49 protein-coding genes, 8 tRNA genes, 1 rRNA gene and 1 pseudogene (2 of these 59 cut by a window edge) are annotated in these 57671 nt (G+C 43.1%); 2 read left to right on the top strand and 57 right to left on the bottom strand.

What is annotated here, in order from left to right:
- The 22 genes from EHS13_RS02010 to EHS13_RS01905 all read right to left on the bottom strand — a co-directional run.
- Window positions 1-232, bottom strand: the start of a protein-coding gene (locus EHS13_RS02010; protein WP_227013757.1) for a gluconeogenesis factor YvcK family protein. 749 nt of this gene lie to the left of the window's left edge; the window shows 232 of its 981 coding nt (coding positions 1-232); its start codon is at window positions 230-232; its stop codon lies beyond the left edge, outside the window.
- A 16-nt stretch (window positions 233-248) separates the two neighbouring features.
- Window positions 249-1136: an RNase adapter RapZ gene (rapZ, locus tag EHS13_RS02005; RefSeq protein WP_155698761.1), complete on the bottom strand. Its 888-nt coding sequence runs from the start codon at window positions 1134-1136 to the stop codon at window positions 249-251.
- Between the two features lie 608 nt (window positions 1137-1744).
- The gene (locus tag EHS13_RS02000; protein WP_155698760.1) at window positions 1745-2695 is read right to left on the bottom strand and encodes an ROK family glucokinase; all 951 of its coding nucleotides are present in this window, start codon (window positions 2693-2695) and stop codon (window positions 1745-1747) included.
- 90 nt (window positions 2696-2785) lie between these two features.
- On the bottom strand, window positions 2786-3733 hold the full coding sequence (trxB, locus tag EHS13_RS01995) for a thioredoxin-disulfide reductase (protein ID WP_155698759.1): 948 nt from the start codon (window positions 3731-3733) through the stop codon (window positions 2786-2788).
- Window positions 3734-3804: 71 nt separating this feature from the next.
- Complete coding sequence (locus tag EHS13_RS01990) at window positions 3805-5592, bottom strand: tetratricopeptide repeat protein (RefSeq protein ID WP_155698758.1); 1788 nt, start codon at window positions 5590-5592, stop codon at window positions 3805-3807.
- Between the two features lie 129 nt (window positions 5593-5721).
- The gene (locus EHS13_RS01985) at window positions 5722-6672 is read right to left on the bottom strand and encodes a ribose-phosphate diphosphokinase (protein ID WP_155698757.1); all 951 of its coding nucleotides are present in this window, start codon (window positions 6670-6672) and stop codon (window positions 5722-5724) included.
- A gap of 66 nt (window positions 6673-6738) precedes the next feature.
- Window positions 6739-7545, bottom strand: a complete 807-nt coding sequence (gene hisJ, locus EHS13_RS01980) for a histidinol-phosphatase HisJ (RefSeq protein WP_155698756.1) — start codon at window positions 7543-7545, stop codon at window positions 6739-6741.
- A 59-nt stretch (window positions 7546-7604) separates the two neighbouring features.
- Complete coding sequence (gene hisIE, locus EHS13_RS01975) at window positions 7605-8285, bottom strand: bifunctional phosphoribosyl-AMP cyclohydrolase/phosphoribosyl-ATP diphosphatase HisIE (protein WP_155698755.1); 681 nt, start codon at window positions 8283-8285, stop codon at window positions 7605-7607.
- The gene (gene hisF / locus EHS13_RS01970; protein WP_155698754.1) at window positions 8282-9040 is read right to left on the bottom strand and encodes an imidazole glycerol phosphate synthase subunit HisF; all 759 of its coding nucleotides are present in this window, start codon (window positions 9038-9040) and stop codon (window positions 8282-8284) included. Before hisF ends, hisIE begins: the two co-directional genes overlap by 4 nt.
- Window positions 9041-9784: 744 nt before the next feature.
- A complete protein-coding gene (gene hisA, locus EHS13_RS01965; protein WP_155698753.1) occupies window positions 9785-10546 on the bottom strand; it encodes a phosphoribosylformimino-5-aminoimidazole carboxamide ribotide isomerase in 762 nt (253 codons plus the stop codon).
- A 48-nt stretch (window positions 10547-10594) separates the two neighbouring features.
- Window positions 10595-11194: an imidazole glycerol phosphate synthase subunit HisH gene (hisH, locus tag EHS13_RS01960; RefSeq protein ID WP_155698752.1), complete on the bottom strand. Its 600-nt coding sequence runs from the start codon at window positions 11192-11194 to the stop codon at window positions 10595-10597.
- Window positions 11195-11197: 3 nt separating this feature from the next.
- On the bottom strand, window positions 11198-11797 hold the full coding sequence (hisB, locus tag EHS13_RS01955) for an imidazoleglycerol-phosphate dehydratase HisB (protein ID WP_155698751.1): 600 nt from the start codon (window positions 11795-11797) through the stop codon (window positions 11198-11200).
- Window positions 11790-13079 carry a histidinol dehydrogenase gene (hisD, locus tag EHS13_RS01950; RefSeq protein WP_155698750.1) on the bottom strand — a complete coding sequence of 430 codons (1290 nt, stop codon included), beginning with the start codon at window positions 13077-13079 and terminating at the stop codon, window positions 11790-11792. The genes hisB and hisD overlap by 8 nt, the downstream gene beginning before the upstream one ends.
- Before the next feature lie 323 nt (window positions 13080-13402).
- On the bottom strand, window positions 13403-14053 hold the full coding sequence (gene hisG, locus EHS13_RS01945; RefSeq protein ID WP_155705192.1) for an ATP phosphoribosyltransferase: 651 nt from the start codon (window positions 14051-14053) through the stop codon (window positions 13403-13405).
- A gap of 43 nt (window positions 14054-14096) precedes the next feature.
- Window positions 14097-15296, bottom strand: coding sequence for an ATP phosphoribosyltransferase regulatory subunit (locus tag EHS13_RS01940; protein ID WP_155698749.1), 1200 nt, complete (start codon window positions 15294-15296; stop codon window positions 14097-14099).
- Window positions 15297-15553: 257 nt separating this feature from the next.
- A complete protein-coding gene (locus tag EHS13_RS01935; RefSeq protein WP_155698748.1) occupies window positions 15554-15952 on the bottom strand; it encodes a VOC family protein in 399 nt (132 codons plus the stop codon).
- Between the two features lie 139 nt (window positions 15953-16091).
- Window positions 16092-16784 (bottom strand): hypothetical protein, encoded by a 693-nt coding sequence (locus tag EHS13_RS01930; protein ID WP_155698747.1) that lies wholly within the window; start codon window positions 16782-16784, stop codon window positions 16092-16094.
- 22 nt (window positions 16785-16806) lie between these two features.
- Window positions 16807-17502, bottom strand: coding sequence for a hypothetical protein (locus tag EHS13_RS01925; protein ID WP_155698746.1), 696 nt, complete (start codon window positions 17500-17502; stop codon window positions 16807-16809).
- A gap of 37 nt (window positions 17503-17539) precedes the next feature.
- Window positions 17540-18271 carry a hypothetical protein gene (locus EHS13_RS01920; RefSeq protein ID WP_155698745.1) on the bottom strand — a complete coding sequence of 244 codons (732 nt, stop codon included), beginning with the start codon at window positions 18269-18271 and terminating at the stop codon, window positions 17540-17542.
- Window positions 18272-18284: 13 nt separating this feature from the next.
- Window positions 18285-19502: an SPFH domain-containing protein gene (locus EHS13_RS01915; RefSeq protein WP_155698744.1), complete on the bottom strand. Its 1218-nt coding sequence runs from the start codon at window positions 19500-19502 to the stop codon at window positions 18285-18287.
- Window positions 19503-19671: 169 nt separating this feature from the next.
- Window positions 19672-20655, bottom strand: a complete 984-nt coding sequence (locus tag EHS13_RS01910) for a YbjN domain-containing protein (RefSeq protein ID WP_155698743.1) — start codon at window positions 20653-20655, stop codon at window positions 19672-19674.
- Between the two features lie 12 nt (window positions 20656-20667).
- Window positions 20668-23904 carry a hypothetical protein gene (locus tag EHS13_RS01905; protein ID WP_155698742.1) on the bottom strand — a complete coding sequence of 1079 codons (3237 nt, stop codon included), beginning with the start codon at window positions 23902-23904 and terminating at the stop codon, window positions 20668-20670.
- A gap of 920 nt (window positions 23905-24824) precedes the next feature.
- On the opposite strand from EHS13_RS01905, the gene EHS13_RS01900 reads away from it, so the two are divergent.
- Window positions 24825-26195 carry a transposase gene (locus tag EHS13_RS01900; RefSeq protein WP_155698741.1) on the top strand — a complete coding sequence of 457 codons (1371 nt, stop codon included), beginning with the start codon at window positions 24825-24827 and terminating at the stop codon, window positions 26193-26195.
- Window positions 26196-26961: 766 nt separating this feature from the next.
- Here EHS13_RS01900 and EHS13_RS37455 read toward each other — a convergent pair.
- The 6 genes and pseudogenes from EHS13_RS37455 to EHS13_RS01870 all read right to left on the bottom strand — a co-directional run.
- Window positions 26962-27072 (bottom strand): annotated as a pseudogene (locus EHS13_RS37455) (RHS repeat-associated core domain-containing protein); the annotation flags it as partial.
- 16 nt (window positions 27073-27088) lie between these two features.
- Complete coding sequence (locus EHS13_RS01890) at window positions 27089-28324, bottom strand: IS110 family RNA-guided transposase (RefSeq protein ID WP_155698739.1); 1236 nt, start codon at window positions 28322-28324, stop codon at window positions 27089-27091.
- A 196-nt stretch (window positions 28325-28520) separates the two neighbouring features.
- Window positions 28521-29303 (bottom strand): recombinase family protein, encoded by a 783-nt coding sequence (locus EHS13_RS01885; RefSeq protein WP_155698738.1) that lies wholly within the window; start codon window positions 29301-29303, stop codon window positions 28521-28523.
- Window positions 29304-29889: 586 nt separating this feature from the next.
- A complete protein-coding gene (locus tag EHS13_RS01880) occupies window positions 29890-30486 on the bottom strand; it encodes a hypothetical protein (protein ID WP_155698737.1) in 597 nt (198 codons plus the stop codon).
- Between the two features lie 96 nt (window positions 30487-30582).
- On the bottom strand, window positions 30583-31581 hold the full coding sequence (locus EHS13_RS01875; protein ID WP_155698736.1) for an RHS repeat-associated core domain-containing protein: 999 nt from the start codon (window positions 31579-31581) through the stop codon (window positions 30583-30585).
- Window positions 31582-31830: 249 nt separating this feature from the next.
- Window positions 31831-32640, bottom strand: coding sequence for a phytanoyl-CoA dioxygenase family protein (locus tag EHS13_RS01870; RefSeq protein WP_227013754.1), 810 nt, complete (start codon window positions 32638-32640; stop codon window positions 31831-31833).
- A gap of 95 nt (window positions 32641-32735) precedes the next feature.
- Between EHS13_RS01870 and EHS13_RS01865 the strand changes: the two genes are divergently transcribed.
- Entirely contained in the window at window positions 32736-33596 is an 861-nt protein-coding gene (locus EHS13_RS01865) for a helix-turn-helix domain-containing protein (protein WP_155698735.1), read from the top strand.
- A gap of 100 nt (window positions 33597-33696) precedes the next feature.
- Here the strand turns inward: EHS13_RS01865 and EHS13_RS01860 are convergent, their stop codons facing one another.
- The 29 genes from EHS13_RS01860 to EHS13_RS01720 all read right to left on the bottom strand — a co-directional run.
- Window positions 33697-34158, bottom strand: a complete 462-nt coding sequence (locus EHS13_RS01860) for an ankyrin repeat domain-containing protein (RefSeq protein ID WP_155698734.1) — start codon at window positions 34156-34158, stop codon at window positions 33697-33699.
- Window positions 34159-34242: 84 nt separating this feature from the next.
- The gene (locus EHS13_RS01855; RefSeq protein ID WP_155698733.1) at window positions 34243-35739 is read right to left on the bottom strand and encodes a hypothetical protein; all 1497 of its coding nucleotides are present in this window, start codon (window positions 35737-35739) and stop codon (window positions 34243-34245) included.
- On the bottom strand, window positions 35726-36274 hold the full coding sequence (locus EHS13_RS01850) for an RNA polymerase sigma factor (protein WP_227013752.1): 549 nt from the start codon (window positions 36272-36274) through the stop codon (window positions 35726-35728). Before EHS13_RS01850 ends, EHS13_RS01855 begins: the two co-directional genes overlap by 14 nt.
- 114 nt (window positions 36275-36388) lie before the next feature.
- Window positions 36389-36889 (bottom strand): hypothetical protein, encoded by a 501-nt coding sequence (locus tag EHS13_RS01845; protein WP_155698732.1) that lies wholly within the window; start codon window positions 36887-36889, stop codon window positions 36389-36391.
- Between the two features lie 213 nt (window positions 36890-37102).
- On the bottom strand, window positions 37103-37387 hold the full coding sequence (locus EHS13_RS01840; protein ID WP_155698731.1) for a ferredoxin family protein: 285 nt from the start codon (window positions 37385-37387) through the stop codon (window positions 37103-37105).
- The gene (locus EHS13_RS01835) at window positions 37384-38694 is read right to left on the bottom strand and encodes an FAD-dependent oxidoreductase (RefSeq protein WP_155698730.1); all 1311 of its coding nucleotides are present in this window, start codon (window positions 38692-38694) and stop codon (window positions 37384-37386) included. The genes EHS13_RS01840 and EHS13_RS01835 overlap by 4 nt, the downstream gene beginning before the upstream one ends.
- Before the next feature lie 25 nt (window positions 38695-38719).
- Window positions 38720-39778, bottom strand: coding sequence for an electron transfer flavoprotein subunit alpha/FixB family protein (locus EHS13_RS01830; protein WP_155698729.1), 1059 nt, complete (start codon window positions 39776-39778; stop codon window positions 38720-38722).
- 196 nt (window positions 39779-39974) lie between these two features.
- Window positions 39975-40805, bottom strand: coding sequence for an electron transfer flavoprotein subunit beta/FixA family protein (locus tag EHS13_RS01825; protein WP_155698728.1), 831 nt, complete (start codon window positions 40803-40805; stop codon window positions 39975-39977).
- A gap of 263 nt (window positions 40806-41068) precedes the next feature.
- Window positions 41069-45364, bottom strand: coding sequence for a DEAD/DEAH box helicase (locus EHS13_RS01820; protein ID WP_227013750.1), 4296 nt, complete (start codon window positions 45362-45364; stop codon window positions 41069-41071).
- Window positions 45365-45391: 27 nt separating this feature from the next.
- A complete protein-coding gene (locus EHS13_RS01815) occupies window positions 45392-45667 on the bottom strand; it encodes a MoaD/ThiS family protein (RefSeq protein ID WP_155698726.1) in 276 nt (91 codons plus the stop codon).
- Between the two features lies 1 nt (window position 45668).
- Entirely contained in the window at window positions 45669-46769 is a 1101-nt protein-coding gene (locus EHS13_RS01810) for a WD40/YVTN/BNR-like repeat-containing protein (RefSeq protein WP_155698725.1), read from the bottom strand.
- Window positions 46770-46905: 136 nt separating this feature from the next.
- The gene (locus EHS13_RS01805; protein ID WP_155698724.1) at window positions 46906-47394 is read right to left on the bottom strand and encodes an acyltransferase; all 489 of its coding nucleotides are present in this window, start codon (window positions 47392-47394) and stop codon (window positions 46906-46908) included.
- Entirely contained in the window at window positions 47391-48083 is a 693-nt protein-coding gene (ppaX, locus tag EHS13_RS01800) for a pyrophosphatase PpaX (RefSeq protein WP_155698723.1), read from the bottom strand. Before ppaX ends, EHS13_RS01805 begins: the two co-directional genes overlap by 4 nt.
- An 8-nt stretch (window positions 48084-48091) precedes the next feature.
- The gene (lgt, locus tag EHS13_RS01795; RefSeq protein WP_155698722.1) at window positions 48092-49105 is read right to left on the bottom strand and encodes a prolipoprotein diacylglyceryl transferase; all 1014 of its coding nucleotides are present in this window, start codon (window positions 49103-49105) and stop codon (window positions 48092-48094) included.
- 12 nt (window positions 49106-49117) lie between these two features.
- The gene (gene hprK, locus EHS13_RS01790; protein WP_155698721.1) at window positions 49118-50065 is read right to left on the bottom strand and encodes an HPr(Ser) kinase/phosphatase; all 948 of its coding nucleotides are present in this window, start codon (window positions 50063-50065) and stop codon (window positions 49118-49120) included.
- A 62-nt stretch (window positions 50066-50127) separates the two neighbouring features.
- Complete coding sequence (locus EHS13_RS01785; RefSeq protein ID WP_155698720.1) at window positions 50128-50727, bottom strand: TetR family transcriptional regulator; 600 nt, start codon at window positions 50725-50727, stop codon at window positions 50128-50130.
- A gap of 14 nt (window positions 50728-50741) precedes the next feature.
- Complete coding sequence (locus EHS13_RS01780) at window positions 50742-51893, bottom strand: YhgE/Pip domain-containing protein (RefSeq protein ID WP_155698719.1); 1152 nt, start codon at window positions 51891-51893, stop codon at window positions 50742-50744.
- 159 nt (window positions 51894-52052) lie between these two features.
- A complete protein-coding gene (locus tag EHS13_RS01775; RefSeq protein WP_155698718.1) occupies window positions 52053-53174 on the bottom strand; it encodes an ABC transporter ATP-binding protein in 1122 nt (373 codons plus the stop codon).
- 92 nt (window positions 53175-53266) lie between these two features.
- Window positions 53267-54370 (bottom strand): PucR family transcriptional regulator, encoded by a 1104-nt coding sequence (locus EHS13_RS01770; protein ID WP_155698717.1) that lies wholly within the window; start codon window positions 54368-54370, stop codon window positions 53267-53269.
- A 128-nt stretch (window positions 54371-54498) separates the two neighbouring features.
- Window positions 54499-55350, bottom strand: coding sequence for a C40 family peptidase (locus EHS13_RS36520; protein WP_155698716.1), 852 nt, complete (start codon window positions 55348-55350; stop codon window positions 54499-54501).
- Window positions 55351-55586: 236 nt separating this feature from the next.
- Window positions 55587-55662, bottom strand: a tRNA-Lys gene (locus tag EHS13_RS01760).
- Window positions 55663-55676: 14 nt separating this feature from the next.
- Window positions 55677-55761 (bottom strand) — tRNA-Tyr (locus tag EHS13_RS01755).
- 13 nt (window positions 55762-55774) lie between these two features.
- Window positions 55775-55847: transfer RNA gene (locus EHS13_RS01750), tRNA-Phe, on the bottom strand.
- A 58-nt stretch (window positions 55848-55905) separates the two neighbouring features.
- A tRNA-Asp gene (locus EHS13_RS01745) sits at window positions 55906-55982 on the bottom strand.
- Window positions 55983-56001: 19 nt separating this feature from the next.
- Window positions 56002-56077 (bottom strand) — tRNA-Thr (locus EHS13_RS01740).
- 47 nt (window positions 56078-56124) lie between these two features.
- Window positions 56125-56200 (bottom strand) — tRNA-Val (locus EHS13_RS01735).
- 86 nt (window positions 56201-56286) lie between these two features.
- A tRNA-Met gene (locus EHS13_RS01730) sits at window positions 56287-56363 on the bottom strand.
- A gap of 3 nt (window positions 56364-56366) precedes the next feature.
- Window positions 56367-56457: transfer RNA gene (locus EHS13_RS01725), tRNA-Ser, on the bottom strand.
- Window positions 56458-56564: 107 nt separating this feature from the next.
- A 23S ribosomal RNA gene (locus tag EHS13_RS01720) occupies window positions 56565-57671 on the bottom strand; it runs 1819 nt beyond the window's last position.

Genomic DNA, 57671 nt, shown 5'->3' with positions numbered 1-57671 from the left:
GTGAGAGCAAGGGCTCTACATCCGCTAAAGAGATAAGTACGTTGCGTATATCGCCAGGTGGGGGGATCTGCAGCTCCGATCTTAGAATCCCTGAGCTGCCTCCATCATCTGCAACCGTGACAATGGCCGTTATGTCGAGCTCGCGTTCTTTCAACCCTCTCAGCATGACCGAAAGACCGGTTCCGCCCCCAATCACTACAATCTTTGGAAGCTTTGATTCCTTCTGGTCCAATCTGACTCACTCCCCCCTAATGGCGGTCACGCTCTGCGTCACGATGGCTTATGCGAACAACTTCTGTTTCACTTGAGCCCATGACTCGCCCCATGTATTCAGCAATCGCTACTGAGCGATGCTTGCCTCCCGTACAGCCAATGCCCACAACTACTTGGCTTTTTCCTTCTTTTTTGTACTGGGGAATTAGAAAATGAAGCATATCCAGCAGCTTGGTCAGAAACTCTTGTGTTTCTCCCCATTTCATTACATATTCGTAAACTTCCGGATCCTGACCTGTATTCGGTCGCATACTCTCAATATAATGCGGATTGGGTAGAAAACGTACATCAAAGATCAAATCTGCATCAATCGGAATGCCATATTTAAATCCAAAGGAGATTACATTGAGTGTAAGCATATCGCCATCCAATTGATTGAAGCGAGAGATGATGCTTTCTTTTAATTGGTTTGGCTTCAGGTTGCTAGTATCAATGACTTGCGTGGCCAAACCTTTCAATTCCTCCAGCAGCTTGCGTTCATTATTGATGCCATCCAAGGGTACCCCGTCTGTAGCTAGGGGATGCCTGCGGCGACTCTCTTTATAACGCTGTACCAGCACGGAATCCGTTGCATCGAGAAAGAGGATTTCATAGTTCAATGTGTAATTTTCTTTGATGTAACGTAAAGATTCAGACAGGGAAGTAAAAAATTCTCTACCACGCAAATCAATGACCAAGGCCACTTTGCCGATCTTGCCATTGGATTGCTCTATTAACTCAGCAAATTTAGGAATGAGCACGGGCGGCAGGTTATCCACGCAGAAAAAACCGAGATCCTCTAGGCTTTGTACCGCGATGGTTTTCCCTGCTCCTGACATTCCTGTGATGATGACTAGCTTGGCTAAAGCAATTCTTTCTTCCACGGGTAAGACCTCCCTAAAAAATACTTCGGCGGTAAATAATATATATGAAAAGGAGATTAAAGATAGTGCTGTTGCACGGGTATAAGTACCACGGGCTCCGTTGCAGACGTGTTTCCTTTTATTTAATGGGCCTCCGGAAAGAAGAAACACGCCTACAAAAGTCGCCTCTTAGGTACATACACCCGTTCCACTACTCACTATGCATCTCATTTTCATGAAAGAATCCAACCGAACACTTTACTTTAGCTATGCTTACAGTTACAGTACCGTAGTTTATGAGCTTGCAGCGCTCATATGACTTAAAAATCGAGCTGTAAGGCTGATTCTCAGCTTACAGACTTCAAAACACTTGAAGATCAAGCTGTAAGGCTGATTTTCATCCTTACAGGATTGAGAACTAGTTTGTTTGCTGCTGTTAGCATGTTTTTCATCGTTACAGTTACTGTTCGAAGTTCTAGTTGTAGGGACTATGTGCTGTTGCGATGTTTTTCATCCTTACGGGATTGAGAACTGGTTTGCTTGCTGCTGTTAGCATGTTTTTCATCGTTACAGCTACTGTTCGCGGTTCATTGTTGGGTTTATGCTCTGTTCGCGCTCTTGTCAAAGCTTTATCTATGAAGATTAAGACCGGCTGCGCCGATGACACCGGCATCATTGCCCAAGGTTGCTGGGACGATATCAACGCCTTCTTGTGCTGGCTCTGGAGTGAATCTTTTGAAAATTTCACGAGCGGGCGCAAACAGAATTTCGCCAGCTTTGGAAACGCCGCCGCCGAGGATAAAGCGTTGCGGGTTTAATACGACCGCTAAGGTTGCCATCGATTTGCCGAGATAGAAAGCAGCGCGGTTTACGATACGTAAAGCCACTTCGTCGCCTTGCTTAGCTGCATCGAATACTTCCTTAGCTTGGATATGCTCGACTAGCGCAAGCGAGGTTTTATCGCCACGTTCTACTGCATCTTTAGCCATGCGAATAATTCCCGTTGCCGAAGAAACTGTTTCTAAGCAACCCATTTGCCCACAACCACAAACAATCGCTTCCAAATCAGGAACTATGGCGATGTGCCCTAGCTCACCTGCAACACCTGTGGAGCCAACATATATTTGGGAATTGATGATAATTCCACCGCCGACACCCGTTCCAAGCGTATAACAAACCAGGTTAGGAATACCTGCACCTGCTCCGCCCCAAGCTTCGCCCAAAGCAGCAACGTTGGCATCATTATCAATTTTCACGGTTTTTCCAAGATGGGCTTCCAGCATCTTTTTAACGGGTACATCGTGCCATCCTAAATTGCCTGAAAGCTTCACTATACCCTCTTTAATATCCAAAAACCCGGTAATTCCTGCACCGATTCCAGCAACCTGATCCCAGTGGTAAGAAGAGCTAGCGACAATTTCACGAACATAATTCGCGATGTTTTTAATGACAACCTCAGGTCCGCCTTCGGATTCTGTTGGTCCCTCCATTTGATGGAGCAGTTTGCCGTTCTCATCACAAATCCCTACTTTAATGCTGGTGCCCCCAAGATCGACACCAATGTAAATGTTGTTAGCCATTCCATTTCACCTCTATAACATGGTAGGAGCCCTACTCTAAATAAGTAGGACTCAGAAGTTTTACTACTTCTTAATCATTATCTGAAAAGCTTAAAGCGCTTGGCTCCAATCGTGAACAACATGACCGTCTAAGAATTTCTCACAGTCCAGAGCCGCCATACAACCACTGCCTGCTGCTGTAATTGCTTGACGATATTTATGATCCTGAACGTCTCCGCAAGCAAAAACGCCTGGGATATTCGTTTCGGAAGTCCCCGGAGTTACAACAATGTAGCCATTCTCATCTGTCGTAATCTGACCTTTAAGGAAGCTTGTATTAGGTGTATGTCCAATAGCTACAAAAATACCGTCGGTTTCGATAACTTCCTCTTTACCCGTTTCGTTATTAAGCACCTTAAGTCCTGTAACGCCTTTATCACCAGCCACTACTTCTAAAGGAGTACGATTTAAGCCCCAGCTAATTTTTTCATTGCCGCGTGCGCGGTCTTGCATGATCTTCGATGCACGCAAGTCATTGCGACGATGTACCAGTTCTACGTTGCTCGCAAACTTAGTTAAGAAATGCGCTTCTTCCATAGCGGAATCTCCGCCGCCAACTACGATAATTTTTTTACCACGGAAGAAAAAGCCGTCACAGGTTGCACAAGTGCTGACACCCCGTCCGATATTTTCTTTCTCATTGGTAATTCCCAATAAACGTGCGGATGCGCCTGTGGAGATAATCACGGATTCAGCTTCCAATTCACCGATACCTTCAACAGAAAGCTTGAATGGTCTTTTGGATAAATCAATGGTATTGACCCATCCTGTACGGAATTCTGCACCGAAGCGTTCGGCTTGCTTACGCATGTTATCCATAAGCTCAGGTCCCATAATACCTTCAGGGAAGCCTGGGAAATTCTCTACTTCCGTTGTTGTAGTCAGCTGTCCGCCTGGTTCTGGTCCTTCAATTACCAAAGGGTTCAAGTTCGCGCGAGCCAAATAAATGGCGGCTGTAAGTCCCGCTGGACCTGTGCCAATAACGATTGATTTATACATGATATTCCTCCTCAGAGTTTTCGTCAGAAAACTGACTTCGTAAGCATACGCTTTTATGCGTAGTCTGTTATTTATGAATCATTTCCTTGTCGCACCACATTGGCGAATTTAGGAAAAATCGCATCCATTTTTTCTTTGAGCTTGCAGGTTTGATCGATTATCTTTACATATTTGCTAACTGTCGCGACCGAAATTTTATAGCGTTCTGCTACTTCACCATACGAAATGGCTCTACGGTGCATCTTAGCAGTCAAGTATTCAAGCGCTGCTGCCCAGCCCGTGCTTTTGGCGATCTTAGGAGCATTTGGATAAATTCGTGTAAGGAATTCCACCCACAAGGTTTCTAGATCATGCTGTTGAATCATATCGTAGCGTTTGTGCATTTGTTGCAAGGCCAATTCAAGCACTTGCTGCCACTCTGGCTCCCAAATTGGTAAATTCGGCGAAAATGGTTTGGAATGAATCAACGTAGATTCCCCTTCAAGCACTGCTTGCAACGGCGCATCAGCACCCATACTGCGCAATACGAAGAAGGCGACTTTTTTAAGATAGTCATCTTCATTAGGTTCCAGTAAGAATTCCTTAAGCGCATCTTCAACTTCACTATCCGCAATAATCCCGAAGGCTTGAATGACCTGCAGCTTCGTTTCCATATCCCCATGCCGCAATGCCCAAAAGAAAGAGGAACGGACTAATGGATCCCGTTGCATATAGTCTGGAATCCCTTCACTTGAGCGCTCCAGCATACGGAACTGTTCCTCGAAGGGAAGATGGTAATGATAGCTAATAGCAGTCGAATCTCCATGATGCGGGTTCGTTGGAGTAATGCGGTTGCCTTGCTTGAGTTGGCTTAAATAGAAGCGCGGGATATCGGATTTGGGATCGAGTTTTTCGGTCTGCAGCCACAGCTTCTGAGCTTCAGCAAATCGTCCAATATTATAAGCTGCAACTGCAGCATAATGAAATAAACAAGGATCGGATGAAGCGTCTCCGCTTCTAAGTAACCTTTTGAACAGGAGATAGGCGGTTTCGTGCTCACCTAGAATCCCCATTGTTGTCGCTTGTTTGAAAACATGGTCTTGGTGGAAGGGAAAGGTTTTGCGCAAGAGCGCCAATAAATCCGCCAGCTTTTCCTTGGCACCTGCGTGCTGATAGAAAATCGCCATATTACATAAAGCATGCATATTGCCAGAATCAATCTCGATAACCTGAGCTATGGTTTCCATAGCTTTCTCGAAACGCCCCATATAATAATAGGCCAAGGCCAAATTATTACGCGCCGCCAAAAAATCAGGATGCTTTTTAATCAATCTTTGTAAAATCCGTACCGCTTCAGCAAATCGGCCTTCTTCAAGTAGAGCGCGCGCATTATCATGCTCAAAAAGACCTTCTCTGCTCTTGATCGCTGTGATAGGGGTAGGTCTTTCTAATTCATAGCTTAACAGCTCAATCATTTCCTCGGACTCATCCAGGAACTGACCCACCGAGTCATTCTCTAAATACTGAATGATTGCCTTCTCGGCAGACTCGAAATCTTCCATATTCGCATAATTATTAGCCATGTAGAAATAACATTCCGTCATGGTCGTATCGACTTGATCTATGATTTGCTGCAAAATTTGATTAGACTCACTGTAATTGCCCATCTCGGAAAGAATTCCGGCTAGGTTGCAATGATTTACTGGATTGTCCGGTTCATAATCAACCGCACGGCGAAAATACTTCAGCGCTTTATCATAATGCAGCCGATCCAACGAACGAACCGCTCTTTCAAAGAAGAATGTAGCATCCATTTGAAGGGAGATTACTTTTTGTTTAGGCTTCGGTTGTTCAGTTACTACAAGCTTTTTCTTTGCCATAAGAGCACCTCCGATGGTTTCGGGTATGTACGGCTAGTGAGATTTCGGAGCATTTCCCAGCCCGCTACCAGTACAATTGCAGTATATCACAACTCGAATTAATTGCCTAAAACATAATAAAGCCAGTAGCTAGACGCCGCCATACTTGAACAAGGAACTTAATGAGCCACCTTCAACAATAATTCGAATCGCATCTGCAAGTAAATCTGCAACTGATAAAACGGTAAAACGCGATGAATGATTGTCGGGAATAGCAATTGAATCGGTAATTATCACTTCTTTAATGTTTGGGTGGTCCAAGCGCTCTAAAGCGTTGGCTGAGAAAACGGGATGTGTCGCGCAGATATAAATATCATTGGCTCCGCGTTCCTTTAAGCTTTCCACCACGTTGACAATCGTATTGCCTGTATCAATTAGATCTTCGATAATAATCGGCGTTCGACCTTCAACTTCACCAATAACATGCGTAATAACCGATTCATTATGAGCCGGTCTTTTCTTAATCATCATCGCAAACGGCGCATATAGAATATTAGCTAAATTCTCAGCTGTTGTTGCTCGTCCTGCATCAGGGGATACGACAATTGGATTGATTATTTTTTTCTTAATAATATAGTCGCTGATTAAATCAAGTGCAGTTAAATGATCCACAGGAATATTGAAAAATCCTTGAATCGCAGGTGCATGCAAATCAATCGTAATAACACGATCCGCTCCAGCAGTAGTCAGTACATCCGCTACCATTTTTGCTGAAATGGGCTCACGCGGTGCAGCTTTTCTTTCTTGTCTAGAATATCCGTAATAAGGTAACACCAAGTTAATCGTCCGTGCCGATGCTCTTTTAGCTGCATCAATCATGACTAATAGCTCGACAAAATGCTCGTTAATCGGATGGGAGAAGGTTTGTACGATAAACACATCACAATTACGAATGGTTTCTTCGTATAAACAGTAATGCTCTCCACTTTTGAACTTGGAAAGCTTGATCTTACCTAGCGGCTGTCCAAGCACCGTCGAAATACGTTCAGCGAGCTTTGGGTTGGATGAGCCGGAAAATATTTTTAACTTGTTGCTTTTCATATGGACCCCCTGATCTAGATAACAGCTTTAACACTATACTATTATTATAACTGCTCGAGCATGATTTCAAAAGGGCAGCATCTCACGTTTTCGTTTTTTAAAGGTCGCTAGCTCTGTAAAGCCAATATTTCGTAACAAATCGGTCGCTTGGTCTAGATATTGTCCCAATCTTGCAGGCTGGTGCGCATCGGATCCGACAGTAATTGGTATATTTTGTTCGAAGCAGTATTCAAGCATTCTTCTGCTGGGAAACATTTCCTTAGCGGGCATCCGTAAACCCGATGCATTTAATTCGATTGCCAGTCCATGCTGCTTAACTACATCTAAAGTTTGCTTTTCCAGCTCGCTGACATCCTCTTTGGGCAGAAATCCAAACCGCTTAATAACATCAATATGACCCATATAATCATAAAATCCAGTTCGAGCCGCTTTTTGCACCGCATTGTAGTATTGACGATATACCTCATCATTATCACGCGTTTGCCAGCCATCGAGCTGACGGAAATCAGAAATATCCCACTCTCCCAGAAAATGAACCGAACCAATCACATAATCCCAAGGATAAGCATCGATTATTTGTTTAATCTCGGATTCATAACCTTCAATATAATCGCCTTCTAAGCCAACACGAATATCGATTTGATCCTTATACTTATTCTGTAGGTGAAAACACTCCTCGACATATCGCGGGAGCTCGTCCATTGGCATTGCCATACCCGAGAAATAAGTAGCTGGATCGACATGCAGAAGCGGCATGTGGTCGGAGAGTCCCAATTGGTCCAATCCGATTTCAATGCCGCGTTTAACGTACAGCTCCAGCTCGCCTTCAGCGTGACCGCAACGTACATGATGAGTATGGTAATCAATAAACATCGATTTAACCTCACTTGTTTTAATGATAAGTTTAATAATAAATTTAATAATTAAAACCTTTATTTCTTGTTATGACGGTTGTCCAGCTCTACCATTACTTCGTCCAAGGAAAGCTTCTCTTCACGTAAAAGCACCATGAGATGGAAGATCAAATCACTCGCTTCATAACGCAGCTCTTGCTGGTCGTGATTCTTCGCAGCTATTATAACTTCTGCTGTTTCCTCGCCGACTTTTTTGAGGATTTTATCTAAGCCTTTTTCAAAAAGATAAGTCGTATACGCACCTTCTGGACGTTCCGCATCCCGCCCTGCAATTGTTGCTTCAAGTGTAGATAAAATAGCGAAACGGTCGGTGCTTAGGAGTGGGTTTTTCGTTGGAGAAGTGCTAACTCCGTCAGTTTGTAATTGGACTTCGTTGAAAAAACAGCCTTGCTTTCCTGTATGGCAAGCAGGTCCATTGGGAATTACTTTTACTAGGATGGTGTCTGCATCACAATCGTAAGCTAATGATTTAATCTGTTGAGTATGGCCAGAGGTTGCCCCTTTATGCCAAAGCTCACTACGAGAACGGCTCCAAAACCAAGTTTCTCCGGATTCGATCGTAAGCTTTAATGATTCCGCGTTCATATAAGCTAGAGTAAGCACGTCTTTGCTAGCCGCATCCTGGACAATAGCCGGAATTAAACCCTGTGCATCCCAACGAATGCTTGCTGTTAGTTCATTTAGAGATTGTGCTGTCATCGAATTTCCACTCCTTTTTGTTTGAGATCCGCTTTGACCTCGTTGATCGTGATTTCTTTATAATGAAAAATGGTTGCGGCCAGCCCTGCATCCGCTTTACCTTCTGTGAATACATCGTAAAAATGTTCTTTACGGCCTGCGCCGCCTGAAGCAATGATCGGAATCGTCAAGAGCTCTGAAACTGCGCGAGTTAGCTTTAAATCAAAGCCATCCTTCGTTCCATCCGCATCCATACTCGTTAGCAGTATCTCACCGGCACCTAGCTGTTCCACTTGCTTGGCCCAAGCTAGAGCTTTAATGCCTGAAGCATTCCGACCGCCGTGTGTATAAACTTCCCACTCGCCCCATGCTTCATTATACTTGGCATCAATCGCCACAACAATGCATTGGGAACCAAATTTACGCGCGCCATCGAGCACCAGATTCGGGTTTTTCACCGCAGCGGTGTTGATGCCGATTTTATCTGCGCCTGCGCGAAGAATTCGCTTCATGTCTTCGACTTCGGCAATGCCGCCACCTACTGTGAAGGGGATAGTGATTTCTCCGGCTGTTTTGCGGACAACCTCGATCATGGTTGCGCGTCCTTCTACGGAAGCGGAAATGTCGAGGAAGACTAGCTCGTCGGCGCCTTCGCGATCGTAAATCGCGGCTAGCTCTACTGGGTCTCCGGCGTCGCGGAGGTTAATAAAATTCACGCCTTTTACTACTCGACCGTCTTTGACGTCTAGGCAGGGGATTATTCTTTTGGCTAACATGGTTGGCTCCTTTCTTTGGAGTTTAAGGCTAAAGTTCAACTGCACGATTAAGGAGCTTTCGTTGCGGATTAGGGTAGCTGCTTACAGCCACTCTTGAAATTGCATCCTTTTTTATTGAAATAAAACAAGTGGTAACGATGCAATATCAAGTAGTGTGAGCTTGCTAACGCAAACTCCTGATGTGACACCTAAACTTTCCAGCTAGCCACCCCAATCCTCCACTCCACCCTTTATCACAGTTAACCCTGCCTTAAACATCGCTCAGTAACTCGCTTGTTTAGAAAACCTTACTTAGGGCAAAGGAATATTACTTTAAGTACTCATCCATACCATTAACTGCGACTTATCATTACTAAAACATAATTAGTGCATGCATGTTACTTACACATCAAGAGCCTTAAACCTGAAGACCTGAAGACTTGAAGACTTGAAGACCTGAAGACTTGAAGACCTGAAGACCGACTTGACCCATTAGACCCCTTAATCCCCTTGATCCTTCAATTCAGTAATCGATTAGTTGCTTTTAAGGCAACTAAATGACAACGAATATTGGGGGAAATGAGAATTAAGTGCTTTTGAGGCAACTAAAAAGTGGACTGCACTTTAAAGTGATTGTTTCAACACGATTAGTTGCTCTAAAAGCAGCTATTTTAATAGAAAGTTCTAAAGCAAGGAATTTAGTTGCTCTAAAGGCAGCTATTTTCAAAATTCACCTGGATTTGAGTTAGTTTATAAGGTTAATCTTTAAGATTGTTGATTACAATACTCCACAACTTGTTTATAGGGTAAATTTCCACCGAAGATGTCCAATGCGCTGCCGATTGTTATGTCTAGCTTTCCGGCGGTGAGACTATTGAAAAGTTCAAGATCGGCTATAGAGCGGGCGCCGCCTGCATAGGTGGTCGGGATGCTGACCCATTGGGATAATTGGCTGGCTAAGGTTTTTTGGATGCCGGATTGTTTGCCTTCGACATCTACGGCATGGACAAGGAACTCACTGCAATATTGTTCAAGCTCGCTGATATTCACTGGATTGACTTCAAAATCGCTGAAGGTGGTCCATTGGTTGGTGACTACATACCATTTGCCGTCGCGCTCTTTGCAGCTTAGGTCGATGACCAGATTTTCTTTGCCTATTTCGGCAACTATGGCTAGAAGATTGGGCATGTTCAACTCACCATTACGGAAAACATAGGAGGTCACGATGATGTGAGAGGCTCCTTTTCCCAAGTAGCTCGCGGCATTTTCTGCCGTAATGCCACCGCCGATTTGCATACCGCCTGGATAGGCTTGAAGCGCCTGAACAGCTGCAGCTTCATTTCCGCTACCTAACATGATGATATGTCCGCCTCGCAGCTGGTCTTTTTGATACATTTTGGCATAGTGGGTGGAGTCTAGCTCCGAAACGAAATTTTCGACGACGTTTTGATTGTCTTGAGTGAGGGTCTCACCGACGATTTGCTTAACTTTGCCTTGGTGCAGGTCGATGCATGGTCTAAATCGCAAGGGATCTCAACCTTTCTATCTATAAGGATAAATAGCTAATTGGCTACTTTAGGGTAAGTTCAGGAAATTCCCCAGCAGCTTCATGCCGATATCGCTGCTTTTTTCAGGGTGGAATTGCATGCCGTACACATTATCTCGACCAACAATAGCCGTCACTGGCTGAAAATAATCGGTAGTCGCTAATAAATCGGAGCTATTATCAGGCAAAGCGTGATAGGAATGAACAAAGTAGACATGGCCTTCTGCGATTCCTTGAAGTAAGGGACTTTGTTGCTCGTATGCGAGACGATTCCAGCCCATATGGGGCACTTTGTAATCTCCTTGAAAGCGAACGACCTTACCTTGCAGCAGGTTCAAGCCTTGATGATTGCCATGCTCCTCACTCTCTGTAAAGAGCAACTGCATCCCCAGACAAATACCCAATAAAGGCTTGCCAGTAGCAGCGTAGTCTAGCGTCGTTTGATCCAAGCCAGTTTCTCGTAAATAGACCATCGCATCGCCAAAAGCACCTACTCCGGGCAAAATAGCTTTATCGGCTTGCAGAATCTCCTGTTTATCTGATGTCACTATATAGTCATAGCCCAGCCGCTCAACCGCTTTACTCACGCTGTGTAAGTTGCCCATCCCATAATCGATAATTGCGATCAAGTGCTATAGCACTCCTTTCGTGGATGGCACGCCTTGCACTCGTGGATCAATGCTTGTTGCTTCATCCAATGCCCGCCCAAGCGCTTTGAAAATCGCTTCGATCATATGGTGGGTGTTCTGCCCGTAGTGGACGATTACATGTAAGGTAATCCGAGCTTCAAGCGCGAATTTCCAAAGAAATTCATGCACCAATTCCGTGGAAAAGCTGCCTACTTGAGCTGATGGGTAAGTCGCTCTATATTCAAAATGTGGACGGTTGCTGATATCAATAATAACCTGTGCCAAAGCTTCATCCATGGGTACAAAAACGCTTGCGTAACGTTTGATTCCTCTTTTGTCACCTAAGCTCTCACGCAATGTTTGACCCAAACAGATCCCGATATCCTCTACGGTATGGTGATCATCGATGTCGATGTCGCCTTCAGCATGAAGCTTAAGATCAAATTGACCATGCTTCGTGAATAGGTCCAGCATGTGGTTTAGAAAGGGTACATCGGTCTCAAGTTCAGAAACACCTGTACCGTCTACGCCAAACGAAAGCTGAATGTTGGTTTCATTGGTTTTACGATCTACGCTTGCTGTACGTTGTTTGATTTCACTCATGGTTGTTGCCCTCCTTTTGCAGCCGCACTTCGATGGCGCGAGCATGCCCTTCCAAGCCTTCGTGCTTTGCTAATGTCATGATCTGACGTCCATTGGCCATTAGCGCTTCCTTGCTATAGTAAATCACGCTGGATTTCTTCATGAAATCGTCAACGTTTAATGGTGAAGAGAAGCGTGCTGTTCCGTTCGTGGGCAGGATGTGGTTCGGGCCTGCCCAATAATCTCCTACCGGCTCCGAGCTGTAGGGGCCGAGGAAGATTGCTCCGGCGTTTTCAATCCGGCCGAGGTATTGAAAAGGCTCGGAAACCATTAGCTCCAAGTGCTCTGGAGCTAGCTGGTTGACTATGTCGATGCCCTCATCGAGGCTCGACACGGTTAGGATCGCGCCGTAATCGCGTATCGATTGCGCAGCGATTGCTTGCCTCGGCAGCTCTGCGAGCTGACGCTGAACTTCAGCTTGCACAGCATGTGCAAGCTGAAGTGACGGCGTCACGAGCACCGCCGAGGCCATCTCGTCGTGCTCCGCCTGCGACAGCAGATCCGCCGCCACGTAGGCGGGATCTGCTGAATCGTCGGCTAGCACGACAATCTCGCTTGGCCCTGCAATGCTATCAATGTCGACTACGCCGAAGACATTGCGCTTCGCCAGGGCCACATAGATGTTGCCGGGGCCAACGATCTTGTCCACCGGCGCAATCGATTCCGTGCCATAAGCCAGCGCTGCTACCGCCTGCGCGCCTCCGACACGGTAAATCTCACGGATGCCGACTTCAGCAGCGGCAACCAGAATATAAGCATTGACCCCAGCTTCTCCATTCGTCGCAGGCGGGGTCACCATTACGATTTCCGGCACGCCAGCCACCTGAGCCGGAATCGCGTTCATCAAAACCGAGGACGGATAAGCTGCTTTTCCGCCCGGCACATAAATCCCGACCCGCTTCAACGGCCGCAGGATCTGCCCAAGCATACTGCCGTTTGGCTGCAAGTCCAACCAAGTCTGCCGCTTTTGCTTCTCATGAAAAGCGCGAATGTTTGCCGCAGCCTGGCGAATCGCATCCAGAAATGCGGGATCAACCTCCGCATAAGCCGCTTGAATTTCTTCCTCCGTCAAACGCAGCGCCTCAACCTTGATCTTATCGAATTCCAAAGCATAATCACGTAAAGCCTTATCACCTTCGGCCCGAACCTTGGCAATTATTTGTTTCACGCTTTGATTCTGCTCTTCAGAACCATACTCCACTTCCCGAGTAATCGAGAATTCACTTGCCGGCATTATCCGCATAGATCAGCCCCCCATTCATGAAATACTTTCATAGTTTTACTCGCATGTTTTCTCTTATCATTTGCTTGCACTTATTATGAATGTTTCTCTTAGTTTAAAGAAACATCTTCTCTATTCAATACATGAATTTCGCTATTTCAATCTATATTTCATATTCCAGCGAGAATAAAGAAAATTTGGCGTTAACAGCGAAATTTTTTCTCTAATAAAGAAACTTCTTCGTTAAATCAATCTCAAACAGCCAAAGTTAGCTCATTTAAGGAAAATCATATCACTAATAACGAAATTATTACCTTAGCATCAACAAGGCTCAACGAAACCAACTATTTTAAAGCTTTTAGCGTCTCAAAACCCGGAATAACCGCCTGCAGTCGATCACATAGCTGCTGGATGATGTCATTTTTCATTCGATAGCTGACTCGATTGGCGATCAGCCTGCTCGTAATCTCAAAAATCGACTCCATCTCAACTAAGCCATTCTCTTCTAAAGTACGTCCCGTTTCCACCATATCCACGATACGATCCGCTAATCCGATTAAAGGTGCGAGCTCGATGGAACCATTCAATTTAATCACTTCAACCTGCTGTCCCCGCTCACGAAAGTACTGTGATGCCACATTAGGGTACTTTGTAGCTACTCGTGGATTCAATAAGGGTGTCCAGTCTGGAAGTCCGATTACCGACATCCGACAACGTGCAATTCCTAAATCAAGCAGCTCATAGACATCACGATTTTCTTCCATTAATACATCTTTACCTACAACACCTATATCCGCCACTCCATACTCCACATAAGTAGCCACATCAACTGGCTTAGCCATAATGAACTGCAAGCGTGCTTCCGGTACCGTTATTATCAATTTGCGCGAATCATCTAAATCATCCGGGATATCAAAGCCCGCTGCTTGCAGCAGCTTAATCGCCGGTTTATTAATTCGCCCTTTAGGCATAGCCACCTTCAAAATCGGCAACATAATCCCATCTCCTTCTGCTCTTGTCATTCTACTCTTCCCACTACTATACAAAAGGAACGATATCCTCATAAACTCGACCATGGAACAAGTAGCTTCCTTCAGCTTTCAGTTCAATTGCTTCAACTTCCGACTCTGTCTGAACGCGTTGAGTTTCCACCCGAACACCCACACGTGAACGCATTTCATTGGCATGCTTCAAAGCTTCCTCGCGATGAGCCAGATCATAAAGCACCAGAATCCGGTAAGGTTCATCAGATGCTTCCTTATCTATTACTTCCATAATTCGTGTTGTTTTGAGTGCGAAGCCTGTTGCTGGTGCCGGCCTGCCAAACTGCGTTAACAAATTGTCGTAACGACCACCGCTGCATACTGGAAAGCCCAAATCTGCTGCATATCCTTCAAAGGTCATACCCGTATAATAAGAAAAATCACCAATCATCGTTAAATCTATCAGCACGTGCTCACTTACTCCATAAGCTTCAAGCACATCCCAGATCTCACATAAATGCTGAACAGAGGCTTGAGCAAGATGGTTCGGAGTTACGAGTTTAGCTTGTGCACAAATCTCTTCACCACCGCGTAAACGCAGAAGCCCTTCGAGCTCCTCAATATGCTTTTTATTAGTCAAATTGGTTTGAATCCACCGTCTATACCCGACATAATCTCGGTTTAACAAAAATTCTTTTAAGGCTAATTGTTCTTCTAAGCAATCTCCCAAAATTTCATGAAGCAATCCATTCAGAAATCCCACATGTCCAACAGCAATTTTAAATTTCTTCACGCCTGCAGCCTGAAGTGCAGCAATCGCCAACGCTATAACCTCAGCATCAGCTTCGGATGATCCATCCCCAACTAATTCCACACCCGTTTGAAAAAATTCCGATTCACGACCCGCTTCTGCCTCAAAGGCCCGAAACACATTAGCATGATAGGAAAGCCGCAATGGAAAGGATTCTTCCTTCAACAAAGATGCTACAACACGTGCAATGGGAGCTGTCATATCAGAGCGTAAAACGAGTGTTCTGCCATTCTGGTCCAGCAGCTTAAATAGCTTGCGATCCAGAGTTGAGCTTGCCACTCCGACGGTATCATAAAATTCCAATGTAGGCGTTATAATCTGGCTATAGCCCCATTTATCCATACAATCCAGGACACGGTTCTCAATTTTGCGAAGTTTAGCAACTGCTCCCGGCAAATAATCTTTTAAGCCTGTGGGCTTCTCAAATACTTTAGGTTTTGACACGTTAACTTTCACCTCATCGAATCATTTCGTTTCTTTTATGTAAAACGCTTTAGCGCGATACCATGCTACCAAGATAAAGGATTACAAATTAATATAGCACGGAAACTTCTTAACGTCAAAATTTCCTTTTTTCTCATGAATACACCCTCTGCTAGTATAAAGCTGTCTGTTGCACGAAACAACAGCAAAATAACCAATCGCAATTTCTGCGACTGGTCAACAATTTTTATAGACTTCAGACCTTCATATATTTACCTTCAAGATTCTTTAATCGGATGCTTATAAATCTCAATAATATTCCCATCCGGATCACGAAAATGAGCAACTCTTGCATTCCATTCTTTCCGATCAGAAGGCTCGGTAACAAACTCTGCTCCCTTATCCTTTAACCGTTTATAGCTTTTATCCACATCATCTACAGCAACATTGAGCAAAAATTTCGATTGTGTGTCTGCATCTGTCGGAAGTTCCGTCTCCCCAAGCACTTCTGCCATCGATTTGCGTGAAAGAAGCTCAAGCTTAATTTCACCGGTATTAAACGAAGCATATTGCATCTTCTCTTCGCTCATCACCACTGGAAACTCCATTACATCCCGATAAAACGTTACGCTCTTATTGAAATCTTTAACCGTCAGTCTAATTTGCGAAAGCTTCATATTATTCACTACCTTTCCGCACATTTTGAAGAACAAATTTCTTAAGAGTCCTTACCCCATCCTTTCAAAACCGAATCATCTCAAAGAAAAAACGCCATCTAATATCTGATGACGTTCGTATTAAGAATTTTAAATAGCCTTATTTAGGATAAACCATACTGGCACCACAATAACTACAAAATACGGATTCTCCAGGCTGCAGAGTACTGATTGAACCACAGCCCGTGCATTCCACTTTCTTAGGGGAGAGCTTCTCTTCCTTAACCTTTACCCTTCTGTTGTCATCAGCCGCTGCTACTTCATTTCTAACAGACCTGTGTGAACTTGATCGATTAGGAAAAACAAGATGATTAGAGACTTCATCTATATAACAATCCTCTAAAAGACCATGAAATATCATGCGCAGCAAATCATTCTTAACCATCAGGATACGTTGCTTTGTTATTTGAGATATAACACCTATAGAAGTTTCTCCTTGTGAGATTGCAATATGACGATAATATTCATATCGCTTTTGTAATTGCTTCTCATCATGGCTTGCTTTCCAAAGCAAATATAAAGCTGGAAGAAGGAGTATGATACAACAAACAAAGAAAACAGCATGCACCACATCACGACCTGCGAATAATTGGATGAAATACGAAAGCGAAAGCAGACCAAAAATAATGAGCAGGGATTTACCGTAAAGTATTAAATCCCCTATCTTCTGATAGCTTAAATCGCGATGCTTCACGGCACGAACAATAATTAGTACAAAACATGCCGGGAAAAATAAAAAGAATGTAGCAATTATCGCAGCATTATCGATTTTAGGTCTATCACTCTTAAACAAGTCTATTCCTCCAATCTATGGGTTATGCAGGGTAAACTAGGCTTGCTCCACAATAGGTGCAGAATATAGTTTCCCGCGGCTTAAGCGTGCTGCTTGAACCACAGCCCGCACATTCAACTTTTTTGGGAAATAGCTTATCTTGGACTACTTCAGCTTCATCCTCGGTCTCATCTTCATATTCCACATATGTTTCTTCTTCCTCGTCTGAGCTTTCATAGAATACAATGCTATTTGAGATTTCGTCTATAAAACCATTATTCAAAAGTCCCAAATAGATCATCCGTTGCAGATCATTTTTGACCATTTGTTCGCGTTTTCCTGCCATTTGTGCAATTTGATCTATGGATTTGATTTTACGCTCTATTATAATATCGTAGTAGCTGTCATACCGATCATTCAATTGTTTAGTCCTTTTTTTGCTAAGCCAAAACAAAAATCCAGCAGGAATCAATAAAGCAGCACTGAACGAAGCTACACCAAGGATATTTTGCTTCCTATCGATTATTTCCCCGACCTGACTAAAAAATATAATAACGCCATACATAGCTAACAAGGCATAGGCGCTTACTTTTAGATCGGCAATTTTTTTAAAGCTTAAATTACGATGCTGGATGATCCGAATAAGCAGCAGCACTAACCCCACCGGAAATAAAATTAACAGCAAAAAACTGACTATAATCCACCAACCGTTAATAGCCGGTTTATCATTAACTTCCAAGCCATTCCCTCTTCTCTATAGTAGTTATTGGCAAAGCTTATTTGAGCTCTTTTAATTGACTGTTACGTTTGATTAGATCCTTGGAAATATCAGCTATTAGCTTACGGGACAGCTCAACATTACCTATATCCCCTTCATCTTTAGCCAGCATTTGCACACATTGGTCCAGGGAGTTAATCTGCCAGAGTAAATTCTCTTCTACATTCATCATCGAAGCATTCGAAACGGGATCGCTGTATTTAACTTGTTCCATTAACTGCTTAAGCTCACTTTTTAATGCTTCTCGTTCAGCTTGTTTGCTTGGCTCTAAATTATGTTTAATCGAGAGGAGGACGGCTTGCAATTGCGTGATTAATTGTGTTTGTACAGCCGCATTCTCCGCTTGGTCTCGCACATAGTCAGTGAAATAATGTACCATTCCCATACCTATTGCCCAAATCGCAAATGTAATTAAATGAATAACCAGATAGGAAGTAAAGGAAATTTGTAAAACGAGCCAGAATAAACAAAGATGAAAAATAACAGCTGCCCCATAAAATACCGTTAAAGTCATGAAAGGTACAAATGCCGGGACGGACTCTCTTCGACTATTTCGCTTAATGACATAGCCAAAAAACCAATACCCCATGGACTCAGCAAAAAGAACAGCCAGAAGAGAAACCAGCCAGAAGCCCATATCATCTCCCCAAGAGCTTAATAACAAGAAAACAGCTATTGTAATAATGAGGCTAAGGCCATACAGCATTGTAGAAAGACGATTTGTGTTCATATTCCGCTCCTTTTCACCCTAGCTTATTTCCGCAATCGTAACAGAATTTTTGTCCCGGCTCGATTTGTTTCTGGCATTGGCTACAGGTGAGGGCTTGGCTTGTTCCACATTCTCTGCAGTGAACCGCATCCTTGGGATTATCTGCTTTACAGCTTGGACATGGATTGTAAGGATTGCCGCAATGTGCACAAAACTTCGAGCCAACAGGAATAGGCTGAGTACATTCGTGACAAGCTACTGAATCCCGAACAACAGGCGCTGCCTGCTTAAGCGAATTGCCGCAGCCTCGGCAGAAATTAGCTCCCTGCTCATTGTCCGCCTGGCATTTCGTACACGCTTGCGTGTTGGAAAATGCTCCTGTTTTTTCTGTCATTCGTGAAATGGAGCTGCCAATCGTTGTGCCAATAACATGCCCCATCTCTATGCCTAATCCTGCACCCATGTAAGCAGATGGATTACCTTCGTTTTTTGCTGCATTTTCCATCGTGTTAAATGTTCTTTCTTGCCCATATGTATAGCCAAGAATGTCCATCTCTGCTTTCTTGGCTAACGCTTCCTTCAGCCGATTGGTTGTAGGGTCATTATCCGGAATATTAATCGAATCAATATTAAAATTCACGAGAAGAAGCCCGTATTCCAGAAAAACAGCTGAGATTCGCTCCTGTACACCTTTAGATATCTCAGAAAGATAGGCATTGATATCGAGAATACTGATTTTTTTGTGGATCAAGAAAGAGGAGATTAGCTCTTTAATATTCATCATGAGAATCCCACGGAAATAACCCACCAAAGAGACTTGATCAAACTCAGTTAAAGTACCGATTAACTTGAGAATAAATTTACGGGTATCTTCAACCTGAATCCCAAATTGCCCAAAAGCGCGAACGGATACGAACATCTGATACTTGGGTTCTTGCAGCTGAATGGGTGTCGGAGTTCCCCATTTAACATCCATCTTAACGGTCTTATTCACAAACAGCACCTCTGCTCCAAAAGGTGATTTGCCTCCAAATGGCAAATTCACCAAGGTAGAGAGGATTGGAATATTCTGCGTTGTTAATGTATGCGTACCTGCGCCGAACAGATCTAGCGCTTTCCCGCCTTTAAATAATAAAACCTCCTGTGATTCATTCACGATTAGCTGAGTCCAAGTGCCTAATTCCTGATTCGGATATTTCCATACCAATATATCGGAAGGCCCATCGAACCTTATTACATCAATTATCGCCATAAAACGACTCCTTTCACTCGTCAAAATTACCTATATTTTCTAATACTAACTATACTACGAAATTATTCTTTTGGGGACTCATAAATTAATAAAACAGTAAATACTCCCCTTTTCGCACAAAAAAAACGCATCCCTTTTACAGAATGCGTGAATTATATAATCTGATTACTTACTGCTCTATATTTATCTCTCCACTAATTAATGCAAAATATCCATCTGTGATCGAAATATTCACCATAAACATTCGTTCGAACCACTCTGAGGTAAACTGATGCTTCACTACCTCAATGCTAGTTCGAAATCGCACCTCACCATCAGTAAGATCCATTTCAAAATTGCCAACCGGCATCTCATAATTTTCTTGGGTTAGAATGGCGGCCATAGCTTCACGCCTAGATTCCGGGACTAGGTCGGGGTAGACCGAGTAAACAATACAGCGCTGATCTTCCTCATCTGTTTGCACCAGCGTTACCCAATCCCCCTGTTCCCCTTTTACAGCTAGTCGCAATAGGGAATCATCCAAGCGTTCGAAAGCCCACTCTTTGGCGGAAAAATAACTCTCAATCACCTCGTTTAGCGAGACGACTAGGGATGCTTCTTCTATTTCACTCACAACAGAAGTCGTCCTTTTGTCAATAAGAATATCTATCCATGCCGTTCTATATCCACTCTTTAAGCTGCCTTTGTTCACTAAATCACCAGGAAGCTCGATGAGCTGCTTCACTTCTGTTGCCAGCCAGCTTTCGCTGTTTATTAACGCTCCCCCCGCTTTCTGGTCAGGTTGCAGCAAACAAGCTAATACATCCTCAATATCTTCACCACGCGCTACAAAAGCATCACTTAAGGGCTGGCGCAGCACTACGTTTAGCTCAATCGGGTTTGACGGCGTAAACTCAATTTCCGCACCTCCCGTTCTAACATTTGGATATAGCCCAAAGCTTTCCTGAGACAAAATGGTTTCATAAGTCATCTTGCTGACTTCAAAAAGCAAGGTAAATTGCGGTTTGTCATTCTTCCAGCTCAAACTTAGCATAGTTGCTCTAGTCTCAAGAATTTCCCCTGCAAGGGAATTAAATTGAATCACATGATTTAATTGAATCTGGGCATCATCGTTATCGTCTATGGCCATGCAGTTCCATTCCTTTCTGCCCATAACTGGCTGGATTTATGGGGTACCTGTTGTAGGTGCTGGTGTTGGGGCCGGTGTTACTGGTGCTGCCGTTGGAGCCGGTGTTGCTGGTTCAGGCGCTTTCCTGCCATATTTTTCTCCAAGCAATTCGGCTCCTTTGTCTTTTCCAAGGCCTATTTTGGCTAACCGTTTCGTTTTTTCAACCTCAGCCTTAACAGCACCTGTATCCACTTCCAATGATTTCACTTGGCTTATTTCCAGCTCGACACCGAATCCTTTGGCTTCTTCACCTTGAGCACCCCACTCATAGCTGATAGATAACGCCACCTTAAGTGCATTCGACAAGCCAATTTTACCTACTTGTTCGACTGCCTTATCCTTAACCCCATCCTGGCTTTTCAACCAATGCCTCATTGTATTATTGACGGTTTCGTCATCCATGATTTGTTTATTCAGGCTTACTCCTACTTCATCAAAATCCGAATCTAGGAAAAGCGCATCCGTTCCTGTATCTACAAGAGCTCCAGTTGTACGTGCACCTTTTTCCTTGACGTCTTTATCAAGCAAAGAGCGGAGAGCTCCTGAAGCATTCTTGATAACTCCGATTGAAGCAGCCGATATTTTCGCTGCTTTCTGGGTCATTTCTCCTGCTTCCTCCCCATCGTTTGTAGAAGGCAAGCTGCCAGAAAACTCAAATTTCACTTCACTTTTTTTGCCGTTAACTGTCACCAGTTCAGCTTCCAATCCGAATACGCCCGTATCATTGCCAAACTTTAATTCCAGCTCAGAAGCAGCTGTATATACTTTGCGTTTTTCCGAAATTATCGGACGTGGCCCTTGCTGTGGAGCAGGCGTTGGCGCTGGTGTTGAGCCTGGTGCAGCTCCTGGCGCTGGTGTGGCTCCAGCTAATGGAGTAGCTCCAGCTCCCGGAGCTGCTCCCCCTGCTGTACCTGTTGCAGGCGCTGTTGCACCTGACGTTGCTGGTGCTGCTTCCGGCTCTGCTTCACGCTGATAACGAGTCAGATTCTTGTAAGCCAGCTCCCCGGAGAATTTGGCTACCCCAATATTGGCTTCCATAGCCAGTTTCACCATAATGCCAAGATCTACATAATTGCCGTCCTTCATATTCTCTTCTTCCATCATTTCCGCCCATTGCTTAGCTTCTTTGATTGCCGCTTCCTTCTTCTTGGCTGCATCGCCGGATGCGGCTGATTTACCGCCTTGACCCCAGAAATGAGCTGCAGCTGCCGGGTAAGCTTCATTCATCTTCTTGTATAATCCATAGGACATGAGATCCATAGCACTCGTGGAATTGCTGCCTTTTGCTTCAATAAATACCCCTACACGGAGACTGGCATCAAAGCCAAAGGTTTGAAATCCGCCGCCAAAGGTGAGCTCTGAGCTTACGGTCAGCTCTTCTTTATCTTTATCGTCCCCTTGTTCTCGTGCTGCTTCGCCTCCGAAACCGAATAAGAAATACCCCCCCGTGCTGCCAATCGGAATTTTGATTTCAACACTGATCGCACTTGAGTCGCCTGCATTTGGAGTAGAAATATCGATAAGCTTGCCCAGTTTGAAGAACCCTGACCTGATGTCTGGTGCGACAAGCGCTTCACTTATAGCTTTTTTGGCAACTTTATCTTTAACACGTTCTGTGACCTTGCCCGTAATCTCAGCACCTTTAGCTGCATCAGGAACTTGTTGGTCTTTGGCTTGTGTACTATCTCCCTTGGTAATTAATCTTGCTTGCTCTACAGCTTTATCCTTATTAGCTATAAGAATGTCTGCCGCTTTGGTCTTCGCGCCTGCCTTGGAAGCTGCACTGATTTTGTCAGCTTGAGGCGCATTGGATTTGGCTACCAAATAGGCTGCACTTTTCCCTGCATGTTTCAATATTGGTTTATTCGTATCCGGAGTAACAAGAGTTTCTGCAATGGATACTCCTTGAGCTTTCATTTCTGCATCTACTTCTACTTTGGCCAAAGCATGTGCTTTGGTTTTTGCTACCATTTCATAGTATTGCTTGGTTTTCTCGCCTTTGCCTGCCAAATCCACATTAGTATTCGCATCAATATCATCATTCGCTTTTTTGCGTGCGGCGTCTTTCAGACCTTGACGGAATTTATTAAGCTCCTTGGAGCGTCTGAACTCTCTGCGGCCAACGCCAAATTTATAGGCTACCGCTTGGGCAATAGGATCGATTATATCTTCTTTATATACATCATCAACTGTTTTCTGGTCGATCAGTGTACCTTCCATACCATGTCGATCTTCAATAGACGCTGTGCCGGCCCCTGCAACATCAATTCCGGAATTTAGGAAATTGCTATTTATTTTTACTTTTTCCGTAATATCATTCTTCACTTTTGTGCTTAATTTCTCGGTTAAACTACTTATTGCGGACTGTACCATTTTGTTTGCTTCCACTAAGGCTTTATCTTTCTGAGTGTCAAGGGCTACACTTGCCTTAGCCGTTACTTTGTTATAGCCTGTGGTTGCTTGTGTCAGAAGCTCGCTCTTCGCAGATTCTACAATACTCGCTTGAGCAGCCACAGCCGCATGAGCAGCTAAAGCGTTCTGTGTTGCACCGCTGCCCTCTGCATTCTTGACAGCTAAATTCTTGGCGTCCGCCTTCGCTTCAGGAGTCGCATCTGCTTTAGCGTCAATCTCTTCCTTCACTTTGCGAATAGCTTCTGCCGCCAAGCTATCACGTAGCATCTTAGTCTTCTTGTCTGTTTTCAGGAAGTTGAGCACGTTGGCTTTCACTTGATCTTCTAGTTTTATTAACCCGTTCAATTGCAGAGTTGCAGCTTGTGTGCTCCGGTCGGTTTGAAGATCACTAACCCGCTGTTCTTGCGGCGTTAAAGCACGCACTGGCGCAGTTACCGGGACGACTGGCGCAACAGCTCTCGGTATTGGTGCTTGCCCTTGAACAGAAGCCCCACCTGATGGGGGTGCCTGCACAGGCGCTAATGGAGCAGGTGCTGACAATGGAGGCGGAGGAGTCGATGGCGGTGCTGGAGGCGGAATTGTAGCACCTCCGGTAGGCCCGCCTGCTAGCTGGGCAACAGATGAACCGTTCCGCATCATCTGAATCATGCCTTGAACAGCGCGATTACCATGCGTTTTCTGCATTTGCAGGATCTTCGCAGGTGTCAGCCCGCTTGGCTCCATTGTTCCTTGTGCTGTTGTTTCCCCTAAGCTAGGCGAAGCTTGGATTGGCGGTGCTTCCTTATGTATAACTGGACTATCTTTATGTACATGCTCGCTCAAATCAAGACCTCCTTCAAACAATCTTTTTCCGCATTAAGAGTTACTTTCTTATTCGACAATTTACCCCATAATTCCTGCTATCCAATCAACACAAAAAGCCTACATTGTTTATAGGATACTTGCATCCCCCTCAAAAGAGACGTTGTCATTTATCCTCGAGTCGGCAAAAGTGGACTTCATTTATATAATATTGTGTTTCCTGACCTTAAGAGAAACCCTCCAACACCAGCTTGCCAATCATATTACCTGCATCAACCTATCGAAGACGAATGAATAACATTACTGCACTAGGCATTGGACCAGTCATTGGAGATATAACACTCCCGCCATTAGATTTGACAGTACTAAGAGCAGATGCCAAACCCTAAGTTAATTGGACTAGGCATTTGCTGATACACCCACAGAAATATAATCGATATAAAAGTTTATATCCTTAAACGCACCAATAAGCAACAAATCAGCTATTTCACTTGTTGTCCGCACCAATTCCAATTTAAATCCATTAGCCTTCACTCTCTCAATTGCATTAGATAGACGGTGCGCGGTGCGATAAAACTAATAATAAAAAGAGAAACCACAATACGAGGGTTAGTCGAATTGTGGTTAGTACAAACATGAAATAAGTAATTTATTTCAACTTTTTTATACGAAACAATATTAACATATATAAGATATTAATGACTATCGAAATAACAAGTAAATAAATTGATAATCCATACTTATATGTTACAACTACAAGGCTGGAAAAATTCAATAAAATCAGCAGAATTAATGTGCTTTTTAACGAGTGAATCAATTTCATAATTCCAAAGCCTTATTGCGCTTAAGTTTTTAGAGCATAAAAAAAGGAGTGCCTCCCCAAATCTCGAAGTGTTTAGTACCCCTACCAGACACTGATGAGAAGAAAGGAGCATCTCCCAATGTACAATATTCAACAAGAAAGTCTGTTTTCCTTGCAGGATTTATTAGAAATGTCACCCAAAGATACGTTTGCTTATCTTTTTGAGACGTTAGATATTAATCCATTCTTACGCGTTGTATCTAAAAAGGCATTTTTAGGGGCACCAACTCAGCTCAACTACGTAGCTATGCTGCAATCGTTATTCATTCGAATCGTTGAACGTATTCCAACCATTAAAGATCTGCGGAAACGATTGAAACGAAGTATCGAATTTAGCACGGATTGTGGATTTATGGGTTCTGATCGAATTCCAAGTGAAGCTTCTTACACGCGACTTATCCAGAAACTACTACAATCGGAAGTGTTCCAGCAGTCTCAACAAGACCTAGTCAAGCAAGCGTTTCATGAGGGTTTTATCGATGCTTCCGCGGTAGCTATAGATGCAACTCATGTTGAAGCCAGAGATCGTCAACCCGAGAAAAAGAAGGAAGACAGTCAACCACTAAACACGAAAACGCCAACGAAGAAACGGGGACGCAAGTCCAAGGGTGAGCGAGAACAATGGCTCAAGGAACAGTTGGAACTGGAAGAGAATCGAACGTTATTCGAGAAAAAGGTAGAAACCCAAGCCTCCTACAGCTATGACGAGTTGGTGAAGGAAATCCCGTTAACTCCAGCCTGGGGCGTAAAGAAAAATTCGGAAGGCAAGAATGTATTCTGGTACGGTTTCAAAGCCCATCTTGTCGTCGACTGCAAAAGCCAATATATCCTTGTAGCCTTACTTACATCAGGAAATATGAATGATGGAAAGTTGGCCATTCCCTTACTTAAAGGACTTGCTGAAAAGCATCCTGAACTAGCCATTTCTCAAGTGATCGCGGATGCAGGTTATGATCTCGTACCGATTTATAAGCAAGTCGAGAGCATGGGTGCAAGGGCCCTCATCGATTACAACCGCCGGAATGAACATCAAGAAGATGGCATGGATAAATACTTTCGTCCCGTCTGTAAAGAAGGTCATTCTTATCGATACGATAGTTTTGACCCGAAGTACGAAACGGTCAAATACACACAGCCCAAAGAATGTTCAACCTGCCCTTTTAACGATGGACACTGTCAGAAAGTATTTAAGAAAAAGATCGATGATAACCCAAGAAGATATACGGTTCCAGCACGTGGTAGTGACCGATATAGGGAACAGTACAAAAAAAGAACAGCCGTTGAACGTGTAAATGCCTACTTAAAAGAGTTCTTTCAACTAAATAACATTCGCCATCGTGGCGCATTAGCAAAGGTTGATTTTGAATTCGCCTGTCTGACCTACACGGCATGCAAATTAACAGCTGACCGATTAAATCAATACATTAAAATGAAAAAGTCTACTGCTTAGCACTTTTTTAAAAAATCATAGTATGAATATTCGGTCAGCCTGTCTATAAAGAAAATGATTTATGAAATTGATTCGAGTAATTAAATATTTTGAATCTAATCCAAGCCAGCACATTAATAATTAATGTAATCCCTAATGCTTCCATGCTACCTCCTAATTAGTCCTTTTTAATTGCATCTAACTCTTCCATTATTTTGTCAAAATCTTCTTGATAATACGCCCTTTTATAATCATCATCATCAATAGAATCACCTTCATATACAATTCGCCCTTCTGTAAGAAGACCCGCTATTCTAGTATAAGCATATAGATATTTTGCTAATAATTCAGCTTTAGTTGCTCCTGTTATAAAATATCCATTATACCCAGATATATTCAAGTGTTCGTCTATTAAATGATCAATTCTAGAATCGTAATTAAAAGTATTCCAGAAAGATTCCGCAGTGGAAACAGTAGAAATAAATGATAATATTTTTCCAGAAGCTCCTACAAGTTTGCTGAATTTCCCCCCCTTACTTGCTACCTTTTCACTTAAACTACTATAAGTATCTAGTAAGGTTGATTCTGTTTCAGAAAAGCTAAGATATTCTTTAGCAGCTTTAATGTCTTTATAACTAAAATCCTTAAGACTTGAAGCTTTATTGGAGAAACTTACAAACCATGAACCAACAAAGGGTGTTGCGCCTAATGCATTACTCAAATATTCTGTGGATTTTGAGGAAAAAGACAAGAAATAATTATCTCCTATTTTATGAGCATAAGGTTTGTTTCCACTTGGGTCAGTATACATCAATGGATTATTATTAACATAAGTATACAAATTCAAACTCAAAGGATTACTAATATCCCCTTCATACGTATCCTGGTTAATAAAGCGCCTTTCCCTTTCCGATTTACTCTGCTTTGAATTCGTTCAAATTTTGCATGATATAAGGCGTTTTATGCTTCATCATGCCAAATATAATATTGACTAACTTCCTCATGATGCACACAATAGCTTGTTTCTTCGTCTTACCTGTTTGAATTTTATTCTGGTAGTAAGCAAACAATACAGGATTCCTTGGTTCCTTCTTCCCTCTTGTAACCGCAATTTGTCGGACAGCCAAATCATAGAATATTCCATGCAAATGACGATCTCCTGTTTTGCTTTTCTTAACATCAATCCTACTGCCAGAGCTATTCTCATAAGGGGCAATTCCTGCATATTTAGCCAACTTATTCGCATTCTTGAATCTACGAATATCTCCAATCTGAGCGATAAAGTCAGCAGCTGTAACCAAACTGATTCCCGGCATTGTAGCTAACTGATATCCGCCCTGTGTTACAAGAGGCTCTAAGATGCTTTCCATTCGTTTAATTTCAATCTGTAAGAATAAAACTTGTCTGACGTAGCTTTGTATCAAAGTGTCTTTAATCTCTTGACCTGAACGTGCACCGACCCCAGCATGCTTTACAAAAGCGAATATCTCTTCTGCTTTACGAGTCGATAATCCGTTATTACTATATTTCCGCAAGAACTCTGCAAATCCTTCTATGGATACCCCTTCCAAACAGCTTGGCGATGGATATTTCCTCCAAAATGCAAGTGCGGTTTTACCAATTATATCAGTGAAGAATTTCTTGTAACTTGGATAATGATAGCTCAGTTCATTGTGCAATTGTTTTTTCGTTTTTGTCAATTCAAACGCAAGCGAATCTCTTCGGTTCACGCAATGTTTGACCAGTAAATGTTCATCCTGTAGATAGGCTGTAGGTAGATTAGCAAATTCATCGATCAATACTTTAGCGACACATAATGCATCCCATACATCGTTCTTTTTGGGGTTTGAATTGCTTTTTCTCTTATCGGCTGCTAAAGCAGGATTTACTGCTTTGACATTCTGATTGTGCTCTAATAAATGGAATGCTAATGCTCTTCCATATCCCCCGATATCTTCCAAACCGAATACGGGTGTTCTTCCTTCTAATGCAAATTGATTCACTTGTTCTACAAAGTGATCAAATGCAGACGGCATATTGAAAAACTTGATTTCGCCAAGCTTTTCATGCCAACAATTGATGATTACTGCCACATGAGATTCCTTATGTAAATCCACACCTACATAAATATGCTGATCTCTATTTCGCATGAAACTCCCCCATTTCTTCATACCATTACAAGAAGTTTGCAACCTCAGTTCGAGCGTTAATCTAATATGAATTAGACCCGCAATGATACAAAAGCAATATCTTCTTATGATTGGCATGAAGGATTATGTTGTTCGCCTTACATAAATACATATAAATAAAATCCTCACTTTTTTAAGTGACTCGAAAAATACTTTTTCAAATCAATATAGGCTCATACATTCCTTTGGATTGTATCTCTCCATATTGATAGTTACCTTTGTAAAATGCTTTGTGATCCAAAATCCTTTTGACCTGCACTTTGGTAAATAGTTTTTTGTTAGCTGTGTGATAACCTGCAACATTTAACGCCTCCGCTAACTGAGATAATGTCCATCTCAAGTGGTTTCCTCTGAGTTGGAACAGTAGTTTTACAGCGGAAGCTTGTTGATTATCGATTAAGATATGCTTTTGTCCGTTCTTAACCGTGTATCCATAAGTAATTCCACCGCCAGCATAACCGCCTTGCTCTGCTTTCTTGCGTCTACCTCTTCCCAGCTTCAAAGCGATCTCTAAGCGTTGATACTGATCAAGCAGTTCCAGCATCCCATTGACAAGAAAGTCATTTGGATCATGAGCAAATATGCTATAATTCGGCTGTTCAATGGATTTTACATCGACTTTATTTCGCTTTAACTCTCGTTGAATCAAGACTTTTGCCATGTCTGAACGCCATAAACGGGAAGTATTTAGTACAATGATTGACTGAATATTCAAGTGCAATAGGTCAGCAAGCATGTTCTGTAGTCCTTCTCGTGCAACTGTAAGACCTTCTTCATCGACTTTTGCACCACTTATTCCTCGATCTTCATACACACGAATGAGATTTAAGTCGTTTTCTTCGCAATACTTGATGATTTCATCGGCTTGATATTGAAGACTATATCCGTCTCTTGCTTGTCCTTGCGTGGATACTCGGACATAACCAACGACATTTTGCATGTTTCTTCCCCCTCTCGGTTACAGCAATTGTAGTTGCTGTAACCCTTGCCTGTAATATTGGCAATCTGTTACTGTGAGATTGTATGAGAACGGTCGTTTGCTGACAAGAGAAATTTTCCAAATTACTTGCATGATGTGCGTTTTTCATTCTGATATTTACTTACATGAGGAGTGGTACTCGTATTAAGCACTTATGCTCATATGTTTGAATTTATATTTTTAACGTGCATGAGGTATTGGTTCCGCAGTTCACTATCACATACATTTTTATGCTTGTTTTAGCGCATGAGCTTCGATTTTAGGGCGTTCTATATCACGATGAATAGGAAAATATAGGGTAAAAGAAAACCTTGATTAAGTGATGTACACTCGATCAAGGTTTTAGTCATTCTTAATGTAAAACTAACTCTATGTATTAGTAAATTAATGGTGCATGTAGCGCTAAACATAATTTATTAATGTTGCAATTGTTGAGGAGTAAAAAGAAAACCACAATACGAGGGTTAGTCGCATTGTGGTTAACTAAAGTTCCATTAAGGAACATAATATATTTGCATTGATTCACTATGTTACTGTAAAATTATGTTTAATTTAAAAGTAATTTAAATTGCGATAAATAGTTAACATATTTAATATTTTGTATCTTGTTAATCAATTGATTCTTTACAGCTTTTTTTAAATAATCATGATTATTGTTGATTCGCAAAGACTCTAATATTTTTTTCAAATACTCTACAATTAAATTTTCGTCGAAATTATTAAATTCACCCAACGGACTATATAAGGCAAATAATGAAATGCAAGCACTTGTGGCTTCATTCGGTTCTATATATTTAATAATATCCTGAAAAACTTCAGTTATATCACTTTTAATAAAAATTAATTGATCAATATATTTATAAGTAAATGAAACATTACAACTATATTCTTGATACATCATATTTAATAGTATAGGGTAAAACTCAGGTACTTTTTTTTCTCTTGTAATTACAATATCATATAATATTTCCTCTACTTTCATTCCGTTAGATACATTGAAAACATGAACTTTTGTTTCAATTAACTCAGCTAATTGTATTAAGAGCTCATTGTTTTCAGATATTTCATCTAAGGTTTTGTTATAATTATCATCATATTCATGATCTTCAGATAGAACCTTATTAACAAATTTTTCTATATTCATAGGACCACCCCTTTCTTCTTTAATAAAATTAGGATTGGATAGATATTATTATATTTATTAATACCTATCCAGTCCAAGGCTTCTAAAATAAATTTATTATTTAGAAGCAGCAGCAAAATTAGACATATTTAAATCTTTTATACCATAGTTATTCAGAATTTCTACAAATTTACTTGCATCGGCTGCATCAGGCAGATAATGTCCAGACCTATTGTTCCAACCTTTAAATGAACCTTTTTGTGAAAAAGAAATTTCACCTGCATAGAGCACATCCTGACCATATGCAAGATCAATATGTCCACCCTTACCTATTGTAACAAGACCATTAGCAGATATAACAAATTCATAGGTTCCACCAGCAGTATAACCTTGTTGATTCTTGTATTTACCATCAACAAATCTTAATTTTTGATTGGTAAATGATCTGGGTAAATCTTCTTTCATAGTATTTTTATATAATTTCGGTTCAATTTTTATTGTTACTTTTTCATCACTATTCTTAATATAAACCCATAATTTTTTTGCTGCCGACCAAACTTTTTTTCCTGTTTGAACACCTGCAATTCTCATTGATCCTGGAGACATTGGTGCCCACGGTTCGTTAATTAAAAAATTAGCAGAATCCCATATCCATTGGTCATCATCGCTATTTACAATTGGACCTTTAAAATCATTATTGGGCTGACCCCAATGTCCTGTAGGATCAATATATTTCAACGGATTATTATACACATACGTATACAAATTCAAACTTAAAGGATATTTTATATCCCCTTCATACGTATCCTTATTAATAAATCTACCAATTTGAGGATCGTAATATCTTGCACGCAGGTAATAAAGACCTGTCTCTGCATCTAAAGGTTCTCCTGCATATTTAAAATCATTTGCCACTTCTTCGCTTTGATTGATTACTTTCCCCCATATGTCATAATCATAGCGGTTAACGATGTGTCCATCATTTGAATCTATCATTTGAACCACATCACCATGACCATTGTACAAATAATAGTAGTTCTGATTACCTTGGGATTTCACCAAAGGATGACCAGATCCCCATACATAGTTAGCAACAACATTATTTTGGGCATCCATTTCCGCAATTATTTGACCTTGATTATTGTATTGATATCGTTTGGTGCTAGTACTTGAACTTTTCTTAATCCGAAGTCCATTTGCATCATACTGAAAACTAGTAATACCCCCTAATAATCTAATTATAGTAAATTCCTGCCTGTTAGACTAGTGATGAATCCGCTTTCTTCATGTGTAAAATATAGGCCAAACTTAAAAAGCATCCATCAATTTAACAATGAATGCTTCATTCCAAAATTAGTATATTAACTAATGCCCGTATAACCCAGCAAATTCATCTCCGCATGGACCTGTAATTTCATTTGCCTCTCTTTCAACAACTGCCCCGTCTGCGCCATAAAGTTTATTGAAAAAGCTGCCGATTTTGGTAGTAGAAGCACCGACATAATGACAAATGAATGCTCGGCGGAAGCGATCCTTGGACCGATTTGGTCCTGAACCATGAATAACCTTTCCATTAAAAAACAGGGTATCTCCTGGCTCCATCACAACATCGATTGCTTTCATCCCTTTAGGAACATGAACAATCGCTTGTGTAAAAGAGACCTTGGGATCCGCAACAGTTGGGCAGATGATTTCAAGCTCCCCAGATTTAGGAACCACCATCATCCCGCCATTATCCCTATCACAATAATCGATTGCGGTCCATGCAGCAATACAGGTCCCAGGCTCTACCTTCAGATAATAATTATCCTGATGCAGCGCTTGGCCCTTTGCTCCAGGCGGTTTAAAGTAAAACATACTTTGTGTACCGAAAGCCTCTTCACCTAACAATTCGCCAACCATTCCAATAACTTTTGGATGAATCATATAGTGAAGTGAAGTATCGTTGTAATAATGGGCTTGCATGACGCGGGGGTAAACCTTAAGAATATCTCCTTGCGCCTCCTCCATACTCACGGGTTCAAAGTATTTATCTACTCGCCCTTGAGCATGAATTTGCATAAAAGCTGATTTAATTTCTTCGACTTCAACTAGATTTAGAGCTCCTCTTACAACTAAATATCCATCTGCATTAAACTGCTGGATTTCTTCTTTTGAAAGTATCGATTTTCCCACTCAACTCATCCTTTCTTTTACAATAAACTCAGTCCTATGTAGAATTTAAACTAACTCTATTGTAAAATAAAGCTAAGAAGAGAGGAATGAAATGAATGGTTAACTTCCTATACGATTCTGCTATTGAAGCCCTGCACTTCCCTCCTGGAGTATTACTCTCCGGGCATTTTATCCAGCCTTATGGGTTTCATCAGCATCGCTCCAATGGTCGACAGGATTGGCTGCTTACTTATACCATTAATGGTTCTGGAGCTTTTCGCGTTGATGATTATATCCTCCCCTGCAGTGCAGGTCAGTTAGTGATTATTCCACCTGGCATCCCACAGCATTATGCTACCGCTGAAACAAGCTCAAGCTCATGGGAATTCTTTTGGGTTCACTTTCTGCCTCGCCCGCAGTGGATACCTTGGCTGGAATATCCGACTATACCCTCGAAGCTGTTAATGCTGACTGTAGATGAAGCTGCGGTTAGAGGACATATTCATTTAGCATTCCAACGCTTAATACAAGAGAACACAGCAAATGGCCCTCTTAAGGATCCACTAGTTTTAAACGCTTTAGAAGAAATATTACTGCTTGCTGCTCAGGAAAATCAAAAAGATCTTGCGCATTCGCGAAAAGATCCACGCATAGAAACAATCCTGCATTTACTTATTTCCCATCTTAATAGGCCTATATCAGTGCCCTGGCTTGCCGAGCAGGTATCCTTATCACCTTCGCGTTTAGCTCATTTATTTAAGGAACAAGTTGGAGAAGCCATAAACGAAACACTTATGAAGCTAAGGCTACAGCAAGGTGCCCGGTTTTTGGAATTCACCTCGCGAAACATCTCGGAAATCGCTACAGAAGCCGGCTTTAATAACCCCTTTTATTTTGCCAAGCAATTCAAAATCCATTATGCTCAAACCCCAACCCAGTACAGAGAAGAATCACAAAAAAAATGGAATACACCATGATATTCTACAAGATATAATCTTCCGAATATATACAAATTTATCAAGACAGACAAAATAACCCGTCCAGTAATGGATAGATTATTCCTAATTATCTGTTAAACTATTTCAAAAACAAAAATGATGCTTCCATCGTGTTTGCCAACTCTAGTGGAGAGACCCCTTGATTGTTAGCAGTGTTTCTATCCGCGCCATTTAGCAGCAGTTGTTGGATGATTCCGGCTTTACCGTTTGCATTAATAACAGCCACTAATAGTGGTGTATTTCCATTGATGTCCTTAATATCTACCTCCGCCTTATGCTTCAATAATAACTGCATGAGCTCCAACGAAGAATTCCTTGCTGCAAAATGCAACGCCGCATATCCATTAAAAAAGTCCCGCGTGTTCACATTAGCTCCATGCTCAATAAGGATCTGAACAACCTCAACGTTATTATATAAAGCCGCTTGGATCAATGCCGTTCTTCCTTCTTCATCCTGAGCATTCACATCACACCCAGCCTCCAGCAGCTCCATCAAAAGCGTTAAATCCTCTGTAAGTAAAGCGTCGAATAAATCGTTCATTGTTTACCTCCAAACTTATTTTTTAATTTTACCATACTTTTGCTCAATTGCTTACAGCTTGCTTAATCCCTTATAATCAGCAGGCTAACCTTTATCAATTACTTTCTCTGTTTTGACAAGTACCATCGTTTTTGCAGCGAGGTCCGGTTTAAAAATATAGCGAAGCGCATAGCCAACATCCCCTGCAGCTCGACCACCTACAACAATTAATTGGTCATTGATAACCTGAAGCTTTGATGTTGGTTCCATATAGTAAGAATCTGTGGTGTCTTCATTAGTTTGAAATTCAAACTGAAAAGCACCCTTTGCAGTTACCCCATACAGATAAAACTGAATTCCATGACAATCTGTATAGGTAGGAATGAAGCTGAGTGAATCAAATTCTTTAAAGGAAAGCTTGTTCATGGGTATGGTCTCTTGGTTGGGATAAATAATATGCTTCATCTCATTTGGTGCAACAACTGACTCTATGCCTTGGCTGTTCTTGAATAAAACCTGATAATCTCCTTTGATGGAGAAATCCTTCGCTATACCCAAACAGCTTGGCGCTCCTAATGCCTCAATTGTCTCTTTACTTTTCGAGACGATCTGCAGATCACCGAATGTCGTTTTCCCAGCTGCTCTTATGGGTATCGTAGAAGGTTTCGCTTCCGGAATAGGTGTAGGTGCTTTTTCGTCTATCCACTTAATTGCAGCAACCCGCAAAGCTCCAGCTTCCAAAGCGTAAGTCATTTTTACATGGCCAGGAAAGTTTCCGAGAGAGACCTGGGCTGGAGCCTCAGCCATCAAGGTATGATCTTCAACGTAATAATCGATTATATTTCCAAAATAAACCTTATCAAACCATGTATCGTCATCTGCACCCGCATATTCAAATAAATGCTCTATACCGGCAACCGTGATTGAGTATTGGTGCTTTTCTGCTGAGTTGACCAACGTTTTGGTTTGAACAAATCGCTTGAGCTCCTCAAAAGGATCAGCGACCTTGATTTCACTGAAATCCATATTTAACACATGAGCTTCTTTTTTCGATAATCCCGTCCCATGGGCAGTGGTCAAAATTATGATCACTCTCTCATCCGTACCATCAAAGCTGGTAAGTGTTGCTTCTGGATAAAAAGAAGAAAAGGATGTGCTTTTCCAAGCAAATCGCTTCGTCTTATCATCAATCCTGACTGTGATGCTATTGAACATCCCACTGTCGGCGGGATCTAGCTCACCATATACAGCGATTCTTTTATCTTCACTTTCGGTTAAGGGGACCAGCTCAGCATTCGCATCAGGCACTGCACTCGCAACAGGCTCCGCAGTTTGAGTAATTTCCATAGTTGTTTGGACCTTCGCCTTTAACCAATCTGCTCCACCTCTATTGAACAGGACTGAGAAAACTAGCACACCTAAACAGATAGCTAACGAAAATGATCCTATTTTCCATTTATTTTTGCGTTCGCGCTTATCAGCTTCCGCCGTCCATTCTGCCACCCGCTGCTCCACTTTGCGTACTTTCTCGATGTTAAAGGGTTTGCCCTGAAAAGAATCCTCTTTAAGATGAGTATACCACTCTGGTTTAGGCTTGTTCATATTCCGGCTCCTCCTTCCAAATAGCTGCAACCTTTTGACGTGCTCGAGAAAGTCGTGATTTGACGGCCCCTTCAGATATACCAAGAACAGAAGACATTTCTTTCATAGTCAGCTCATATTTGGCATCCAAAATCAATACCTCACGATATTTCAACGGCAGCTTGAGTACAACATCCCAAATAGGATGAGACTGACCGCACCCTAATGCTTCATTTTCCGCTGAGGGATGGCTGTCTTTATAAAAAATTCGCTCAACCAATATCACTTTACGCATGAAAGCAGACCGCCGATAATTAATCGCTATATTTCTAGTAATGGCAATAAGCCATGTTTTAATCGATGCTTCCCCACGAAAGGTTTGAATGCTGCTATAAGCCTTGAAGAATACATCCTGCGAAATATCATCTGCCAAGTAAGCCTGTCGGGTCATAAAAAAAGCATAGTTCCATACGTCCTGCCCATAAGTCAGCATTAAATCACGGAAGCTTTCGGAATTCATGCTCTCGCTATATTTCCAGTAATCCTTTTCCACCATTCTCACCTCTTACCATTAGACAAAACAAACCTGGAAAAAGTTTCTTTTTCTAAATTCCATCCTTACATCTGCAAGAAAAAGAACCTTCTGAATCTCAAGGTTCTGATCTAGCCTTCATTTAAGACTTAAGCTTTTCAAAATCTCGATAAACTGCTCTTTAGTCTGCAATTCCTTATCATTTTTAGTGAAGTTAAAGGTATACGTTATCTTTCCCGCTAGAGGCAGCACAGCGTAGTATTCGTTATGTGTGCCTGTAATACCGGATGCCGCAGTACCATTATCACTATCAAGTGTGATTAATCTGCATTTTCCTAAGGGTACTGTTATATATTCATCTTCAATGATCGAGCTGTGATTTGGCTTGCCGAATTCATAGCTATCTTCGTATGGACTTGTACTAACAGATCCACCATTCTCGCCTTTTGCATTTATGAAATTGTAAACTACCTTTTGACTAGTGTCCATTCTCCAACCTTCAGGTAATTTAACAGGTAAGGATGCCAGGTAGTCTACCGGGCTATTTGTTTCATTAGATTTATTGGAATTAAAAGCAATAACCAGTAAGGCAACCGCGATAACTAGCCCAAAAGCTAGTCCTATAATAACCTTTTTCATAATAACACCTCACTTCCAAGTCGTTTTACTTCAAATGTTGTGCATCGGTTACCTGTTTATATGGACGTAATTAAGGTTACTTTGTTGCGAAAATAAACTTTTTCTGGAAAAAATAGTAATAGGTCGTATTGTCACAAAGAAAACCCTATATCCTCGGGAAGAGGAAGTAGGGTTTTCTATAGTTACATGTAGCTGTTTAGTAAATTTTAAATCTCAACCGTATTTGTATGTCATGCCATATCCGCCTTTTGGATAGACCCACTCAATATTATTAGGTGGGCAAGCGATGCGGCAGGTGCCGCATTCAATGCAATTTTCGTAAGCAACCGTAGTTGTCTTCAGCTTCAAATTCCAATCGTACACATCCGCAGGGCAGAAATAATTACAATCCTTCGTAACGCATTTCTCGCAGGTATCTGCTTCCTTGATGACTAAATGCGATTTATCATCACACTTGAAACGAATCGTGAATAACTTGTCTGTTATACTTTCGCTCATCCGTTCATCGACCTCCAGCTCTTATAGCCTAATTTCAGTAGGTTTACTGTACCGCCGGCAGCTTCCTTAATCAGCTTCACTGCCTTCTTCTGTTTCTCTGCTTTGGACACGCCGTCCACCAAGAACATATTATAAGCCGCTTCGTTGACTGCTCGAGGCATGCGGTTAAACAGCAAGTCCGGATCATTTTCTTTTAGCATCTGATGCATGCCGCGATATTTCTTCAAATCCTTCATTACAAAAGAGGCACGAATCGATACATCGTAGCTCTTCAAGCTTGCTGCTGAGAAATCACCTTCAGCTTTGGCTTTAATGATCGCATCTGCCGCCAGCTTTCCAGAAGTCATCGCTAGGTTCGTTCCTTCGCGATGTACGAAGTTGACTAATTGCGCCGCATCTCCACAAACGCACCAGCCATTACCTGAAAGAGGGGGCACTGAATTGTAGCCGCCTTCTGGAATTAAATGTCCCGCATATTCTTTCATTTCGCCGCCTTGGATCAGCTTGCGAATCATCGGATGCTGCTTAACCGAGTCGAGCAGCTCGTAGGGCTTAATCTTCTTGTCACGCAAGTGATTGACCATAACGCCAATTCCTAAGGAAAGCGTATCTTTATTCGTATATAAGAAACCCATACCAGCCATGCCTCTTGAAGTTTCGCCCATAAACTCGATGGTTACACCTTCGTCACCTTCTAAGTTGAAGCGATCTTCAATCTTCTCACGCGGCAGCGAAATGACGTTTTTCATTACCAAGGAAACTTCATCAGGATTCCATTCCTTGTGAATCCCCATTGCTTTCCCTAGCAGCGAATTCACTCCGTCGGCAATGACAACAACATCCGCATACAAATCGCCATCTTCACGATCTGTTTTCACTCCGACAACTTTATCCCCTTCATAGATAGGGGCTAAAGCCACAGTTTCATAAATCGGCAGCGCACCCGCTTCAACCGCTTTATTCGCAAACCATTGATCGAATTTAACTCGTAACCCGGTAAAGTTGTTAAATGGTTCTTTAAACGCTTCATTGCGATGTCCAAAAGTCACCATGGATTCCTTGCCCATCATCCAAATTCGCTGTTCCACGATATGTCGCTCAATTGGAGCATTTTTTTCTAGCCAAAATTCTGGGACAAACTCCTCGATTTGCTTACGGTATAGCACTCCGCCGAATAAATTCTTAGCACCTGGGAATTCTCCCCGCTCTAATAGAACTACACTTAATCCTGCTCTGGCCATCGTCATTGCAGCAGCTGCTCCGGCAGGACCCGCACCAACTACGATTGCATCGAATTTCTCATTCACAGTAACCCGCTCCTCGTCGCTAAATTTATGCTGGTACCAAAATGCCTCTTTTTTTGCGAACCTCTGCGGTAATTTGCGGGACTATTTTGAACAAATCCCCAACCATTCCGTAATGAGCGAACTGGAAGATAGGTGCTTTCTCGTCGCGATTAATCGCAATTATAATATCTGAACCGGTCATCCCGACCGTATGTTGAACAGCTCCTGAAATCCCAATGGCAAAATATAGCTTAGGCCGTACCGTACAGCCGGTTTGTCCGACCTGATGCTCATGCTTGATCCATCCCGCATCCACCGCGGCACGCGAAGCTCCAACAATTCCGCCTAATGCGTCGGCCAAATCCTTCAGCATCGCGAATGCTTCCGGTCCACCTAATCCACGTCCGCCGGCAACAATGATATCGGCTTCCTCCAGATTAATCGAGCCCGTCTCGCGAATGAAATCCAGCACCCGCGCTGCGATCTCTTCTTCCTTCATCGGATTCTCGATGCGAATGATTTCCGCTTGCAGCGAGGTATCACGCGACTGCGCTTGGAAAACCCCCGCGCGAGCAGTAGCCATCTGCGGTCGATACTGCTTACAGAGGATGGTTGCCATCATCTTCTCAGAGAACGCCGGCCGACTCGCCAGCAATAACCGCGACGGATGCGGCTCGCAATCGAGCTCCGTGGTATCTGCCGTCAGTCCCGTCGGCAAATGCGTTGCAATCGCTCCCGCTAAATCTCGCCCCGTCCCGGTTGCCCCAAACAGCACGATTTCCGGCTTCACCTTATCAATCAATTGCAGGCATACGCGGCTGAATGGTCTGGTGCGATAATCCTTCAACACCGGGGATTCGCACAAATAAACTTTATCCGCCCCATAGTAAATCGCCTCTTGCGCCAAATGCTCGACTTTGTCGCCCATAACCAATGCAAGCAGCGGCACTTCAAGCTTTGCTGCCAGCTTCTTGCCTTCACCCAGCAGCTGCCAAGATACCTTCTTCGCTTCGCCTTCCCTCTGCTCCACTACTATTAGTACTCCTCGATAAGCCGACCAATCCGGCATCTCATTATCCTGAACTTCTACTTCATCAGCTGCCATATATACCCCTCCTTAGTCCAATGAGAAGGAATTGCTCTAGTCCATAATGAATCTGCCTTCCAGCCAACTTGAATTTACATCCTTTTTTATTGAAATAAAACAAGTGGTAACGATGCAATCTTCAAAGGCGGCACGTAAACTTTCCAGACACATCCACTACTCCCCGACGCTTCCTTCTATACAGATATTTATATACCTACCAACCAAATCGTTCAGGCAATTCGCCTGAAAAAAGTTTAGTTACTAATTGCTCTGCTTGGATTTCTACAGAATCGCCAGAAATCATGATGCCATTTGCTGTCCGTGCTGCAGGAATCCAGGTCTTCGCAACAATCGTCGGAGAGCCTTTAAGTCCAATTTGTGCTCTATCCAGCCCTGGGAAATCTGCCGTGGTCCAAATCGTTGCTTTATATCTTGCTGCCCGAATCATCCCCGGTAAGGAAGCTCTTCGAACTTTGTTTAATTCCTTCAGCGCCGTAATCAACACAGGCATGCTGGTTTCAACGACTTCAATCCCATCCTCCAGCAAACGTTGCACGGTAACCCTGCGGTTATCCTCGTCTACTTTAACAACCTTATGCACATAAGTAAGCTGCTCCAAATCCAAGCGGCATGCAACGCCAGGCCCAACCTGCCCTGTGTCGCCATCCAAGGTTTGTTTCCCGCAGAATACCATGTCTACCGGTCCCCATGTCTCTGCTATCTTTGCAATTGTTTTTGCCACAACATAAGATGTTGCCAATGTGTCTGCTCCTGCGAATCCACGGTCTGTAACCAGCACCGCTTCATCAGCACCCAATGAAATACACTCCTTCAAGCCTTTTTCCGCTGGGGGCGGTCCCATAGTAACCACTGTTACTCTCGCACCGAGCTCATCTTTAATGCGCAGTGCTTCCTCCAAACCATGCATATCATAGAAATTAATAATGCTTGGAACCCCTTGTCGGATCAACGTGTTGTTCTTGGGGTCAATGCGAATCTCCCGGCTGTCGGGAACCTGCTTGACACATACGACAATATGCAGCATCTGGACACCTCACCTTAGTTTGTGAAAAATATTACAATGTATGGCAGCGTTTTCACACCTAATATATAAGTTCGCTATTTGTTCACAAATTCCTTTTTTATTCTATTGTTATTTTATTATTCAATTTCTTGTGATTTTATTCACTTAATTTTGAAAGATAAGCTGTGTAATGACCATTTCGGATACCTTGGGCCTGTATCCCCATCGCTCAGCAACAACAGAAACTTCATCTGAGCCAAAGGGATACAGGTCCAATAGTTACATCAACCCATGGCACTCAACCATAAAACTAACGAATCGCGATCACGCTCCGCCCCATGCTTCAACAGAACCTTTCCCGCTTCGGTTTCCATAGCTTTTTGGCCATTCCAGGTATCGATTACTATTTTTTTCATACTCCCGTTTTTAAGCAGCTGTGTGAATACGGGGAGCAGCAGCTCCGGCTGTATCGGCTGGTCTTGTTTAAGAAAAACAACCTTTTTCGCATTATTTTCAAGCCATCCTGCCCAATTCCCATGCTGAAAAAGTAAATAATTACCTGGTTTACGAGCAAAAGCTGCTCCCCTCACATCTGGCCAAGGCACCAAATTACCATATATACTGGCGGGTTCACAAGCATTCACAGCTACAATATCGTTTTGACTATTTTCCAAGTTTGAATCGGATCTACGCATTTGGGTAACCACATCGTGCTCCATGAACTGCAAAGTCTCAATTTCTTTAACAAATAACCCGCGAGTAAGGTTGCCTAGCTCTTCAAGTCGGCGAAGCACCTGCAGCAGCGGCTCCCACAATAGAGGGGAATAGGCAGCAACAATATCTTTAGTTATGATGCCATGGCAATGCAGCAGTTGACGAACCCAAGCCACAGCAGTCTCCTCTAATGTAACTTCCACTTCCAGTGATTGAGTCACATACCATCTCCCTAAACCTGAGCCTAGCTTTGGATGGAGCTTCTCTTTGGCCATACTATAATTGCGCAGTGGCGAGAATTGATCGTTGGAAACCTGCCCTTCCCAAACCAGGTCGAACAATTGATTAAGCAGCTCCGACGGAGCTAAGCCAAGTTCTGCCGAAAGCTTAGTTAGATAGCTTGCTCCCTTAACACGTAGAAGGTTCAGCAGTTCTGGATGAGCTGTTTCGGTTTCAACCTCTCTCGGCAATAACGGTGAAATCAGATTCCCTGCTTCAGCTAGAAAAAAGGCAATCTTGCCTTCCTTTTCCCCACTGGCCTTTCGTCCTAGCCAAATGATTTCACCAGCGGCACACAGGCCATCCAAATCTGATCTGCGGTAGCCTTCAATACGAGTCGGAAAAATAAGCGTCTCCCACTGAGAAAAAGGTAGATAAATACCCTGCAGCAGCGCAAGGGTCTGCCTTAAACCCTCCGCTCCTTTTAAGCGTTGCCCCGGAAGCAAATGATGCCTATGGAAGAGCAGCATCGCAAGTCGTGAAGAATCTGCAGCTTCACCTGCATTACGAAAGTGCTGCAACGATTGACGCAGGATCCGCTCGCATACTCGGCTGCTCGACCATAACTCATCCGCCTGTTGCTCTTTTCCCGTCCCAAAAGGCGAAGGCTGGATACGTCGCTCTTCACCCCACTGCTTTATCATATGCTGCATGTACTCACGGGTGAACCTATATCTTTGTCTAAGACCCGACTCTGAGAATGAAAGCCGCCCTTCGATATAACGCCCAAGCACGAAAACTGCTGAGACCTCATTACTCCCAAGCTGAGCATAGATCTCCAGTTCATCCCGGCAGATCCACCTCTCTTCTTGTCCTATCTCCACATTCGCAACTAGACCTTGCTCTTTCAGTTGCTCCGTCCAAGCATCCACCTCGAGTCCACAAGCCACCTGAAGCTCGCGATAATTTAAGTCCCCTTGCCTTTTGAGCAAGTTAAATAATTCATTGGCATTAGCCGGCTTAATGGTCTGTCTCTCCAGCTCCGCCTCGATTACTTCCGGTTCAATCGTATTCTGCAATGCAGCCTGCCCGAATACACTTATAGCCAAATCCGCACTCACATTCATCAGCTGAAGCTGAAGGTCGGAGTTCAACGTGTCTGCTTCATAAACTTGCGTATTCGCATAATCGAACATAAACTGTGTGGCCAATGGCGAAGGATAGTCACTGTCCTTTACCTCAATTTGAATTCTCCCCTGTTCAATCCCCTGCAAAATACCCCTTAAATGCGGGCCATCCAGATGCTCTTCCAAGCATTCATCAATCGCCGCTTTAAGAAACGGAAATTGACCTCCGTATGGCAATGCTTCACGCAGCAAATCCTCACTGCGCAGCCTCCGCTGCCAGGTTGGGGTACGTTGAAACTGACGTGACAGCAAAAGCGCAACATCGGCAATTCTCCGAAAGGTTATCGCAAACATCGGAAGCTTACCAATCGCCTCCAACAGGAGTTTTTCCACAGAATCCGCAGCTATTTTCCAAATCAAATATTGTCCTGCATGATCCCATTGTTTAAAAATTAGCTCAATCCCATTATCTTTCGCGACGCTATAAGGTTTATAAGGAAGATTCTGCTCAAAGAGCCGTTCGAGAATAATTTGCCATGACCGGTTTAAGCTTCTGCCCCAATAATTATGGAGAATAACATGGGTTTGGTTGGTCAAATCTACATACCGTTCTATTACGATCTTCCGATTAGTCGGCATTGCGCTAGTTGCCTGCTGCTTACTCATCAAATCCATAAGGCCATTTGCCGCTAGCGAATCGAGACCATATTCAGCTCTAAGCCACTCTACAGTCTCGATATCTGAATCCTTAACAGCTAGCCGATCGCAAACCTCCGCAACTAAAACGCCCATCTTCTCCCCTAGCTCATAAGATCGCCCCAAACCCTCATTACGCCAAAATGGAATCTCACTAACCCGATTTTTAGCCTCACTCACCACAACACGATCTCGTTTAATCTCACGAATCACCCAGGATTGAGCGCCCATTTGGAATACTTCACCGGTTCGGCTTTCATGAACAAACTCCTCATCCAAATCACCGATCTGAATGTTGCTCTCACCCTGAAAGACTGGAAAATTCGCGCTTTGTGGAATAGTGCCCGTGCCCATAATTGCCGCCATTCTAGAGCTGCTATGTCGACTGAGTACATTCGTTTCCCGATTCCAGAGCAGAAGTGGACGCACAAACGGAAAAAAGCCCGATAAAACCTGCAACAACGACTCCATTCTTTCGCGCGGAAAATTATGATAGCTATCACTGCGTTGAATTAACCGCCAAATTCCTTCTACGTGCCAATCATCCATGGCCGTCATCGCTACTATTTGCTGAGCTAGCACATCCAGAGCATTGCGCCGGATCCGAATTAGTTCAATCTCACGCCTACGTATCATCCGACACAGCACGGCTGCTTCAGGCAGCGAGCTGCGCTGACGAACTATAATCACACCGCGGCTTACCTCGCCAACTCCATGACCTGCTCGACCCATCCGCTGAATCCCAGAAGCGGCTTGCAGGGGTGAGTCGATCTGAATCACCAGATCAATATGACCCACATCTATCCCCAGCTCTAACGAGGAGGTGGCAATGAGGCATTTTAGATCCCCTTGCTTCAGCAGCTGTTCGACCTCCAAGCGCTTTTCGCGGGATAAGCTGCCATGGTGGGATCTAGCAAAACCACCGCCGCAATAATCATTTAATCTTTGAGTAAGTCGCTCACAGAGTCTACGATTATTCACAAAAATAATCGTAGAACGACAATCTGTCATTTCTTTAAGAATACGCTCCATCAGGACCGCCCATACCGCCTCTTTATCATGCAAGACTGCAATAGGATCAGGAACGGATACGGTTAGGTTGAATATTTTATCCTCATGGCTTTCGATAATATGTACAGCTCTAGCCTCAGCTTCCTCCCAGCCTCCTAAGAACCTTGCTACTTGGTCCAATGGCTTCTGAGTTGCTGAAACACCCACGCGCAGAAAAGAGCACCCGCACCATTCCACCAGACGTTCCAGTGTAAGTGACAGATGTGCTCCTCTTTTATCTCCAGCAATATGATGAATTTCATCTACTATGACATAAGTAACCGTTCGTAAAACCTCGCGCGCTTTCTCGGAGGTCAGCATTAAATATAGCGATTCTGGTGTAATAACCAGAATATCTGGTGGCTTGCGAAGAATGGCATTTCGCACATTCTGCGGGGTATCACCTGTACGGACAGCAGCTCTCAAACCCGGCCAGTCTTGTGTCGTTGCCGCAGCCAGCTCATGCAATTGCTCTGCAAACTGCACAACGTGAAGATGAACATCATTGTTCAGCGCCTTTAACGGGGTGATGTATAACAGGCGAATGCCCGGAGTCTGATTCATTCCAGCAAGCTTATCTTGCATGATTTGATTCAATCCAGGCAATAGCGCTGCTAACGTCTTACCCGAACCGGTTGGAGCTGCAATCAACGTATGTTGATTCTGCCTAAGCGAGCTCCACGCTTGGATCTGAACATCTGTCGGTTGGTTGAAAGACTGCACGAACCATGCTGCCACTGTAGGGTGAAACGGCTGCAATGCACTATGAAGCATCCTCATAAACTCCTTGTTGAAGCTAGTCTAGCCGCCGGATACGGCTTGAAATACCATGATGCGGTCCCCCGCTTGCAGCGGAATATCCAAACGCTCGAGCCAAGCAATGCTCTCATCATTATAGAAAATCAGCACATGCTTGCGCAGCTCACCTGATTCCGTGTATAAGTGAACACGCAGCAATGGGTAATCGATAATGATCTGACTAATCGCTTCATCCAGCATTTGCGCTTCTAGCGGAAACTTGACCTTGCCCTTCGTACAATCCCGCAGCATAGAAGGAATTGACACTTCAATTTGCATGCTAATCCTCCACAATCCATATCTTAACTGTCAGAACTCTTGATAACTGGCCAGGCAGTCGATCCCAGTTCTTGCCGCGATCCAGAGAACAGAACACTTCACCCGAGGTCGTACCGAAATAGACTCCATACGGCTCCAAAGCATCCACCGCTAACGCATCACGCAATACATTTACATGTCGGGGCTCATCCGGTAGCACATCACCAATTGGCTCCCAGCTGCTGCCGCCTGCGGGGATGCTATGGACTAGCAGCTTGCCATCCCTCATTGAACGAACTTCACTGCTTTCAAGCGGAATTAAGAATATATCGCCATTAGGTGAGATACCGATTGGAAAGCCAAAAGGCGTATCGCCTTCTTGCATCGTTAGTCCTTCTTCGATTGTGAACCAATTGTCTCCGCCATCGATTGATTTGAATACTCCACTGTGCTCCTGCATGTACAAGATATCCGCATTTTGAGGATCCGCTACCATCTTATGTATGCAATAACCGATCTCAGGATAAGGCTGCCCCGTTGGCACCCGCGCTAAACCTGTGTTGCAGGTATTCCAGGTTTCACCGCCATCCTCCGTACGAAAAACACCTACAGAGGACATCGCCACCCAAATACGTTGAGGATTGTTTGGGTCAACAATAATCGTGTGCAAGCACATCCCGCCAGCACCCGGTTCCCAGCCTGGTCGAGAAGGATGCTTCGTAAGCGCATCCAGTTCACGCCATGTTACACCGCGATCGCGGCTGACGAACAAACCCGCTTCCTCCACACCTGCATATAAAGTATCCGGCGCTGAAGGAGCTCCGGGTACGATTTGCCAAATTCGATTCAAAGAAAAGCCGCTCTCTGTGGAATATGTTGGTCCATGCTCAATTTGCGTCCAGCTTTCCCCCATGTCTTCACTCACACGAATGGTAGGTCCATAGGCCAAGTGCGAAACCCCTGCAAAGATCCGATTCCCATGCCGACTGTCACCTAGAACACTATATGCCTCCCAGCCTGCTAGAAACGGACCGTTTAGCTCCCAGCTTTTCCGTTCTAAATCCGAGGTATAGCTGAATACCCCTTTATTCGTTCCGACCAATAGAATTACACGTTTGCCCATTTCGCGCCTCCTCATTAATTTCAATAGGAATTAGATTCGCTAATAGCCAATAAATCCCTCTTTTTTACAGAAAACATTTCGTTTTTCTATATAAAAAAGAAGCTGCATCCGCTGCAAGCTCCCTAAACTTAATATTTTATTGCGGCCCCTCACGAATAACCTGCATAGGATTACCCGCAACAAAGCTGCCTGCTGCTACATTCTTATGTACGACGGTGCCTGCCCCAATAATCGCGTGATCGCCAATTGTAACGCCTGGCAGGATGATACTGTTAGCCCCGATCATTACATTAGAGCCAATATGCACCTCGCCTAACCTGTACTCATGTACCAAGTACTCATGCGCCAGAATGGTAGTATTGTAGCCAATGATCGAATTGCTGCCAATAAATATTTTCTCAGGGAAGAATACATCGACCATCACCATTAATGCAAAAGCGGTGTTCTCTCCAACCTTCATTCCAAGGATATGGCGATACAGCCAATTCTTGAAGCGCAAAGAAGGCGAATAACGCGCCAACTGAATGATTACAAAATTGCGCATCGCCTTCCATTTACTCACAGTTTTATAGATTTGCCACAAGGCGTTAGGACCTTCAGTTGGATACTTATCAAGCTTTCTCACAGCGTCCCCCTGAAACTTCCATCTACAGTTGCTTGGCCAGAATCTGCTGCTACAATCGCTAACAGGTCGGACATCTCCTGCAGTATGTAAGCTGGATTGAATTGACGCAGCACTGCTTCGCCTTGAAGCGACCAAGCGACACCTGCCGAACGAACACCTGCACCATGTGCAGACAATAGATCGTATTGGCTGTCACCCACCATTATTGTATTTTCTGGCTTTGAGTTCAGTCGGCTTAATGCTAGAAGAACACTCTCTGGATGTGGCTTAGGTTGGCTTACATCATCCGAGGTGACTATCGTAGATAGATAGGGCATTAATTCAAAAAGCTCCAGGCCTTTAGCTACCGTTAATCTGATTTTACTCGTTACCACTCCTAGCTTGATGCCTTGTGCATGCAAAGCCGCTAGGGTTTCTTTCACATGTGGAAATATCAGTACCATCTCGTCGTGCAACCTCAGATTAAACTCCCGATAAGTACCCACTAATTCATCTACTTTAGTCACTCCGGTCCGATTAGAAAAAAGCGCAATTTGCTCACGCAACGGCTTGCCCATTTGACCAATAATATCTTCCCGCAATACAGGTGCCAATTCATGTACCTGTAAAGCATGCAGAAAGCTTTGAATAATGAGCTCATTCGTATCGAGCAGCGTTCCATCGAGATCAAACAGAATCGTATCTATCATGCGCGTTCTTACTCCTTCAAAGGTCTCTCTATTTCATCAGGCATTACCGAGACTGGTGGTTCTATTTCAACTAGAGTTGCTTCCGCTTCGCTATCATTATCTGTAACTAAAACAGGAGCTTTTGTACTTACGATCGGGTCAGAATATAACGCTGTTGGCGGTACTAAGGAACGACGATAATAAATGATTACAATAGCGGCAAGAATAATCAGCACACTTAGTAACTGTGATACTCTGACATTGCCCTCATCCAATTCGCCCGAATCAAATAAAAGCTTCATAGGTGACCATAAACCATCCATTAAGCTAGCTAACCATGATGGACCCGAAAAGGCCAAGCTGTCTGTACGCAATCCCTCAATAAAGAATCGACCGATGGAGTACCAGATAAAGTAACCAATGAATATTTCACCTGCTTTTACAAAAGGACGCCTGCGCAGCACAATCAGCACTATAAACCCAATAAAAGTCCAAATGGACTCATACAAAAAGGTGGGATGATAGAATATGCCTTCTATATTCATTTGATTGACAATAAAGTTTGGCAAGTGCAAGGTATTCCGTAACACACTTTCATCAACCGGACCGCCATGCGCTTCCTGATTCATGAAATTTCCCCAGCGTCCAATCATTTGTCCAACAATCAAGCCTGGTGCAGCTAAGTCTACAATCCGCCAGAAATCATAGCCTTTGGCTCGCACATAGAAAATGACCCCTATAATGGAACCGATCAAACCACCATATATAGCAATCCCGCCATGCCAAATCATAAAGACTTCCCACAAATTATTCTTATAATCATCCCATTTAAAAATCACATAATACGCACGAGCGCCCACAATCGCAGAAGGTATGGCTACTAGGAGGAAATCCATAAAAAAATCGGGAATAATATTGAAACGTTTGCCTTCTTGTATGGCAATCATCAGAGCAATCAAAGCTGCTGTTCCAAGTACGATTCCGTACCATCGCACATCGATGGCTCCAATGCTGAATGCAATGGGGTTAATGGCTAAATACATCACTTGCTCCTCCTAATCCAAATCTTCATTTTCATCCATATCCCCGGCTAATGTTTCCGTGAGTTTATTGGTAAATTGCTGCGCAGCATTATACCCCATCCGTTTCAAACGATAGTTCATTGCAGCTACTTCAACGATAACCGCTAAATTTCGGCCTGGGCGAACCGGTATGGTAACTAACGGTATATCCGTATCAATGATTCTGGTCGTTTCCTCATCCAGTCCTAATCGATCATACTGCTTGTCCTGCTGCCAAATTTCTAAATTAATAACTACAGAAATTCGGGTATTATTGCGAATAGCACCTGCTCCGAACAAAGTCATCACGTTAATGATACCCACTCCGCGAATCTCCAATAAATGCTTAATCAGCTCCGGTGCATTCCCTACAAGTACATTAGGCGCAGATTGGCGAATTTCCACAGCATCATCGGCAATGAGACGATGGCCGCGTTTAACCAGCTCCAAGGCTGTTTCACTCTTCCCAATCCCACTAGTACCTGAGATAAGGATCCCTATTCCATATATATCAACTAGTACACCGTGAATGGTCGTTGTTGGAGCCAGTTTGTTTTCAAGAAAATCCGTAATTTGACTAGCTAAAGTCGTCGTAGGGACATTACTGCGTATAACGGCAATTTGCTTCTCAGATGCTGCATTAATCAGCTCTTCAGGAACATCCATGCCTCTAGTAATCAGAATACAAGGCGTTTGCTCGTTGCATAAACGCTCCATACGATCTCGGCGCACATCTGCTGTCAGTGTATAGAAAAATGTCAGCTCTGTCTTGCCTAATATTTGTACACGTTCTTGTGGATGGTAATTAAAATAACCTGCCATTTCAAGTCCCGGACGATATAAATCAGCTACTGTAATTAAGCGCTTTAAGCCTTCATCGCCGCAAATGACTTCCATATGAAATTGTTTAACGAGATCCGAAACCTTCACCTTTTTGGCCATCAGCTAAACTCCTTTACTTTCCAATACTCGTATCGTAATGCAAATAGCTGCTTAAATCAACCCTAGCCCTCTTTTACGGCTGTGCCAAGCCCGCGTAGGATAAAATCATAGGCTTCCTGAGTATATTTAGCTATATTTTGCTCTCCCTCTTCCAAGATCTCCTCGAACACAATCGAATGACGATGAAACACTACAATCCCCATAACAAAAAACATCGTGTTGTCTAAGGATTCGAATTTAAAAATACCATCTCGCTTACCTTTCATCAGAATTTCCCGCAAATGCTTCCATACCCGCAAGGTATAAGGACTCATTATGGCTGTACGAGGTGAGTCCATCATCGTTTCCTGCCGAATAATAGTAACAACCTCTGGATCTAGGCTATGAAAGTTAAATAATTCCTTAACTAAAATTCTCATTGCTTCTAAAGGCTCAATAATTTGTTGAGAAATAAAATCAATTCTCTCAAGCGGCATAAACGTCTCAAAGATAGCAAGAAACACATTTTCCTTGCCTCCAAAATAATAAGAAACAAGGGCGATATTCGCCCCTGCCTCCTCGCAAATCTTTCGTACACTTGTTCCCTCATATCCATACTTTGCGAACAGACTCTTGGCAGCAAGCAAAATACGCATTTTCATATCTATTTCGGGCTGTACCATTTACTGTCCTCCTATTAAATATTCGTTCCTGCTAAGACAGGTACAGATTCTTTCTTGACTAAGGAAGCGAATACACCCTCTAGTACCACCACTACAACACAGATCACTACAAGCCCATTAACCGATGATGTCATACTAGGACCACCAAATAATAAATCCATTATGCCTTCAACCGCATATGTAGCAGGTAAATAATTACCCAAATTCTGATAAAATCCATCTAAAAGCTCTCTTGGAACAATTGCGCCAGATGAGACTAATTGTGCAGAGAGTAATATTATGTTGAATAACATACCGGCCATGCCGAAGATTTGTAAAAAAAGCTGAGCCACGAACATAAAGGTTGCAAGGAACAAAGCTTGAAAGCCCCATATTGCCATGAATCCATGTACAGACTGACCACCAAGCATTAGCATTAAGGAGGATCCAACTAACGCCACAATGATTGCAGATAATACATTTATTATACCTCTTGCTGCAAATTTGTTCCATGCCCCCAAATGCTTTCCGAGCTGCATCGAGGCTTGTTGCATATTCAATTGCATGACTATAGCTCCAACAAAAGAAGCTAATACCATCATCATAGGTACCATCTGATTAGCCATGCCATTTACTTTATTGCTGAACTGGACATTCGAAACTACCTTTTCTGCTAAGCCGCCTGCTGCTTTAATCGCTTGCTCCTCTGGAAGCTTCATCTCCAGTAGAACTGCCTGCGTGCCTCCAGCTATAGCTTGCTTATTAACGGTTGACGTTATATTAGCAATTGCACTTTGCATAATGCTTTTAATCATCGCTGGATTCGATTCATTAATGTAATATTCAAGCTTAGCTGGTTCTCCAGCAGCTTGCAGCTTAGCTGTTAAATTGGCTGGCACATGAAGAACCATCTGAACATCCCGTTCATTTAATTGATCCTTAGCTAAATCTAACGATTCCACAACATTCATCTGAAAAGGGACATTTTTCTTCAGCTGCTCGACAATCATTTGCCCTGCAGTCGGGTCCTCATTAACTACAGCAATAACCAGTTTACTCACGTTATCCGTAACATCACTATATCCTCTCATCCAAACAAGACTAAAAATCACCTGAAACATCATTGCCGCTAGGATCCCCCCTTTAGCTGCAGGTAATTTCATAAAACTTCCAATTGCTTCCTTCATCTAAAACACACCTCTCCTCGTTAAACGACCGTTTTAATTAAACGTTTGTTTTATACAATACAATAGATAAATAATCTCGTCAAGCCACAATCTTATTCTACTTATTTAAACATAAAAAGAGACTGGTCCGAAGACCAATCCCTTAATGATATTTATATATTATCTTGCAAAGATTGATAGAGAAGTTTCTTTATCAAAGAAGTGAGTTTTGTTCATATCCAAAGCTAGTTTAACTGTGGATCCTTCTTTAACACCAGCGCGGCTGTCTACACGTGCTACCACTGTGTTTACACCGATACCGTTTAAGTGCAGCTGTACTTCATGCCCAAGGTTTTCTGAAACTTCAATTGTTGCACTAACGATTGAGTTTGGTGAACCTTCGATGAATACGGGCTCATCATGAAGATCTTCTGGACGAATTCCAAGAATAACTTCTTTGTTGTTGTAGCCTTTATCGCGAAGTACTTTAGCTTTGCCTTCTGGGATTTCAACATTTACGCCTTTTGCTTTGAAGTAGAATGCTGTTCCTTGATCGCTTAGCGTACCTTCGATAAAGTTCATGGATGGTGATCCGATAAATCCAGCAACGAACAAATTCACTGGGAAGTTATAGATTTCATCCGGTGTAGCTGCTTGTTGAATAACTCCGCTTTCCATAACAACAATACGCTCGCCCATCGTCATTGCTTCCGTCTGATCATGTGTTACATAGATCATAGTAGTTTCAAGACGTTTGTGAAGCTTGCTGATTTCTGCACGCATTTGTACGCGCAATTTAGCATCCAAGTTGGAAAGAGGCTCATCCATCAAGAAAACCTGTGGCTCACGAACAATCGCACGACCCAAGGCAACACGTTGACGTTGACCACCTGATAATGCTTTTGGTTTACGATCCAACAAATGCTCGATATCTAGAATTTTCGCTGCATCGCGAACGCGAGCATCGATGTCTGCTTTTTTAAATTTACGCAATTTCAAACCGAAAGCCATGTTCTGGTAAACGTTCATATGTGGATAAAGCGCGTAAGATTGAAAAACCATGGCAATGTCGCGATCCTTAGGAGCTACATCATTAACCAAACGATCCCCAATGTACAATTCGCCTTCTGTAATTTCTTCTAGTCCTGCAATCATACGTAATGTTGTGGATTTACCGCAACCGGATCCGCCAACCAAAACGACGAATTCTTTATCACGAATATCTAAATGAAAATCTTTAACTGTAGCTTCTGTGTTCCCCGCATATTTCTTCACGATATGATGTAAGCGTACGCCAGCCATGAATTCATTCCTCCTATGATTGTACTACTGTTCTTAATTTCAATCTTACTCTATTCAAGCCCAATTGACTATACACATACTTTACAAAAAAATTACTTTCTTTTCGTCACTTTGTACAAGAGAAGGGCAACTTGCACCAATACAGCATCATTAAAGTTCCTTACATCCAATCCCGTCTCCTGTTTAAACTTATCCAAGCGGTATAATAAGGTATTGCGATGCACATACAAGCTTTTTGCCGTCTCACTCACATTACAGTCCAATTCAAAAAATTGCTCTAATAATAGATACATTTCTGCATCTGGCGATTGATTGGTTCGCTTAAGCACCTGGCTTACATACCGTTGCTGTTCCGCCTCTGTAAGCACATTGAGCAGCTTTTCTAGCCGCATTTGCCAAGGTAAGTGCATTGTCTCACTTGGATAGAACATTTTGCCTAAACGCATGGTATCTCGCATCTCCACTATGACCTGGAGCAGTGATTTATCTAATGATTCTTGTGGATAATGAATGGTTACATGGCATTCACCTACCCACTCATTCGCAAGCATTTCATATAACCCTGAGCAGATGGAGGCAAGAGCATCCTCGACGCTTTCTTTTTCCTCCCCTTCGCTTGCCGTTAGCAATGACTCTGACCCAAGAATTAGCCATTCTTTATCCAATAAAGGAATTAAGATAATATCTGCTTCAAAAAAGGATTCCAATAATTTCTTAAGCTCTTTATAGGAGACAGTGTGTGAATCGGAATATCCGCCATACAGTAACAAAGGGATTTTAGTAGAGGACAAAGAGAGCTTGGCCGCCAACAGTTCAGGCAATATGGCTTCTTTTATTTTAAGGGCTAGCTGGCGGTCAACCCATTCTTTAACCAGCTGTGCTGTTTTCTCTTCTTCCGATATCGTCGAACTTGCTTTTGAATTCTCTGGAAGCAGATAAGCATCCAAAACCAATTCAATCAATTGCTGTTCCGATGAAGTAAATGCGGTATGCTCCATGATGAATACAACGACAGCGTCCGCTTGAACCTCTAATAGAAAATAGAGCTGGTCTTTAATTCGCATACTTTTGCCTATCTTTTCGGAATCTGGTTGCGTAGTTGCTAGCTTGTCCCATTCCTTCAAAGGCAGCTCGCTCAATGTGATTCGTGTTTTTACAATGGGTTCGAGCTTACGTTTAATTCTTTCCCAGTCCATGTATATTCCTCTTAGCTTTCGTTGCATTTTCTCTATTGTACCATAGGAGGCCGATGCTCCACTAGAAAACAAACCCCTTCAGCGTATAGCCGAAGAGGTTTGTCATTTGTTCGTTAGAACTCCAAATATTATATTACTCTACGAGCGGTTACATAATGATCCTTCCACCAGTCTTTATTGATGCTTACATATCTTACTCCACCTTCTCCATAAGTATGAATCATCTGTCCATCGCCAACGTAAATGCCAACATGTCCAATTCTACCTTTGGAATGCGTCGTAGTGAAGAAAACTAAATCTCCCACTATCAGATTACTTTTGGAAACATACTTACCAGTTGTGGCTTGATCGCGAGAAACACGAGGTAAGAAAATCCCATTTTCATTAAACACTGTTTTAGTGAAGGTTGAGCAATCGAAGGTTTTAGTCTGACCATAAGCTGCCCCAAAGTCATAAGGTCTGCCTAGATATTTTTCACCATCCAGAATAAGATTGACTCGCAGCTGATCCGCTTTAGACAATATACGTTTAGCACCCAAGAATTGGTCCTTATATTCAGCAACCTTTCTTGAAACTACTTCGTCTTTCCCTTTAGAAGCCATAACGAATTTCCCATTATCCATGTAAATACCATCAAATGTAGGCTTGCCTTTACTGCCAAAGAATACTAGATCTCCAGCTTTTAAATTTGCGATAGCGCTTACTTGTGTAGCCTTCATTTGATATTGCGCGGTCAATTCCCGAGGTATGTTATAATTCAATGTTTTATACACATAATACATCAACCCTGAGGCATCAAAGCCTGAAGATGGAGATTCTTCATAAGCTGCATAATCTTTATTAAGCATTAGCTTGGCCAATGAAACCGCATCCATATCGTCCTTGGCAGCATAAACATTATGGCTAAACGCACCGCCAGAGAATAGGATAGCTGCTGCAGCCGTAATACAAATAGTTCGCTTAAATGTGTGTTTGAACATGTTGTCTTCCCCCTTTAGTGAGCTTGTCCTCACAAGCCCTAATATGTACTAGCATATATTACGAAGTAAGTGATTGTTATTCCTCCTATCCCAAGATTATCATGGCTTTAAGCATGTTGCATGTCTAAAATGTTTCCACCATTACCAGTTTTATCAATAATATTCCTCTATATGTAGAAATTAAAAAAGCCCTATCTGCGTCGGAAACAGATAAGGCCTTGAGTTTTTAAGGAAAATGGTGAGACATGAAGGATTCGAACCTTCGACACCCTGATTAAAAGTCAGGTGCTCTACCAGCTGAGCTAATGTCTCATATTAAGAAATAATGGTGGAGGATGATGGATTCGAACCACCGAACTCGATGAGAGCAGATTTACAGTCTGCCGTGTTTAGCCACTTCACTAATCCTCCGTAACAGAAAAGGTGGCTCGGAACGGAATCGAACCGCCGACACGAGGATTTTCAGTCCTCTGCTCTACCGACTGAGCTACCGAGCCATAAATTAGGTAATGATATCAAATGGCAAAAAAAAATAAAGTTGCCATTTATAAAAAATGGCGGAGCTGACGGGATTCGAACCCGCGGTCTCCTGCGTGACAGGCAGGCATGTTGGGCCACTACACCACAGCTCCATGCTTATAAGAAAATTACTGGTGCCGTCGAGAGGACTTGAACCCCCAACCTACTGATTACAAGTCAGTTGCTCTACCAGTTGAGCTACAACGGCATATAAACTTTACGACATCGGCATCTGTCCATGCCAATGAAACGATATGGTGGGCGCTGACGGGATCGAACCGCCGACCCTCTGCTTGTAAGGCAGATGCTCTCCCAGCTGAGCTAAGCGCCCTCAGTTTAAAAACAACACATGAAACATGTTACCATAAGAGAGAAGATAATGACAAATTAATTGCCAACAATACATTAAAGAAAAATTGGTAGCGGTGGAGGGACTCGAACCCCCGACCTTTCGGGTATGAACCGAACGCTCTAGCCAGCTGAGCTACGCCGCCAAATGGCGGAGAGGGAGGGATTCGAACCCTCGCACGCATTACACGACTACTCCCTTAGCAGAGGAGCCCCTTATAACCACTTGGGTACCTCTCCATACATAAATCAAGGATTATTCCCTGAAAACTAGAAACGAAGCGAAGAGTTGTGAAACATCCAGGTAACACACTGCTTCTTATACATGACTGCATAAGAAGTCTTATTGGGGTAAGCCCTCGACCGATTAGTATTTGTCAGCTCCATACATTGCTGCACTTCCACCTCAAACCTATCAACCTCGTGGTCTACAAGGGGTCTTACATACTGGGAAATCTCATCTTGAGGGGGGCTTCACGCTTAGATGCTTTCAGCGCTTATCCCGTCCGTTCTTGGCTACCCAGCGATGCTCCTGGCGGAACAACTGGTACACCAGCGGAACGTCCATCCCGGTCCTCTCGTACTAAGGACAGCTCCTCTCAAATTTCCTGCGCCCACGACAGATAGGGACCGAACTGTCTCACGACGTTCTGAACCCAGCTCGCGTACCGCTTTAATGGGCGAACAGCCCAACCCTTGGGACCTACTTCAGCCCCAGGATGCGATGAGCCGACATCGAGGTGCCAAACCTCCCCGTCGATGTGGACTCTTGGGGGAGATAAGCCTGTTATCCCCAGGGTAGCTTTTATCCGTTGAGCGATGGCCCTTCCATTCGGAACCACCGGATCACTAAGCCCGACTTTCGTCCCTGCTCGACTTGTTGGTCTCGCAGTCAAGCTCCCTTATGCCTTTGCACTCTTCGAATGATTTCCAACCATTCTGAGGGAACCTTGGGGCGCCTCCGTTACACTTTAGGAGGCGACCGCCCCAGTCAAACTGTCCACCTAACACGGTCCCTTGCCCCGATTCAGGGGCATAGGTTAGAACCTAGGTAGGATCAGGGTGGTATCCCAACGTCACCTCCACACAAGCTGGCGCTCATGTCTCAAAGGTTCCCACCTATCCTGTACAGATCATACCCAAATTCAATATTAAGTTACAGTAAAGCTCCATGGGGTCTTTCCGTCTTGTCGCGGGTAACCTGCATCTTCACAGGTATTAAAATTTCACCGGATCTCTCGTTGAGACAGCGCCCAAGTCGTTACGCCATTCGTGCGGGTCAGAATTTACCTGACAAGGAATTTCGCTACCTTAGGACCGTTATAGTTACGGCCGCCGTTTACTGGGGCTTCAATTCATAGCTTCGCCTTGCGGCTTACCACTCCTCTTAACCTTCCAGCACCGGGCAGGCGTCAGCCCGTATACTTCGCCTTACGGCTTCGCACAGACCTGTG

Origin of the sequence: Paenibacillus psychroresistens, from assembly GCF_009728935.1 — a bacterium.
GTDB lineage: Bacteria > Bacillota > Bacilli > Paenibacillales > NBRC-103111 > Paenibacillus_AC > Paenibacillus_AC psychroresistens.
The sequence above is the reverse complement of the archived record's forward strand: the minus strand, read 5'-3'. Positions and strand labels throughout refer to the sequence as shown.

Coding starts and splice junctions, on each gene's coding strand:
- EHS13_RS02000 (WP_155698760.1), bottom strand. CDS start 2,695: ATGGCTAACAACATTTACATTGGTGTCGATCTTGGGGGCACCAGCATT.
- trxB (WP_155698759.1), bottom strand. CDS start 3,733: ATGTATAAATCAATCGTTATTGGCACAGGTCCAGCGGGACTTACAGCC.
- EHS13_RS01990 (WP_155698758.1), bottom strand. CDS start 5,592: ATGGCAAAGAAAAAGCTTGTAGTAACTGAACAACCGAAGCCTAAACAA.
- EHS13_RS01985 (WP_155698757.1), bottom strand. CDS start 6,672: ATGAAAAGCAACAAGTTAAAAATATTTTCCGGCTCATCCAACCCAAAG.
- hisJ (WP_155698756.1), bottom strand. CDS start 7,545: ATGTTTATTGATTACCATACTCATCATGTACGTTGCGGTCACGCTGAA.
- hisIE (WP_155698755.1), bottom strand. CDS start 8,285: ATGACAGCACAATCTCTAAATGAACTAACAGCAAGCATTCGTTGGGAT.
- hisF (WP_155698754.1), bottom strand. CDS start 9,040: ATGTTAGCCAAAAGAATAATCCCCTGCCTAGACGTCAAAGACGGTCGA.
- hisB (WP_155698751.1), bottom strand. CDS start 11,797: ATGAGTGAAATCAAACAACGTACAGCAAGCGTAGATCGTAAAACCAAT.
- hisD (WP_155698750.1), bottom strand. CDS start 13,079: ATGCGGATAATGCCGGCAAGTGAATTCTCGATTACTCGGGAAGTGGAG.
- hisG (WP_155705192.1), bottom strand. CDS start 14,053: ATGTTGCCGATTTTGAAGGTGGCTATGCCTAAAGGGCGAATTAATAAA.
- EHS13_RS01935 (WP_155698748.1), bottom strand. CDS start 15,952: ATGAAGCTTTCGCAAATTAGACTGACGGTTAAAGATTTCAATAAGAGC.
- EHS13_RS01920 (WP_155698745.1), bottom strand. CDS start 18,271: ATGAACACAAATCGTCTTTCTACAATGCTGTATGGCCTTAGCCTCATT.
- EHS13_RS01915 (WP_155698744.1), bottom strand. CDS start 19,502: ATGGCGATAATTGATGTAATAAGGTTCGATGGGCCTTCCGATATATTG.
- EHS13_RS01910 (WP_155698743.1), bottom strand. CDS start 20,655: ATGGGCAGAAAGGAATGGAACTGCATGGCCATAGACGATAACGATGAT.
- EHS13_RS01900 (WP_155698741.1), top strand. CDS start 24,825: ATGTACAATATTCAACAAGAAAGTCTGTTTTCCTTGCAGGATTTATTA.
- EHS13_RS01890 (WP_155698739.1), bottom strand. CDS start 28,324: ATGCGAAATAGAGATCAGCATATTTATGTAGGTGTGGATTTACATAAG.
- EHS13_RS01885 (WP_155698738.1), bottom strand. CDS start 29,303: ATGCAAAATGTCGTTGGTTATGTCCGAGTATCCACGCAAGGACAAGCA.
- EHS13_RS01880 (WP_155698737.1), bottom strand. CDS start 30,486: ATGAATATAGAAAAATTTGTTAATAAGGTTCTATCTGAAGATCATGAA.
- EHS13_RS01875 (WP_155698736.1), bottom strand. CDS start 31,581: ATGGATGCCCAAAATAATGTTGTTGCTAACTATGTATGGGGATCTGGT.
- EHS13_RS01865 (WP_155698735.1), top strand. CDS start 32,736: ATGGTTAACTTCCTATACGATTCTGCTATTGAAGCCCTGCACTTCCCT.
- EHS13_RS01860 (WP_155698734.1), bottom strand. CDS start 34,158: ATGAACGATTTATTCGACGCTTTACTTACAGAGGATTTAACGCTTTTG.
- EHS13_RS01855 (WP_155698733.1), bottom strand. CDS start 35,739: ATGAACAAGCCTAAACCAGAGTGGTATACTCATCTTAAAGAGGATTCT.
- EHS13_RS01850 (WP_227013752.1), bottom strand. CDS start 36,274: ATGGTGGAAAAGGATTACTGGAAATATAGCGAGAGCATGAATTCCGAA.
- EHS13_RS01845 (WP_155698732.1), bottom strand. CDS start 36,889: ATGAAAAAGGTTATTATAGGACTAGCTTTTGGGCTAGTTATCGCGGTT.
- EHS13_RS01840 (WP_155698731.1), bottom strand. CDS start 37,387: ATGAGCGAAAGTATAACAGACAAGTTATTCACGATTCGTTTCAAGTGT.
- EHS13_RS01830 (WP_155698729.1), bottom strand. CDS start 39,778: ATGGCAGCTGATGAAGTAGAAGTTCAGGATAATGAGATGCCGGATTGG.
- EHS13_RS01825 (WP_155698728.1), bottom strand. CDS start 40,805: ATGCTGCATATTGTCGTATGTGTCAAGCAGGTTCCCGACAGCCGGGAG.
- EHS13_RS01820 (WP_227013750.1), bottom strand. CDS start 45,364: ATGCTTCATAGTGCATTGCAGCCGTTTCACCCTACAGTGGCAGCATGG.
- EHS13_RS01815 (WP_155698726.1), bottom strand. CDS start 45,667: ATGCAAATTGAAGTGTCAATTCCTTCTATGCTGCGGGATTGTACGAAG.
- EHS13_RS01810 (WP_155698725.1), bottom strand. CDS start 46,769: ATGGGCAAACGTGTAATTCTATTGGTCGGAACGAATAAAGGGGTATTC.
- ppaX (WP_155698723.1), bottom strand. CDS start 48,083: ATGATAGATACGATTCTGTTTGATCTCGATGGAACGCTGCTCGATACG.
- lgt (WP_155698722.1), bottom strand. CDS start 49,105: ATGTATTTAGCCATTAACCCCATTGCATTCAGCATTGGAGCCATCGAT.
- hprK (WP_155698721.1), bottom strand. CDS start 50,065: ATGGCCAAAAAGGTGAAGGTTTCGGATCTCGTTAAACAATTTCATATG.
- EHS13_RS01785 (WP_155698720.1), bottom strand. CDS start 50,727: ATGGTACAGCCCGAAATAGATATGAAAATGCGTATTTTGCTTGCTGCC.
- EHS13_RS01780 (WP_155698719.1), bottom strand. CDS start 51,893: ATGAAGGAAGCAATTGGAAGTTTTATGAAATTACCTGCAGCTAAAGGG.
- EHS13_RS01775 (WP_155698718.1), bottom strand. CDS start 53,174: ATGGCTGGCGTACGCTTACATCATATCGTGAAGAAATATGCGGGGAAC.
- EHS13_RS01770 (WP_155698717.1), bottom strand. CDS start 54,370: ATGGACTGGGAAAGAATTAAACGTAAGCTCGAACCCATTGTAAAAACA.
- EHS13_RS36520 (WP_155698716.1), bottom strand. CDS start 55,350: ATGTTCAAACACACATTTAAGCGAACTATTTGTATTACGGCTGCAGCA.